Here is a 56,455-nt window from a genome sequence, read left to right as displayed (position 1 = left end):
CCCGCGACCAGCTGGCGCGCGACTGCGCTCTGGCGGTCGGTGAGCGCGGCGGCATCACCGTCGACGAGCGGTGCCGCACGGTGACCGACCCGCACGTGTTCGCGATCGGCGAGTGCGCGCAGGCGGTGGACGGCCGGGTGTACGGCCTGGTCGCCCCCGGCTACGAGCAGGCCGCGACGGCGGCGGCGACGATCGCGGCCGACGAGGCCTCCTTCGTCGGCGCCGACCTCTCCACCAAGCTCAAGCTGCTCGGCGTGGACGTGGCCTCCTTCGGCGACGCGCACGGCACCGCCGGCGACTGCCTCGACGTCGTCTACTCCGACTCCCGCAGCGGCCTGTACAAGAAGCTCGTCATCGGCCGCGACGGCACGCTGCTCGGCGGCGTCCTGGTGGGCGACGCGGAGGCGTACGGCACCCTGCGAGCCCTCACCGGCTCGGTCCCGCCCGTCGCCCCCGAGTCCCTGGTCCTGCCGGCCGGTTCCGGCGGCGGCGCCCAGCTCGGACCGTCCGCGCTCCCCGACGACGCGGTGATCTGCTCCTGCCACAACGTCACCAAGGGCACCGTCCGGGGCGCGGTGACGGACCACCGGTGCGTGACCGTTCCCGAGGTCAAGAAGTGCACCAAGGCCGGGACGGGCTGCGGCAGTTGCGTCAAGGTGCTCGGCCAGCTGGTCACCGCCGAGCTGGAGGCGAGCGGCGTCGAGGTCGACAAGGGCCTGTGCGGCTGCTTCGGGCAGACCCGCGAGGAGCTGTACGAGATCGTGCTCGCGCTGCGCGTCACGTCGTACCAGGACCTCCTGGACCGCTACGGCCGCAAGGACGCCCGGGGTGGCGACGGCTGCGAGGTCTGCAAGCCGGCGGTCGCCTCGATCATCGCCTCGCTCGCCCCGGCGATCGGCGCGAGCGGCCATGTCCTGGAGGGCGAGCAGGCGGCCCTTCAGGACACCAACGACCACTTCCTCGCCAACCTCCAGAAGAACGGCTCGTACTCCGTCGTCCCCCGGATCCCCGGCGGTGAGATCACCCCGGAGAAGCTGATCGTCATCGGCGAGATCGCCCGCGACTTCGGCCTCTACACGAAGATCACCGGAGGCCAGCGCATCGACATGTTCGGCGCGCGCGTCGAGCAGCTGCCGCTGATCTGGACCCGCCTGGTGGACGCGGGCTTCGAGTCGGGCCACGCGTACGGAAAGTCCCTGCGCACCGTGAAGTCCTGTGTGGGGCGGACCTGGTGCCGGTACGGCGTCCAGGACTCGGTCAGGATGGCGATCGACCTGGAACTGCGCTACCGGGGCCTGCGCTCCCCGCACAAGCTCAAGTCGGCGGTCTCCGGCTGCGCCCGGGAGTGCGCGGAGGCCCAGTCGAAGGACTTCGGCGTGATCGCCACGTCGAACGGCTGGAACCTCTACGTCGGCGGCAACGGCGGGGCGACTCCCCGCCACGCGGACCTGCTGGCGCAGGACCTGTCGGACGCCGAGCTGATCCGCCTGATCGACCGCTTCCTGATGTTCTACATCCGCACGGCGGACCGCCTGGAGCGCACGTCGACATGGCTGGAGCGCGTCCCCGGCGGCCTGGAGCACGTGCGCGAGGTGGTGGTCGAGGACTCCCTCGGCATCTGCGACGAACTGGAGCGGCTGATGGCGGCGCACGTCGCGCACTACCGCGACGAGTGGGCGCAGACCATCGGCGACCCGGAGAAGCTGGCCCGTTTCGTCTCCTTCGTGAACGCGCCCGACACCCCCGACCCGGTCGTCGCCTTCGTCCCCGAACGCGACCAGATCAAGCCCGACCTGCCGCTGCTGTCGATCGGCCTGCCCCGAGCGGCAGACGTCCTGGAAGGAAGCGCCCAGCGATGACCCTGGCACCCGAGACGACCGACCTCGTGATCGAACTCCGACTGGCCGACGGCTGGTTCACGGTCTGCGACCTGCACCGGCTCCTGCCCGGCCGGGGAGTGGCGGCGCTGCTGCCGGACGGCGACCAGGTCGCCGTCTTCCGCGACCGTGCGGGCGGCCTGTACGCCATCGGCAACCGCGACCCGTTCACCGGCGCGGCGGTCCTGTCCCGGGGCCTGACCGGCACCCACCAGGGCCGCCCGTTCGTCGCCTCCCCGCTGCTCAAGCAGCGTTTCGACCTGCTGTCCGGGCAGTGCCTGGACGACGAGACGGTACGGGTTCGGACGTACGAGGTACGGGCGGCCTGAACGGGAGGGGACGGCTCCCCTCCCGTGATCCGGCTCACCGCTCCAGCCAGGCCCCGGTGACCGCCAGTGCCGCGGCCATGATGCTCAGCTGCGGGTTCACCTCGGGGCAGCTCGGCAGCAGGGACGCGTCGGCGATCAGCACGCCGTCCACGCCCCGGAGCCGCCCCACCGGGTCGGCCGGGGCACGCTCCGCGTCGGCGCCCGCGGCCACCGTGCCGGTGGGGTGGTAGGCCGACAGATGCAGTCGGCGCGCGCTCACCCCGGCGAGGACGGCGTCCAGATCGGCGAGGGTGCGGGCGCGGGGAGCGGTGGGGATGCCGGTGAGGACCTCCTCGGCGCCCGCGGCGAACAGCAGCTCGCCCATGGCGCGCACGGCCCGCATCAGCCGACCCGCGTCCCGTGGGTCCAGGTCGTAGCGGAGCAGCGTGCGCTCGCGGCCCAGGACCCGGCCGGAAGGGCGGTCGGCGATCATCGCGCCGAGCGTGGCGAGCTGCCCCGCGTCGGCCAGCTCGCGCCGCAACTGCCCGCCCAGGCCCGGCAGGACGAAGGAACCCATGCCCGGCGGCGTGGCCGTGGCCTCGATCAGGATCCCGTCGTCGTGGTGCTCCTCGACTCCGGCGCTCTGCAGTACGCCCTCCCAGGCAATGACCGGTTCGGCGAACCGCCCGGCGACGCTTGTGGCCGGATGGACGCTGAGGTTGCGGCCGAGCCGCGGATGGCCGCCGAGGCCGGAGCGCCGCAGCAACGGCGGCGACTGGAGGGCGCCCGCGCCCACGACCACGAGCGGTGCCAGGATCTCGAACTCCCCCCCGCCGTCCCGTCCTACGCGCACGCCCGCCGCGCGCGGCCCGCCGGGCCGGTCGCCGTCCACGAGGATCCGGCGTACCCGTGCGCCGGTCACGACGCGTGCCCCGGCGGCACAGGCGTCGGGCAGGACGGAGAGCTGGACGCTCTGCTTGGCACCGGTCGGGCAGCCCACCACGCACTGGCAGGACCCCTTGCAGCCGGGCGCGTTGCGCCGCAGCGGCGCGGCCCGCCAGCCGAGCTTCTGCGCGCCGGCCAGCGCGAGCCGCCCGTTGGTGCCGAGCACGTCGAGGGGCTGACGGCCGACGCGCAGGGTGCGCTCGGCCTCGTCGAGGCAGGGCCCGAGACGTTCGGCGAGCGCGAAGCCGAAGTCGCGGGTCCAGCGGATCAGTACGTGGCCCGGGGTGCGGTAGCAGGTGCCGGAGTTGACCACGGTGGTCCCGCCGACCGCCCGGCCGACGGGCAGCAGCAGCGGCGGGTCGCCGAGGGCGACGGTGGCACCTCCGTCGCGGTAGAGCTCGGCGAACCGGTCCAGCGGGGCACGCCTGCCGAACGAGGCGGTGGAATGGTGGTGTCCCTCCTCCAGTACGACGACGGCGAGCCCGGCGCGGGCCAGGGTGCGGGCCGCCACGGCGCCGCCCGCGCCGGAGCCGATGACGACGGCGTCGGCGGTGGAGCGGGCGGGCCAGGCGCCGGCGGGCGTGCAGTCGAGCGGTGGATCGGCGGGCGCCGGCGCGGTGGGCCTCGCCCCGTCCTGGAGCAGGCGCTCGGTACCGGCCGCCAGCAGGACGGGCACCTTGAGCACGTCGAGGAGCGGGAGCAGCGCACGGTGCGCGCCCAGGCCGGCGAGCACCGCCTCCCGCTCGCCGGGGGTGAGGCCGGCCAGGGAGCGCCCCGTGCGGGCCAGGGCGTAGGCGTCGACGGCGAGCGCGGCGGCCCGTACGCCGCAGCGGGCGGGAAGCGGCATCGAGTCGAGAACGCGGTCGAGGCGGGCGGGCACACGGGCGGACCAGGGGTCGGTGCCGTCGTCGGCGAGCAGCGCGGCGACGAATCCGGTGAGGCTCATCGGGTGCCCACTTCCGCGTGGGCCGTGCCGTCCAGGTGCCACTCGGCCTCGGTGCGCCAGCCGCCCGGCCACCACCGGCGCTCCAGCAGGACGTGGGCGTCGGCGCGTTCGCTGTTGCGGCAGAGGGCGGGGGCGCCGTCCGGGTCGGTGTAGTCGAGCGCGAGGGTGCGGTCCGCGGGCTGGGTGACCTCGACCCGGATACGGCGGAGCCCGGCGCGGCCGGTCACGGTCCAGGTGGGCAGGCCCACTTCGGCGCGGAACCGGCCGAGGCCCGCCCAGCCGATCGCGCCGCGCTCCGGACGACGCGGCCAGGTGCCGCCGTCGCGCCGCAGCCGCAGGAACACCAGCGGGGGCAGCCGGCGCAGCACGGGCCGCATGGACACGGCGGCGACGACCTCCAGGACGTCGCCCCCGCCGAGGTCGGCGTGCAGCCAGGCCCAGCGGCGGGCGTTGCCGTGGCCGTAGATGCGGGCCGAGCCGCCGGGGGCGCCGTCGAGGGTCAGGGTGGTGCCGTCGAAGGTGAAGGTGCCGTCGTAGGCGGCGCGCGCGGCGGGCAGGATCTGGGCGGCGGGGAGCAGGGGGCGGCGCCAGGACCAGCGCGGGAAGGTGAACAGCGGTGCGCCGGTGGCTCGTTCGCAGAGGTCCCAGCGGAACGTGTCCGCCGATCCGGTCAGCCGTCCGGGGGTGGCCGACACGCCCGCCGCCGTGAACCCGTCGCCGGGCCGGTCCCACGGGGCCGGGCCGAAGCGGGCGTGCCGCACGGGTCCGTGCGCGGGGAAGGCCGCGGCCCAGCCGTGGGCGTAGGGCGGGGAACCGTCGGCGGGTGCGGTGAGTTCGTGGTGCAGCCACAGTCCGGTGCCGGTGGCCGGATCGGTCAGGGTGGTGTACCAGACCTCGGTGCGCCCCGGCTCCCCCTTCCAGCGGGGCGAGATGAGCGCGTCCGTGGCCTCGCGGCGGGGGAAGCGGAAGCTCGCGAGGAACGGCGCCAGGCCGGTCGTGAGGGGAAAGCGCAGCGTGCCGGTGCCGACTCGGGTCCCGTTCTCGTACAGGGTGAACGGCAGCACGGTCATCGACGTGAGCGGGCGGCGCGGGGTCACCGACTTCCAGCCGTCGAGGGTGAGGTCGCGGCCGTCGGCGGTGAAGCTCAGGCGGTAGCGGATCCGGCGCCTGGCGAGCGGGGAGATCTCCAACTCGCCCCGGGCCCGCGGGTCGTCGGACAGGCGCGCGATCCGTATGCGTCCGGTTGCCCGTGCCGGGGTCGTCGCGAGGGGGCGCAGCACCCGGTCCGCCGCCACCCGCAGGTCGAGGCGGATCCGGCGGGTGCGGTCCTCGCCGTCGAACCGGACCGTGCCGAGCATCGTCTCGCGGAACGTCGTGCCGCGCGTCCCCGGTGTCCGGTGCGCACCGGTGCCGGTTCCGGCGCGGGCGTTCGGGCCGGCCGTCACGCGAGTTCCTCCAGCATGATCCGCTCGGTCGCGGTCAGATACGCCTCGGCCGCCTGCCGTGCGCCGGCCTCGTCACCGGCCACCACGGCGTCCACCACCGGCTCGAGTCGCGCGTGGGCGGCCTCGGCGTCGGTGAAGGGCCCGACCAGGACGGCCCGGACCGGCAGGTAGGCGTTGAAGAGGGTGTTGGTCAGCAGGACGTAGACCCGGTTGCCGGTGGCGCGGGCCAGGGCCCGGTGCACCTCGACGTCCGCGAGCTGCACGGCCTCGCCGCCGTCGGCGTCGCGCACGGCGTCGAGCAGGGCGCGCAGTCGGGCGCGGTCCTGCGCGGTGGCCCGGGTGGCGGCCTGCCCGGCGATCAACTGGCCGATGGATCGGCGCACTTCGAAGATCTCACCGATCCAGTCCGGGCTGTGCCGCACCAGCATGGGCAGCAGATCGGCACCGCCGAGGCGCGCGAAGTCCCGTACCCGGGTGCCCACGCCGTGCTTGGTCTCCAGCAGGCCCGCCTGGACGAGACGGCCGAAGGCGTGCTTGAGGGTGGTGCGGTTGACGCCGTACCCGTCGGCGAGCCGGCGTTCCGGTGGCAGATAGCTGCCGACGGGGTGCCGCCCGGCGAGGATGTCCTCGCGCAACCGCCCTTCCAGGACGTCGACGACCGTGTCGCGGGGCAGTGCCTCCATGCGGTTCCTCCGTGGTGCGCCTCGGTGACCCGGTGACTCAGTGGATGAGCCACCCAACCAACGCGGCCACGGGAAGTCAATGGTGCGTGCGCACCGGCCACTTGGGGACGGGCTCGCGAGCGGACCCATCGGCGGCGAGCAGGTGGTGGCCGGCCGCGCCCGCCGCGCCGGGGGGAGGCGCGCGGCGGGCGCACCGCCTCAGCCCACCCGGTCGCCCGCCTCGGGGAGAGCGCTCGTGTCCAGGTAGAACCATTCGGCCGTGGGCCCGGGCACGAACTCCACGCCGTGCCGCGCCACCAGCCCGTCCCGCGTATCCATCGATCCGGCCCACATCTCCATCGACCCGGCCCGCGTCTCCATCACCCCGGCCCCCGCGCTCAACGGCCCCTGCGCGTCCTCCGCCCCGGACGCACCACCCGCACCCACCGGTTCCGGCACACCGGACGCCCTGCGAACGCCCGCACCCGCGACGCCCGCCCCGGCACCACCCGCGCCCGACGAACCCCGCACACCGGACGCCCCCGCACCACCCGCGTCCGGCACCTTCGTGCCCGACGCCGTCAGGTCCGGCATCAGCAGCTCCACCCGCAGTCCGGCGCCCCGCTGCTGTGCCACGAACTCGTCGATCTGGGTGCGGCAGGCGTGGTCGAGGTGGGTGACCCCGAGCAGGTCGAGCCGGATGCGCGGTTTCCCCGCGGCGGCGGCCCGCTCCAGCGCCTCGATCAGACGCGGCAGCCGCAGGAACGTGGCGTTGCCCGCCATGACGACCCTGGCGGTGTCGTCCTCGATGTGCTGGCGCACGACCGCCTGGGACATCCGCAGCGCGGCGAGCACCACCCCGGCCGCGAGGCCGATGAGGACGCCCTCCAGCAGCGCGGTGGCAGTGATGACGAGGGTGGTGAGCGCCATGACGGCGAACTCGCCCCGGTCCTGCCGCCACATCTTCGGGAACTCCTGCGGCGCGAACAGCTTCCACCCGCTGTGCACCAGCACCCCGGCGAGCACCGAGATCGGGATCAGCGCGAGGACCTGCGGCAGCAGCAGCGCGAAGGCCAGCAGCCACAGGCCGTGCAGGGTGCGGGAAATGCGGGTCTTCGCCCCCGCCTGGACGTTCGCCGAGCTGCGGGCGACGACCGCCGTGACGGGCAGCGCCCCGAGGAGGCCGGCCAGCGTGTTGCCCGCGCCCTGGGCGACGAGCTCGGTGTTGTAGCGGGTGCGCGGGCCGCTGTGCATCCGGTCCACGGCCGCCGCGGTGAACAGGCTCTCCGCCGAGGCGATCACCGTGAACGTCAGGATCGCGGTGATGATCCCGGCGTCGGCGAGACCCGCGAACTGCTCGGGTCCCGGCACGTCGACGGAGTCCGCGAGGTCCCCGACCTGGAGCGTCCTGACGTCGACGCCCGGCAGCGCCGCGACCGCGATGCCGACGCCCACGGCGACGAGCGCGGCGGGGATCCTGCGCACCGGGCCCGGCACCTTCTTCCAGACGAAGCTCAGCACGATGGTGGCGACCCCGAGGCCCGCCGCGACGATCGCCTGGGGGTCGGCCGCGACGCCGGCCAGCAGCCCGGGGACGCCGGCGATGTTCTCGATCGGGGTGCCGGGGGCCTTTGCGTCGGACATCGGGTACAGCTGACTGAACATCAGTGGCAGCCCGATGCCGGCGAGCATGCCCTGGACGACGGCGAGGGAGATCGCCTGGAACATCCGGCCGAGCTTCACCAGCCCCAGCACGATCTGCAGGACGCCGGAGAAGAGGACGATCACGCCGAGCATGGCCAGGCCGTGTTCGAGCACGGTCTCCGCGACCAGGGCGGCGAGTCCTGCGGCCGGTCCGCTGACCTGGAGGGTGCTGCCCCGAACCACCCCGACCACCAGACCGCCCACGACCCCGGAGATGATCCCCAGTTCGGCCGGGACGCCCGAGGCGACGGCGACGCCGATGCACAGCGGCAGGGCGACCAGGAACACGACGAGCGATGCGGTGATCTCGGTGCCGAGATCGGGCCTGCCGGCCTTACAGGAGTTGCCGGGCTTACCCGAGTCACCGGCCCTGCCGGCCCGACCCGATCGCGCCGTGCGGGATCCCGTCGTACGCCGCGCGTGCGCCCCGCTCATGACCCGTGCACCCGGAACCGGCCGTCCTCGTCCAGCTCGTGGACCGCGCCGGTGCCGATCTCGTAGTACCAGCCGTGCAGCCGCAGCCGCTTCTCCCCGGTCAGCCGGACGACGGCAGGATAGCCGCCCAGGACGTCGAGCTGGTTGCGGACGTTGAGCTGGACGACCTCGCGCAGCGCCGGATCGTCGGTGCGCGCACCGGACAGCACCGGCTGCAGCCCCGGCCGCGCATGGTCGAGCCACGCGTCCACCCGCGGCAGCCCGGACAGGTCGGCGCCATGTGTGATCGCGCCCATGGCCCCGCAGTGGGAATGGCCACACACCACCACGTCCTGAACGCCGAGGACTTCGAGCGCGTACTCGATGGTGGCCGCCTCGCCGGAGGCCGCCGTGTGCCCGTCGTGCGGCGGCACGATGTTGCCCGCATTTCGCAGCTCGAATATCTCTCCCGGCCGCGCTCCGGTGATCAGCGCGGGAATCACCCGCGAGTCCGAGCAGGTAATGAACAGGGCGTCGGGAAATTGCCCGACGACCAGTTTCCGGTATTCGTCGCTCTCGAAGTCGACCCGTCGTTTGAACGACCGCGCACGGTCCAGCAACGCCTTCATAACGCCTCCTGGCATGGGTTCCGACCTGGCGTTGCGACCGTAGGGGACGCTCATGCAGAGGAAGGTTAGACGAACACCAAGTCCCCGCATAAAAGCGGTTTCTGAGGGCCATTTCACAATGGCTCGAACTCTCGTCCCGGACCGTGCATTCTCTTGTAGCGTGTCGACCCCCGAGAAAACATTCATCGGGGCCCCTTTCACAGTGAACCCCTTCACCGGGAGACAGGACGTCATGGGCGTACGAGTGCTGCTCATCGAGGACGACGAGACGATCGCCGAACCGCTCGCCGACGGACTGCGGCACTTCGGGCTGACGGTCCACCGCGTCGCCACCGGCGCCGAGGGCCTGGCGGGGCCGTACGGCGACGTCGTCCTGCTGGACCTCGGCCTGCCCGACATGGACGGCATCGACGTCTGCCGCGGCATCCGCCAGGCCTCCGACGTCCCCGTCATCATCCTGAGCGCGCGCGGCGAGGAGGCCGACCGGGTGCTCGGGCTGGAGCTGGGCTCCGACGACTACCTGGCGAAACCGTTCGGCGTACGGGAGTTGGTGGCCCGCATCAGGGCGGTACTGCGCCGTCATCGGCCGACGCCCGTCGCGACCGCCGCGTACACCACCGGCCCCGTCCCCCAGGAGGCGCCGTACGAGGGCGAGTCGGGCGGCGCCGCACCCGGCCCGCTCGTCGTGGACCGGCGGACGCGGCAGGTGTGGGTGGGCGAGGAGCCGGTCGCGCTGACGCCGAAGGAGTTCGAGCTGCTGGCGCTGCTCTCCGAGGACGCCGGGGCGGTGTACTCACGGCAGCAGATCCTCGACCGGGTCTGGGACGAGCACTACGACGGCCCGACCAGAACCCTGGACGTGCACGTGGCCACGCTGCGCCGCAAGCTCGGCGGCACGGCGTGGATCCAGACCCTGCGCGGCGTCGGCTTCCGCCTGGCCGTGCGGGCTCCGGAGCGGAGCGCCCCGCGGGGCCCGTCATGACCCGGCGGCTGCTGCTGAGTTACCTCAGCCTGGCCGGCCTGGTGCTGCTGGGCCTGGAGATACCGCTGGGCGTCGTCTACTCGCGCGCCGAGCGGGAGCGGATCGTCACCGCAGCGAACGGCGAGGCCGACGCGGTGGCGGCGTTCGCCGAGCTGTCGCTCGCCGCCGGGCGCCGGGACGAACTCGTCCAGCGGGCCGGGCACTGCGCCGAGCGCATCGGCGGGCAGGTGGTCGTGCTGGCCGCGGACGGCACCGTACTGGCGGCCTCGCCCGCGCTCCCCGCCGGGCAGGAACGCGCGCTCGCCGCCCGTCCCGAGGTCGCCGCCGCGCTGCGCGGCCGGGGCACGACGGACGTCCGCGCGTCCACGACCCGAGGGGTGCACTACCTGTCGGTCGCGGCACCGGTCGGACACCGCGGCCGGGCACAGGGCGCCGTACTGATCACCCTGCCGACGGACGCCGTGCACGACCGCGTGGGCCGGGTGTGGCTGCTGCTGGCCCTCGCCGGCCTCGCGGTGCTCACCGGGGTCGGGGCGGTGGCGTTCGCGTTCGCGCGCTGGGCCGGCCACCCCATCCGCCGCCTGGAGGAGGCCGCGCAGCGGCTCGCCGACGGCAGCCCCGCCGCCCGCGTACCCATCACGTCGGGGCCGCCGGAGGTACGCAGCCTGGCGTCCGTCTTCAACCGCACCGCGCTCCGCCTCGAACATCTGCTGGCCGCCCAGCAAGCCTTCGCCGGCGAGGCGTCCCACCAGCTGAAGACCCCGCTGGCGGCGCTGCGGCTGCGGCTGGAGAACCTCGAACCCGCTGTCGCCCGGCGCGCCCGCCCCGGTCTCGCCGCCGCCGTCACCGAGACCGACCGGCTCGCCCGGATGGTGGAGGGCCTGCTGGCCATGGCCCGCCTGGAGGAGGACGCGGCCGCCCTGCCCGGCCCGGTCGGCGTGGGCGAGGTGTGCGCGGAGCGGCACCGCACGTGGCTGCCGCTGTTCGAGCGGGAGGGTGTCTCGCTGGTCCTCTTCGCCGGCAGCGTGGGCCCGGTCCTCGCGGTCCCGGGAGCGGTGGAGCAGATACTGGACAACCTCCTCTCCAACGCGCTGCGGGCCTCCCCCGCCGGCAGCACCGTCACCGTGGAGTTGCGCCTGCACGCCCCCGCCCGCCGCCCGCCGCGCGACAGCCGCCCCTGCTGGGTCGACCTGCATGTGACCGACGAGGGACCTGGTATGACGGCCGATCAGCGTGTCCGTGCCTTCGACCGCTTCTGGCGTGCCCCGGGCGCCCCGAAGGGCGGTACGGGCCTGGGGTTGTCGCTGGTCCAGCGTCTCGCCCACGCCAGCGGCGGTGAGGTGACGCTGCGTCCGGCGGCGACCGGCGGCCTGGACGCGGTGGTCCGCCTGCCGTCGGCGGAGCCCCCGCCCGGACGGGCGCGGCGTCCCCTCCCTGTACACGCCGCCGAGGTGTCACGGCCCGTCCACGACGTGTCCACCCCGCTCGCCTAGGGTCCCTGATCGCACTACCCCGCCGCCGACCGGTGGCGGGGCGGTCACGGCACCTCTTGGAGTGAGAGTGGAACGTCGTAACCTCCTGCGTGCGGCCGTCCTCGGCGGCTCAGCGGCAGCCCTCGGCGGAAGCCTGTGGCGCGGCGCCGCGTACGCGGCGCCCGCCCAGCCGGGCACGGGCCCCTACGGTGCGCTCGGTTCCCCCGACGCCAACGGCATCAGACTCCCCAGCGGCTTCACCAGCAGGGTGATCGCCCGTTCCGGCCAGCGCGTCACCGGCACGTCGTACACCTGGCACAACGCCCCCGACGGCGGCGCCTGTTACGCCGACGGCAGCGGCTGGATCTACGTGTCCAACTCGGAGATCAACCCCTCCGGCGGCGCGAGCGCGGTGAAGTTCTCGTCGACGGGCACGGTCACGTCGGCGTACCGCATCCTCTCCGGCACCCGCACCAACTGCGCGGGCGGCAAGACCCCGTGGAACACCTGGCTGTCCTGCGAGGAGGTGTCCCTCGGCTACGTCTTCGAGACCGACCCGTGGGGCGTGAAGGCGGCCGTGCGCCGCGACGCCATGGGCCGTTTCAAGCACGAGGCGGCGGCCGCCGACCCCGTCCGCAAGGTCGTCTACCTGACCGAGGACGAGACCAACGGCCGCTTCTACCGGTTCGTCCCGGCGACCTGGGGCGACCTGTCCTCCGGCACGCTCCAGGTGATGGTCGCCGGGTCCGCCACGTCGGGCTCCTTCACCTGGGCGAACGTGCCCGACCCGGACGGCTCCCCGACGGCCACCCGCTCCCAGGTGTCCGGCTCGAAGTCCTTCAACGGCGGCGAGGGCTGCCACTACGCCGACGACACGGTCTGGTTCACCACCAAGGGCGACAACCGCGTCTGGCAGCTCAACCTGACGAACAGCACCTACGAGCTGGCGTACGACGACTCCCTCGTCAGCTCCGGCACGGCCCCGCTCACCGGCGTCGACAACATCACCGGCAGCTCCTCCGGCGACCTGTTCGTCGCGGAGGACGGCGGCAACATGGAGATCTGCGTGATCACGCCGAACGACGTGATCGCCCCCTTCCTCCGCATCGACGGCCAGTCCGGCTCGGAGATCACGGGACCGGCGTTCTCCCCCGACGGCCGGCGCCTCTACTTCTCCAGCCAGCGCGGCACGAGCGGCAGTTCGTCCGGCGGCATCACCTACGAGGTGACGGGCCCCTTCCGCGCCTAGTGCGCCGGAGCGGGCGGGTGTGAGTGGTCGGTGGGACACGGGGACGCCTGCAGAGGGCGGCCCGCCGGGTCGCTGTCGAGTTCCTGTCGAGTTCGCCGAGCCGGTCGAGCCCGGCGGGAACGTGGAGTTTCATCGAGTCCCACCGACTCTTCATGCCCCACCTTCACGGAGGCGCGAACCATGACTCGGAACCATCCCCAGCCGTCCCGGCGCGCCGTGCTCGGCGGCGCGGCCGCCGCCGCGCTCACGGTGGCCGCCGGAACCGGCACGGCGCGGGCGAGCACGAAGGTCACCTGGCCGACGGAGTTCCCGCTCCCCGACGGCTTCCTCCCCGAGGGCATCACCATCGGCAGCGGGCCGTACGCCTACATGGGCTCCCGGGCCGACGGCGCCGTTCTCCGCACGGACCTGCGCACGGGCGCGTACGAGACCGTCCACCCCGGCGCGGCCGGCACGGCGTCGATCGGCCTGAAACTGGACCGCGACGGCCTGCTGTACGTGGCCGGGGGCGGCGGCGGAACGGCTCGCGTGCTGCACTCCCGGACGGGCGAACTGCTGAGGACGTACCAACTGACCGCCACCTCCGGCCAGTTCGTCAACGACGTCGTCCTGACCGGCGACCGGGCGTGGTTCACGGACTCCCGCGCGGCGATCCTTTACGCCGTCCCGCGCGACGGCCGCGGGAGGGTGCGCGCCCTGCCCCTGAAGGGCGACTGGACGCAGACGCCCGACGTCAACAACGCCAACGGCGTCGTGGCGACCCCCGACGGACGTGGCCTGATCGTCGTGAAGAGCACACCGGGCGAGCTGTACCACGTGTCCCTGAGGACCGGGTCCGCCACCAGGGTCACCCTCAGGGGCGCCGACTCGGTCGTGAACGGGGACGGCCTGGTCCGCGTCGGCCACACCCTGTACGTCGTCCAGAACCGCCTCAACCTGATCAGCGTCTGGTCCCTCTCCCGCGACCTGCGCACGGCCGCCCTGATCCGCACGATCACCGACCCCCGCTTCGACGTCCCCACCACCGCGGCCCGGTACGGCAGCCGCCTGTACCTGGTCAACGCCCGCTTCACCAGCCCGCAGACGCCGGAGACGACGTTCAACGGGGTGGCAGTCCCGCTGTGACGCCGGGCCGCCCGGGTCCACGGCGTGGCACGGTGGACGCATGAGGCTCTCCCCCTCCGACGCCAGACGGCGTTTCGTCACCGCCCCCGTCGCACGCCTGGCGACGGCCGGCGCCGACGGGGTGCCCCACGTCGTGCCGGTGACGTTCGCCGTCGTCGACGAGGTCCTGTACTTCGCCGTGGACCACAAGCCAAAGAACACCTGGGACCTGCGCCGGTTGCGCAACATCCGGGAGAACCCCTCGGTGGCGGTGCTGGCCGACCACTACGACGAGGACTGGTCGGCCCTGTGGTGGGCCCGCGCCGACGGCCGGGGCGAGATCCTGGAGGACCAGGCGGAACGCCGTCACGCCGTCGAGTCGCTGTGCGGCAGGTACGGCCAGTACGGAGACTCCCCTCCCCAGGGCCCCGTGGTCGCCGTCCGGGTCGACCGATGGACGGGCTGGTCCTCCACCTGACACACACAAGGGTCACAGAATGGCCACATCACCCATGGGGCACCCGACCCGGCCTTACGTTCATCCCCTCACGTAACGCATCTGGGGGGACGACATGACCAATCCGTACATTCCACCGCCACCACCCGCCGTTCGCCCCGCCCCTGGTTGGGCCCGCAAACGGTACGTACTCCCCGCGCTGGCCCTGGCCCTCTTCCTGGGCGCCGGCATCGGTGCGGGCGGCGGCGAGAAGACGACCGACGCGAAACCGGCGGCCGCCGCACCCGCCCCGACCCGGACCGTCACCGCGACGGCGACGGTGACGCAGACCCCGGAGGCCGAACCGGCGCCCACGGTGACCGTCACGAAGACGGCCACCGTGACCAGAACGGTCACCGCCGAGCCCGCGGCGGGCGGCGGCTCCGACGACGACTCGTCGGTGCCCGGCACCGAGGTCCACTACGGCAACTGCAGCGAGGCACGGGCGGCCGGTGCCGCCCCGATCCATCGCGGCGAACCCGGCTACGCCTCGCACCTGGACCGGGACGACGACGGCGTGGCCTGCGACGCGTGAGTCAGCGGCCGAGGACGCCGCTGGGCAGGATCGTGTTGAGCGGGGTGACCGGGTGCCCCACCTCCAGCGACCCGAGCAGCCCGCCGAGCAGGGCGCTACCGGGGACCTCCTTGGTCGTGTCGGGGGCCGGGGCGGCCTGGGCGGCGGGGGCGGCGGCCACAAGGGCGGCGGCCATGACGGAGACGCACATGAGCTTCTTGATCATGTGCGGCCTAACGACGCACGCCGGGCCCGGGCAACGTCCGTCACCCGGTTGCCCCTCCGCCGGCCGGGGTCCACCTGCGACGTTCCTCCACGCCACGGGCATGCCCGGTCCGTCGGCGGTACACGTCCGGGTGGAAGACTCACCGCCACCACGTCCCGTTCCGCGACACCCACTCCGCCTCTGGGGGGCTCCATGGCCACGACCATCCGCAGGGCAGTCATTCCCGCCGCCGGCCTCGGTTCCAGGCTTCTGCCGCTGACCAAGGCCACGCCCAAGGAGATGCTGCCCGTCGGCGACAAACCCGTCATCGAGCACACCGTCCGGGAGCTCGTGGCCTCCGGCATCACCGACATCACCATCGTCGTCTCGGGCGGCAAGGGGCTCATCCAGGACCACTTCCGGCCCAACCCCGCGCTCGTCGCGCAGCTGCGGGCCGATGGCAAGGCGGCGTACGCGGACGCCGTGGAGGAGGTGGGCGAGCTGTCCCGGCTCGGCCACATCACCTACCTCGACCAGCACGGCCCGTACGGCAACGGCACGCCCGTCCTCAACGCCGCCCGCAACTTCGGTGACGAGCCGATGCTGGTGCTGTGGCCGGACGACGTCTTCGTCGCCGAGGTGCCGCGCGCCCAGCAGCTGATCCGGGCCTACGAGGCCACCAGCTGCCCGGTCCTCGCGCTGATGCCGATGGACCCGGCCGACTCCCAGCGGTACGGCGTACCCGTGGTCAGGGAGGACCTCGACGAGGGGCTGCTGCGCATCACCGGCCTGGTGGAGAAGCCCAAGCCGCAGGACGCGCCCTCGGGCTACGCGGCCATCGGCGGGTACGTCATCACCCCGGGCATCGTGGACGAGCTGCGGGAGCAGACCAAGCGCTGGTACGAGCACCGGACCGGCGAGATCTACCTGACCGACGCCATCAACGCCTACGCCGGCAGCCGCGCCGTGTACGGGCAGGTCATCCAGGGGCGCTGGTACGACACCGGCAACCCGCTCGCCTACCTCACCGCCCAGTTCGCCGCCGCCCTGGCCGACCCCGAGTACGGGCCGCCGCTGCGCCGGCTCGCCGCGGAACTCGACCACCCCGCCGACGGGCGGTAGCGCGAGCGGGGCGCGCCCCTGGCACGCCGAAGAGGGCGGCACCCCCGCACAAGGGTGCCGCCCTCTCCTCGTACGCCGCGCCCGCCGCCGGATCGTGAGGGTCGGGGATCAACGGCGGTCGCGGGGGCCTCGTGTCAGCGGTGGTCGCTGCCCGCCGACTGCGACGCCGCCCGGCCCGCCTCCAGGCGCGCCACCGGGATCCGGAACGGCGAGCAGGAGACGTAGTCCAGCCCGACCTCGTGGAAGAAGTGGACGGACTCCGGGTCACCGCCGTGCTCGCCGCAGACGCCGAGCTTCAGGTCGGGACGGGTCTCGCGGCCGGCCTTCGCGGCGGCGGCGACCAGCGAGCCCACGCCGTCCTTGTCGATCGTCTCGAACGGGGAGACGCCGAAGATGCCCTTCTCCAGGTACGCCGTGAAGAACGAGGCCTCCACGTCGTCCCGGCTGAAGCCCCACACCGTCTGCGTCAGGTCGTTGGTGCCGAAGGAGAAGAACTCCGCCGCCTCGGCGATCTGAGCGGCGGTCAGCGCGGCGCGCGGCAGCTCGATCATGGTGCCGATCGCCAGCTTCAGCTCCGTGCCGCTCGCCGCCTCGACCTCCGCGATGACCTTGTCGGCCTCGTCGCGGACGATCTCCAGCTCCTGGACCGTGCCGACCAGCGGGATCATGACCTCGGCGCGCGGGTCGCCCTTGGCCGCCCGGCGCGCGGCCGCGGCCTCGGCGATCGCCCGGACCTGCATCGTGAAGAGGCCGGGGATGACCAGGCCGAGCCGGACACCGCGCAGGCCCAGCATCGGGTTCTGCTCGTGCAGCCGGTGGACGGCCTGGAGCAGGCGGAGCTCGTTCTCGTGCGGCTCCTGGCGGGACTCCGCCAGGGCCACGCGGACCGACAGCTCCGTGATGTCCGGGAGGAACTCGTGCAGCGGCGGGTCGAGCAGCCGGACGGTGACCGGCAGACCGTCCATCGCCTCGAAGAGCTCCACGAAGTCCTGCTTCTGCAGCGGCAGCAGCTCCTTCAGCGACTCCTCGCGCTCCGCCTGCGTGTCCGCCAGGATCAGGCGCTCGACCAGCTCACGGCGGTCGCCGAGGAACATGTGCTCGGTGCGGCACAGGCCGATGCCCTGCGCGCCGAAGCGGCGTGCCCGCAGCGCGTCCTCGGCGTTGTCCGCGTTGGCGCGCACCCGCAGCCGGCGCTTGCGGTCCGCGAACGCCATGATGCGGTGCACCGCCTCGACCAGTTCGTCGGCGTCGTCCGCGCCCGCGTGCATCCGGCCCTCGAAGTACTCCACGACCGGGGACGGGACCACCGGCACCTCCCCGAGGTACACCTTGCCCGAGGAACCGTCGATGGAGAGGAGGTCGCCCTCCTCCACCACGTGGCCGCCGGGCACCGTCATCCGGCGGCGCTTGGTGTCGACCTCCAGCTCCTCCGCGCCGCAGACACAGGTCTTGCCCATGCCGCGCGCGACCACGGCCGCGTGGGAGGTCTTGCCGCCGCGCGAGGTCAGGATGCCCTCGGCCGCGATCATGCCGTCCAGGTCGTCGGGGTTGGTCTCCCGGCGGATCAGGATGACCTTCTCGCCGGAGCGCGACCACTTCACCGCGGTGTACGAGTCGAAGACCGCCTTGCCGACCGCCGCGCCCGGCGAGGCCGCGATGCCCCGGCCGACCTGCTCCACCTTGGCGCTGTCGTCGAAGCGGGGGAACATCAGCTGGGCGAGCTGGGCGCCGTTCACCCGCTGCAGGGCCTCGGCCTCGTCGATCAGGCCCTGGTCGACCAGTTGGGTCGCGATCCGGAAGGCGGCACCGGCGGTGCGCTTGCCGACGCGGGTCTGGAGCATCCACAGCTGACCGCGCTCGATCGTGAACTCGATGTCGCACAGGTCCTTGTAGTGGTTCTCCAGCGTCTCCATGATCTGCATGAGCTGGTCGTACGACTTCTTGTCGATCTGCTCCAGCTCGGCGAGCGCGACGGTGTTGCGGATGCCCGCGACCACGTCCTCGCCCTGGGCGTTCTGCAGGTAGTCGCCGTAGACGCCCTGGTGTCCGGAGGCGGGGTCGCGGGTGAAGGCGACGCCGGTGCCGGAGTCCGGGCCGAGGTTGCCGAAGACCATCGAGCAGACGTTGACCGCGGTGCCCAGGTCGTGCGGGATACGCTCCTGGCGGCGGTAGAGCTTGGCCCGGTCGGTGTTCCAGGAGTCGAAGACCGCGTGGATGGCGAGGTCCATCTGCTCGCGCGGGTCCTGCGGGAAGTCCCGGCCGGCCTCCTTCTTGACGATCTTCTTGAAGGAGGTGACGAGCTTCTTGAGGTCCGCGGCCTCCAGCTCGGTGTCGACCGTGACCTTCTTGGCCTCCTTGGCCTTCTCCAGCGCCTCCTCGAAGAGCTCGCCGTCGACGCCGAGGACGGTCTTGCCGAACATCTGGATGAGGCGGCGGTAGGAGTCCCAGGCGAAGCGGTCGTCGCCGGCCTGCTTGGCCAGTCCCTGGACGGACCTGTCCGACAGCCCGATGTTGAGGACCGTGTCCATCATGCCGGGCATGGAGAACTTGGCGCCCGAGCGGACCGACACGAGGAGGGGGTTGTCCGCCTGACCGAGCTGCTTGCCCATCGTCCGCTCCAGCGCGTCGAGGTGCGCACTCACCTCGTCACGCAGTGCCGCGGGCTCCTCGCCGCTGTCGAGGTAGACCTTGCAGGCCTCGGTGGTGATGGTGAAGCCCGGAGGGACGGGAAGGCCCAGGTTGGTCATCTCGGCGAGGTTCGCGCCCTTGCCGCCGAGGAGGTCCTTGAGGTCCTTGTTGCCCTCGGTGAAGTCGTAAACGAACTTCACGCCCTCAACGCTGCTGCCGGATTCGGCTACCTGGGGATCTTTGTTTTCCGACACGGTCTCGACTCCTCGAGGACGCGGTGGCTGCCCTGACGGCGAGGAACATACCCAGATCGAAGGCGCCTGGGTACGTCTACTTGTGCGTCATGCGCTTGTAACCACTCGTCCGCCACCGGATCGAAAGTCAAGGCTTGGTATGCGGTGGCGGCGCCATGTTTTCACTTCTTGAACGCAAGAGCTCCCGCAGACCGGGAAAATCGCTCATCTGAGCAGCCTCCGCCACGTCTGATTTCGATCGATGAACGATCAAGGGGTGGCACTCAGTGCCACCCCTTGGAGAAGTGCAGTCGCCCAAGATCCGCTCATCTGAGCGCCAGCCTTATCAGAGGTGGCGAGAATCACGCTGCCACAGGAGACGGGATTTCACCATGCGGACGCGGTCGAGAGACGGAAACGCGCCTGTCACACGCCCAGTGCCCGCAGTCGCTCCTCCACCCGCTCCGGCGCGTAGAGGTGCTCCACGACCAGCGCACCCGCCCCCACCAGCCCTGCCCGCTCCTCGAGCCGCGAGGTCAGGATGTCCAGCCGGGCCGTGGAGCGCGGCAGCGCCCGCTCGTAGAGCAGCTCCCGTACTCCGGTCAGGAAGGGAATTCCGGCCAAATCCCCGGCCACCATCAGCACCCCCGGGTTCAGCAGCGTCACGACGGTCGCCAGCACGTCCCCGACCCGGCGCCCGGCCTCCCGCGCCAGGCCCACGGCCTCCGGGTGCCCCGCCGCCAGCAGCTCCCGCACGTCCGAGCCGGACGCCGCCGGCACACCGGCCTCCGCCAGCCGCCGGGCCACGGCGCCTCCGCTCGCGACGGCGGCCAGACAGCCGTAGGAACCGCACCTGCACAGGGCGTCCGCGCCCTCCGGCACCCGGATGTGACCGATGTCCCCGGCACCGCCGTCGATGCCCCGGTAGACCGAACCGTCGACGACGACGCCCGCGCCGATGCCGGTGGAGACCTTCACGAGGACGAACGCCGAGCAGCCGGGGTGACCGGTGCGCTGTTCGCCGTAGGCCATCAGGTTCGCGTCGTTGTCGACCAGGACCGGGACGGGACCGACGCCCGTGTGCTCGGTGAACGCCCCGGCCAGGCGGCTGCGTATGTCGTAGTCGTCCCAGCCCGGCATGATCGGGGGCTGGACCACCCGGCCGGTGTCGGTGTCGACGGGGCCCGGGACCGCGAGGCCGATGCCGCAGACGCCGTCGGCGCCGCGGCCGGCCTGCCGCAGCAACTCCGCGAACCACCGGCCGAGTTCGCCGAGGACCGACTCCGGGCCGTCCTCGACGATCAGCGTGCCGGCGTGCTCGGCGAGGATCTCGCCGGTCAGGGAGAGCACGGCCGCGCGGGCGTGGCGGGTGTCGAGGTCGGCGGCGAGGACGACCGCGTGACCGTCGTCGAACTCCAGGGTGATGGCGGGGCGGCCGCCGAGCGGGGAGTCCACCGGGCCGCCGGCGCCCTCGCGCAGCCAGCCCGCGCGGAACAGGCGGTCGAGGCGCTGGCCGACGGTGGCCCGGGACAGGCCGGTGGCCTGCTGGAGCGCCCCCCGTGTGGTGGCGCGGCCGCTGCGCACGAGCCCGAGCAGTTCGCCGGCGCTGGCCTGGGTCGTGTTGCGTCCGGACATGCGCACCCCCTTGTGTTTCCCAACCCTGCATTACATAGTGAGTTTTGCGTGTTAAATAGACGTAACTCTACGGTAGCCGGGGCTGAACCGGCCGGCCGGACGTCTTCCCGGGGAGCCCCGAGTGGATCGCACCGCGCACCTCACCGACCGGCCGGCACGGCGCGCGGTCGCATACGGTCCCGCCGCCGGGGCGGAGTCCTCGCGCCTCAGGGCCGAGCGCGTCCTGGAGGGCAACTGGACCGGGACGTCGACGGTGCCCTCGCGCGGGCTGTATCCGCACCAGTGGTCCTGGGACTCGGGGTTCGTCGCGATCGGGCTGCGGCACCTGTCGCCGTTACGGGCCCAGACGGAGCTGGAGACGCTGCTGGCCGCGCAGTGGGGCGACGGGCGGATCCCGCACATCGTCTTCAACCCCTCCGTGCCCCTCGACGCGTACTTCCCGAGCCCCGACTTCTGGCGTTCCTCGACCGCGGGGCGCGCCGCGGGCGCCCCGCGCACCCTACAGACCTCCGGCATCGTGCAGCCACCGGTGCACGCGCTGGCGGCCTGGCTGGTGCACCGCGCCGACCCGGGGCTGTCGCGGGCGCGCGGCTTTCTCGCCGGTGTGTACCCGCGGCTGGCGGCCTGGCACCGCTATCTGCTGCACCGGCGCGACCTGGGCGGCGCGGGGCTCGCGTCGGTGATCCACCCCTGGGAGCAGGGCATGGACAACAGCCCCTGCTGGGACGCCCCGCTCGCCCGCGTCACCCCGGCCCCGGCCCGCTCCTTCCGCCGCGCCGACCTCGATCACGGCGCCCCCGAGGACCGGCCGACGGATCTGGACTACGGGCGGTACGTGCGGCTGGCGGCGGACTACCGGGACGGTGGCTACGCCGCGGGAGGAGGCGACTTCGCGGTGGAGGACCCGGCGTTCAACGCGCTGCTGATCGCCTCGGAGCACGCGCTCGCGCGGATCGCCGGGGAACTGGGCGCGCCGGGCACGGCCCGCCGCGCGCGGGCGGAACGGCTGACGGACGTGCTGGTCGAGCGGCTCTGGGACCCGGCGGCGGGGATGTTCCTCTGCCGGGACCTGCGCGCCGGCGCACCGATCCCCGAGCGTGCCGTCTCCGGCCTCGTCCCCCTCCTCCTGCCCGCCCTCCCCCGCGACGTCGCCGCCGCCCTAGTGCGCACCCTGGACGGGCCGCACTTCGGGGCCCGGCTGGTGCCCAGTTACGACCTGCTCGGCGCGGCCTTCGACCCCCACCGCTACTGGCGTGGGCCGGCGTGGTTCAACACGAGCTGGCTGCTGGAGCGCGGACTCAGGGCGCACGGCGCGACCGCGCGGGCCGACGCGCTGCGCGACGCCACCATCGACACCGCCGACGCGTCCGGGTTCGCGGAGTACGTGGACCCGCACACCGGCGAGGCCTGCGGCGCGACCGGCTTCAGCTGGACCGCCGCGCTCACGCTCGACCTACTGGAAGCCAAGGGCGCAGACGTCGCCAAGGGAGGGGACCGGGGATGACGGACCGGCATCATCTGCTCGTGCACGGCGGGACGTTCGCCGCCGTCGGCGACGGCGGGGACATCAGTGGCGTGCGGGGCGGCAGCTCACCGGACGGCCTGTTCGTCCGCGACGCCCGGCATCTGAGCCGCTGGCAGCTCACCGTCGACGGCGCCGTGCCCGAGGCCCTGACGCCCGTCGCCGACGGGGACACCGCCCGCTGTGTCCTCGTCCCGCGCGGCGGCCGGCAGGAGCCCGCCGCGTACGCGGTCTTCCGGGAACAGGCCGTCGGAGACAGCTCGTTCGTGGAGCTGCTGCGCGTCAGCGGCAACCGGCCGGTGCCGGTCACGGTCCGCCTCGCGCTCACCGTCGACGCGGACTTCACCGACCAGTTCGAGCTGCGCTCGGACCACCGTACGTACGCCAAGGCCGGCGCCGTCCGCTCCCGCCAGGCCGTCGCCGGCGGTGTGGAGTTCACCTACCGGCGCGGTCGGTGGCGGTCCTGCACGACGGTGACCGCCGACCCCGCCCCGGACGCCGTGGAGGAGACCGGCACCGGCGCCCGGCGCCTGGTGTGGAACGTCGACCTCGCACCGCACGGCACGGCGACGCTGACCCTTCGCGTCATCGCCCGTCCGCACGGCGAGAAGCGCGCGCTGCGCGTGCCCCGCTCCCCCGCCGCCGTCAACGACCAGCTCCTGGCGATGGAGGGGGCGTTCGTCGAGGGTGTCGCCTTCCCGACCGGCTGGCCGGAGCTGGCGGCGGCCTGTGCGCGAGGCCTCGCCGACCTGGCCGCGCTCCAGGTGCCGGCCACCGGCCCGGACGGCGAGGAACTGCGCGTCCCGGCCGCCGGAGCCCCCTGGTTCCTGACCCTGCTGGGCCGCGACGCCCTGCTGACCTCCCTCTTCGCCCTGCCCTACCGGCCCCGGCTGGCCTCAGCCACCCTCCCCGCGCTCGCCGCCACCCAGGCGACGGCCACGGAACCCGCCTCGGTCGCCCAGCCCGGCAAGATCGTGCACGAGGTGCGGCACGGCGAGCTGGCGCACTTCGGGCAGGTGCCGTACGGGCGGTACTACGGATCGGTGGACGCGACCCCGCTGTTCCTGGTGCTGCTCGGCGCCTACGTCGAACAGACCGCGGACACCACCCTCGCCCGCCGCCTGGAGCCGCACGCCCGCGCCGCCGTCGGCTGGATGCTGGACCACGGCGGGCTGACCTCGCGCGGCTACCTCGTCTACCGGGCCGACCAGGGCGGCCTCGCGAACCAGAACTGGAAGGACTCCCCCGGCGCCATCTGCTCCGCCGACGGCAGCCGCCCGGCAGGCCCGCTGATGGCGGCGGGCGCACAGGGCTACGCGTACGACGCGCTCCGCCGCACGGCCTGGCTGGCCCGCACGGTGTGGGACGACCGGACGTACGCGGCGCTGCTGGAGCAGGCGGCCGGTGATCTGCGGGACCGTTTCCAGCGGGACTTCTGGATGCCGGACCGCTCCTTCCCCGCCCTCGCCCTGGACGGCGACGGCCGCCGGCTGGACGCGCTGGCCTCGGACGCCGGGCATCTGCTCTGGTCCGGGCTGCTCGACAAGGAGTACGGCGAGACCGTCGGCCGACGCCTGCTGGAGCCGGACTTCTTCTCCGGCTGGGGGGTGCGCACGCTGGCGGCCGGGCAACCGGCGTACCACCCGCTGTCGTACCACCGCGGCTCCGTCTGGCCGCACGACAACGCGCTGATCGCCCTGGGCCTCGCCCGCTACGGACTGCACGACGAGGCCCGCACGGTCGCCCACGCGCTGGTCGACGCGGCGACCGCGACCGGGCACCGGCTGCCCGAGGTGGTCGCCGGGTACGGCCGGGACACGCACGCCGAGCCGGTGCCGTACCCGCACGCGTGTGTGCGCGAGTCACGGGCTGCGGCGGCACCGCTGGCGCTGCTGACCGCGGTCGGAGGCGCGTGATGTCCCGGCGCCGGTGATATTTCCTGCGTGCGCTGAACGCGACGGGGCGGCGGGCCGTACGTGAGGGTGGCGGACCCGTTCCCCCACGCCGGGTCCGCCGCTTCTCGGCGCTTTCGTACGGAGGGACCCACGGGTGGCTGTCTTCACGCGTCAACCGCGAACGACCGATGACGCACCGGCGACCGCACCGGACACCGCTGCGGACACCCCGGCACCCGACGCCCCCTCCGGACGCCTCGCACGATGGCGCGCCGCCCACCCCACGGCGGTCCGCGTCGTCCGGCACGTGGCCACCGCGGTCTCCGTGGTCCTGGTGCTGTGCGCGCTGCTGCTGCCCAACACCCTGCACACCGTCACCCCGGCCAAGTTCCTCCGCCTCCCGGTCGAGGCGATCATCGGCGCCGCCGTCCTGCTCGTGCTGCCGCGCCGCCCCCGGCTGGTGGCGGCCGTCCTGGCCGGGCTCGGCCTCGCCGCCCTGACCGCGCTGAACGTGCTCGACATGGGCTTCTACGAGTACCTCGGCCGGGGCTTCAACCTGGTCCTCGACTGGGGCCTGTTCGACGACGCCCAGGCGTACATGGAGGACGCGATGGGCGGCGCGGGCGCCACGGCGCTCGCCGTCGGCGCGCTCCTCCTCGCCGTCCTGGTGTTCGCGGTGATGACGCTGGCCACGATCCGGCTGAGCAACGTGCTCGCCCGGCACCGCACGGTCGCCGTCCGCGCCACGCTCGCCGCCGCCGTCGTCTGGACGCTGGCCTCCGCGCTGGGCCTCCAGGTCGGCTCGCTGCCGCTCGCGACCGACCACGCCTCGGTGCTGGCGCAGGTCCAGGCGCGGCGGGTGGAGGCGACGCTGCGGGACGAGGCGGCGTTCGAGCGGGAGGCGCGCAGCGACATCTTCGGCGGGACACCCGGCGAGCAGCTCGTACCGGATCTGCGGGGCAAGGACGTCATCTTCGCGTTCATCGAGAGCTACGGCCGCAGCGCCGTCGAGGACCCCCGCATCGCCCCCGGCGTCCGCCGGACCCTGGACTCCGGCACCGAGTCGCTCACCGAGGCCGGCTTCGCCTCGAAGAGCGGATGGCTGACGTCGGCGACCTACGGCGGCAGCAGCTGGCTCGGCCACTCCACGTTCCTGTCCGGCCTGTGGATCGACAGCCAGCAGCGCTACCGGACCGTCACTTCCGGCGACCACCTCACCCTGACCAAGGCGTTCCAGAAGACCGGCGACTGGCAGACGGTCGGCGTCATGCCGGGTGTGCAGAAGGGCTGGCCGGAGGCGAGGTTCTACGGGCTGGACAACGTCTACGACGCCTACGAACTCGGCTACAAGGGACCGAAGTTCAGCTGGTCGACCATGCCGGACCAGTACGCGCTGGAGGCGTTCCAGCGGCTGCAGCACGGCAAGAAGCGCGACAAGCCGCTGATGGCGGAGATCATCCTGACGTCCAGTCACCAGCCCTGGTCGCCGCTGCCGAGGATGGTCGACTGGGAGGACCTCGGCGACGGCTCGCTCTTCGGACCGATCCAGCAGGCCGGCACGAAGCCGGCGGACATCATCGCCGACGGCGACCGCTCCAAGGTGGAGTACGGCAAGTCCGTCCAGTACTCCGTCACCAGCCTCACCCAGTGGCTGGAGCGGTACGGCACGAAGGACACGGTCCTGGTCTTCCTCGGCGACCACCAGCCCATCGCCCGGGTCAGCGGCCACCGCGCCAGCCGGGACGTGCCGGTGTCGATCGTCGCCAAGGACCCGAAGGTGCTGGACAGGATCGCGGGCTGGGGCTGGACGGACGGGCTGCGGCCCGCGCAGGACGCCCCGGTCTGGAAGATGAGCGACTTCCGGGACCGCTTCCTGACGGCGTACGGCTCGACGCCGTCGAGGAAGACCGGCTGACCGGACGTGGACCGGCTGACCGGAGCCGGACCGGCTGATCAGCCGCCGGAGGTGTCCAGCTCGGCGTCCTCGCCGATGCCCGCGCAGTCGTAGGGGTCCTTCAGCCAGCCGTCCGGCAGCACGACGCGGTTGTTGCCGGACGAACGACCGCGGGGCCCGTCGGCGCCGGCCGGCCAGGGCTGGTCGAGGTCCAGCTCGTCCAGCCCGGCACGCAGCTCGTCGAGCGAGGACGTGATCGCGAGGCGCTTGCGCATCTCCGAGCCGACCGCGAAGCCCTTCAGATACCAGGCCACGTGCTTGCGGAAGTCGATGACGCCGCGCGACTCGTCGCCGATCCACTCACCGAGCAGGGTCGCGTGCCGGACCATGGTGTCGGCGACCTCGCGCAGGGCGGGCCGCACGAGGTCCTGGTCGCGCCCCTCGAAGGCGGCCACCAGATCGGCGAACAGCCACGGCCGCCCCAGGCAGCCGCGCCCCACCACGACACCGTCGCAGCCGGTCGTCCGCACCATCCGCACCGCGTCCTCGGCCGACCAGATGTCGCCGTTGCCGAGCACGGGGATCTCCGGCACATGCTCCTTCAGCCGGGCGATGGCGTCCCAGTCGGCGGTGCCGCCGTAGTGCTCCGCGGCGGTGCGGCCGTGCAGGGAGATGGCGCTCACTCCCTCCTCGACGGCGATCCGGCCGGCGTCGAGGTAGGTGAGGTGGTCGTCGTCGATGCCCTTGCGCACCTTGATCGTGACCGGCAGCTCGCCGGCGCCCGTGACCGCCTCGCGCAGGATGGCGCGCAGCAGGTTCCGCTTGTACGGGAGCGCGGAGCCGCCGCCCTTGCGGGTCACCTTCGGCACCGGGCAGCCGAAGTTCAGGTCGATGTGGTCGGCCAGGCCCTCGTCCGCGATCATGCGGACGGCCTTGCCGACGGTCGCCGGGTCCACGCCGTACAGCTGGATCGACCGGGGCCGCTCGCTCGCGTCGAAGTGGACCAGCTGCATGGTCTTCTCGTTGCGCTCGACCAGCGCCCGGGTCGTGATCATCTCGCTCACGAACAGGCCCTTGCCGCCGCTGAACTCCCTGCACAGGGTGCGGAAGGGCGCGTTGGTGATCCCGGCCATGGGGGCCAGGACGACGGGCGGCTGGACGGTGTGCGGACCGATCTGCAGGGGCGTGGGCATTCCCCCATTGTGCCGTGCAATCAGTTCGGAAAGTTCGTTAGTTAACCGCACTATCGAAATCGGCGTACGATGGAGTCCATGCCCGAGCTCAGCGCACGCCGACGTCTGCTGGTTCTCGCGATCTGCTGCATGAGCCTGCTGATCGTGAGCCTGGACAACACCGCCCTGAACGTGGCCCTGCCCTCGATGCAGGACGACCTGCACGCCGGGACGTCGGGGCTCCAGTGGACGATCGACGCCTACACCCTCGTCCTCGCCTCCCTGCTGATGCTCGCGGGCTCCACGGCCGACCGCATCGGCCGCAAGCGAGTCTTCATGGCGGGCCTGATCGTCTTCACCATCGGCTCGGCGCTCTGCTCGGTGGCACCCGACCTGGACACGCTGGTGATCTTCCGCATGGTGCAGGCGGTCGGCGGCTCGATGCTGAACCCGGTCGCCATGTCGATCATCACCAACACCTTCACGGAGCCGCGCGAGCGCGCCCGCGCGATCGGCGCGTGGGGCGCGGTGGTCGGCATCTCGATGGCCATGGGCCCGCTCGTCGGCGGGCTGCTGGTGGAGGCGGTGAGCTGGCGGGCGATCTTCTGGGTCAACCTGCCGGTGGGCGCCGCCGCCCTGCTGCTGACACTGCGGTACGTCCCCGAGTCCCGCGCCCCGAAAGCCCGGCGGCCCGATCCGGTGGGCCAGCTGCTGGTGATCGCCCTGTTCGGGGCGCTGACCTACGCGATCATCGAGGCGCCGAGCGCCGGGCTCGCGACGGTGCTGCCGTTCGCGGCGGTGGCGGTCGCCGCGCTGCTCGGGCTGCTCGCCTACGAACCACGGCGTGCCGAGCCGCTGATCGACCTGCGGTTCTTCCGCTCGGCGCCCTTCAGCGGGGCGACAGTGATAGCGATCAGCGCGTTCGCGGCGCTGGGCGGCTTCCTGTTCCTGTCGACGCTGTACCTCCAGAACGTCCGGGGGCTGGACGCGCTGCACGCCGGGCTGTGGATGCTGCCGATGGCGGTGCCGACGTTTCTGTGCGCCCCGCTGGCCGGGCGGCTGGTGGGAAGCCGGGGGCCGCGGGTGCCGCTGCTGATCGCGGGACTGGCGATGACGGCGAGCGCGGTGCTGTTCGCGGGGTTCGAGGGCGAGACGTCCGACGTCACGTTGTTCGTCGGGTACGTGCTGTTCGGGGTGGGCTTCGGGTTCGTGAACGCGCCGATCACGAACACGGCGGTGTCGGGGATGCCGCGGGCCCAGGCCGGCGTGGCCGCCGCCGTCGCCTCCACCAGCCGCCAGCTCGGTCAGACGCTGGGGGTCGCGGTGGTGGGTGCGGTGCTGGCGGCGGGGATCGGGGCGTCGTCGTACCGGGAGGCGTTCGTCACAGCCGCCCGGCCGGGGTGGTGGGTGCTCGTGCTGTGCGGTGCGGCCGTGCTGGTGGTCGGGGTGCTGACCAGCGGGCGGTGGGCCCGCAGGACGGCCGAGCGGACCGCCGAGCGGCTGGAGCCGGGTGAGGTGCGACAGGTGGTGGGGGTCGCGGAGCGGGCCTAGGGCCGGTCCCCCTCGCCGCACCGGAGGGCACAGCTTGGCCAACTCGATGTGAAGAGATCCCCGTTGATGTTGATCCTGCTGCACACTCCTTGCTGCGCGAAGAGACAGCCGGACGAACAGGTCGCCGGACCGGACGCTGGAGGTGTCATGTCGCAGATCGACACGAGCAAGGTCAGCCGGTGGGATCAGCACGGACGTGAGCACGTGGTCCACGTCCAGCGCACCGGGGTGCAGCGCACGATCAGATGCGACACGTGCGGCTGGCGCCGCGGCGCGCAGTTCCTGCCCTGGCTGAAGGCACAGGAGCACCTCGCGGAGGCGCATCAGGCCACGGTGGACCCCGGGGCCTGACCCACCGGGGTCAGGCCCACCGGGGTCAGGCCCGCAGCCCCCGCACCACCAGCTCCACCACCGCCGCGAAGTCCGCCTCCACGCCCGGCCGCGCCCACTCGGGGGCGTAACAGGGGTCGTGGAAGCGCCCGGTGGCCTGGAAGACCGCGCTCGCGGCGACCTCCGGGTCGGCGGCGGTGAAGGCTCCCGCCGCCACCCCCGCCTCGACTATGCGGGTCAACTGGGCGGTGAGCTCCTCGATGTGCTCCGGGACCGCCTCGCTGCTCTCGCCGGTCAGCACCATGTACGTCGCAAAGAGCTCCGGGTCGTCGCCCGCCTTGCGGCGCTTGGCGTCGAACAGCCCCCGCAGCCAGTCCCGCAGCCGCCCCTCCGCGTCCCGGTCCTCGGCGACGATCCCGGCCAGCACCTCGGACGTACGGTCCAGCCACCGCTTGGTGACCGCCTCCCGCAGCGCCGCCTTGGTGCGGAAGTGCCGGTAGACGCTGCCGTGGCTGACGCCGAGCGCACGGGCCACGTCGACCACGGTGGCCTTGGCCGGACCGTGCCGGCGCAGCACCTCCTCGGTCGTCTCGAGGATGCGCTCGGCGGTCAGGGTTTCGCTGGTCGGGGGCATGAGGTGACCGTACCGTGGGCCCGGATCAGCGTTCGCTGTCGAGGTGCGCCATCTGCTGCGCGGAGTAGCGCTCGCCGGCGGCGGCGTCCGCCGGGACGGCCTCCTCGATCGCGCGCAGGTCGGACTCGTCCAGCCGCACGTCCAGCGCGCCCAGCGACTCGGCCAGCCGGTCCCGGCGGCGGGCGCCGACCAGCGGCACGATGTCCTCGCCACGCGAGAGCACCCAGGCGATGGCGATCTGCGCGACGCTGACGCCCTTCTGCTCGGCGATCTTGCGCAGCGCCTCCACAAGGTTCAGGTTGTGCTGGAGGTTCTCGCCCTGGAAGCGGGGCGACATGGCCCGGAAGTCGCCCGCCGCGAGTCGGCGGTCGGCGGTGAAGTGCCCGGAGATCAGCCCGCGGGAGAGCACGCCGTACGCGGTGACGGCGATGCCGAGCTCACGGGCGGTCGGCAGGATCTCGGCCTCGATGCCGCGGGAGATCAGCGAGTACTCGATCTGGAGGTCGGAGATCGGGGCGGTGGCGGCGGCCCGGCGGAGGGTGCCGGCGCCGACCTCGCTGAGGCCGATGTGCCGGACGTATCCCTTCTCGACCAGTTCGGCGATGGCGCCGACCGTCTCCTCGATCGGCACGCCCGGGTCGAGCCGGGAGAGCCGGTAGACGTCGATGTGGTCGACGCCGAGGCGCTGGAGGGAGTAGGCGGCGAAGTTCTTCACGGCGGCCGGGCGGGCGTCGTAGCCCATCCAGTCGCCGGCCGGGCCGCGCAGGGCTCCGAACTTCACGCTGATCTGCGCCTGGTCCCGCCGGGCCGCGGGGGCGGCGCGCAGGGCCTCGCCGATCAGCATCTCGTTGTGACCCATGCCGTAGAAATCGCCGGTGTCCAGCAGCGTGACGCCGGCTTCCAGGGCGGCGTGGATGGTCGCGACCGACTCGGCCCGGTCCGCGTCGCCGTAGAGCGCGGACATGCCCATGCAGCCGAGGCCGAGGGCGGAGACGTGGGGGCCGGTGGTTCCGAGAGTGCGGGTGTGCATCGTCATGGCTCCACCTTGGCATGACAGCTGACAGATTTCAACATCTGTCAGCTGTCATTTGTCAGCTTCAACGATCGCCTGGCTTGGTCCAGACCTATTGACGAATGGTCTGAACCACGCGCACTGTCATGCCTACGACACCCTCGCCGACCCGCCCCGACCCCCACCGGGAGGCCTCGCATGATCCGCCGCGCCCTGCGCCTGCTGGCCGCCGCATTGGCGACCGTCTGTCTCACCCAACTCCCGGCCGCGGCCCCCGCAGCCGCGGCCGAAACCTGCGCCGTGAAGTCGAAGCCCGGCGGCAAGGTCCTCCAGGGCTACTGGGAGAACTGGGACGGCGCCGCCAACGGCGTCCACCCGCCCTTCGGCTGGACCCCGGTCACCGACTCCCGGATCGGCGCGCACGGCTACAACGTGATCAACGCGGCCTTCCCGGTCATCCGCTCCGACGGCACCGCGCTGTGGGAGGACGGCATGGACACGGGCGTGAAGGTGGCGACACCGGCGGAGATGTGCGCGGCGAAGGCGGCCGGCCGGACGATCCTGCTCTCCATCGGCGGCGCCACGGCCGGCATCGACCTCAGCTCGACGGCGGTCGCCGACCGGTTCGTCGCGACGATCGTGCCGATCCTGCAGAGGTACAACTTCGACGGCATCGACATCGACATCGAGACCGGCCTCGTCGGCGGCGGCAACATCAACCAGCTGTCCCCGTCCCAGGCCAACCTGATCCGCATCATCGACGGGGTGCTGGCCCGGATGCCGTCGAACTTCGGCCTGACCATGGCCCCGGAGACCGCGTACGTCACCGGCGGCAGTGTCGTCTACGGCTCGATCTGGGGCGCGTACCTGCCGATCATCAAGAAGTACGCCGACAACGGCCGCCTGTGGTGGCTCAACATGCAGTATTACAACGGCAGCATGTACGGCTGCTCCGGCGACTCCTACTCCGCCGGCACCGTCCAGGGCTTCGTCGCGCAGACCGACTGCCTCGACAGGGGCCTAGTGATCCAGGGAACGACCATCCGGGTGCCCTACGACAAGCAGGTGCCCGGCCTGCCCGCACAGCCCGGCGCGGGCGGCGGCCACATGTCACCGAGCCTGGTCGCCCAGGCCTGGCGGCACTACGGCGGCGGCCTCAAGGGCCTGATGACCTGGTCGATCAACTGGGACGGCTCGAAGAACTGGACCTTCGGCGACAACATCAGGGCGCTGCAAGGACGTTGAGTCAGCCCAGCACGACTAGCGGGCGGTGAGGGCGAGTTGCGCGCCCAGTGCCACGAACGAGCCCGCGAACGTCCGGCGCAGCCAGGTCATCACCCGTGGCCGGGACACGACTTGGCTGCGCACGGATGCCGCGAGCAGTCCGAAGGCGGCGAACAGCACGAAGGTCACCAGCATGAACACTCCGCCCAGCGCCAGCATCCGGGGCACCGCGTGCGGCTCGGCCGGGCTCACGAACTGGGGCAGGAACGCGAGGAAGAAGATCGTCACCTTCGGGTTGAGCAGGTTGATCAGCACGGCCCGGACGATCACCCGCCCCGGTGTGACCGACGCCGCGCCCTCCTTGCCGACGTCGATCGCGCCCTTCTCCCGCACCGTGGCCCAGGCCATGTGGAGGAGATAGGCGACCCCGGCGTACTTCAGCACCTGGAATGCGGTCGCGCCGGCGTGCAGCAGCGCGGCGACGCCGGTGACGGTGGCCAGCACGTGCGGGACGATCGCGAGCGTGCACCCGAAGGCGGCAGCGACGCTCGCCCGCCGCCCCCGGAGAGCCCGGCGGCGAGGGTGTGGACGAGGCCGGTGCCGGGGGTGACGACGACAACGAGGGTGGTCAGCCAGAACGCGATGCTCATGGACCCACCCTGCCGACACGGTGGCCCCCGTCACAGGACCACTCGGGCACCTGTATCGGGGACCAATGACGAACGCCGGACGGACCGAGCGAGTCGGGCCGTCCGGCGTCCCGGCGCGGTGACTGCGGGCTAGCTGCCGATCAGACGCGTGGCCAGGTAACCCTCGATCTGGTCGAGCGAGATCCGCTCCTGCTTCATGGTGTCGCGCTCGCGCACGGTCACCGCGTTGTCGTCCAGGGTGTCGAAGTCGACCGTCACGCAGTACGGCGTGCCGATCTCGTCCTGGCGGCGGTAGCGGCGGCCGATGGCGCCGGCGTCGTCGAACTCGATGTTCCAGTTCTGGCGCAGAGCCTGGGCGAGGCCCTTGGCCTTCGGCGACAGCTCGGGGTTGCGGGACAGCGGGAGCACGGCCACCTTCACCGGGGCGAGGCGGTGGTCGAGGCGCAGCACGGTGCGCTTCTCCATCTTGCCCTTGGCGTTGGGCGCCTCGTCCTCGACGTAGGCGTCGAGCAGGAAGGCGAGCATCGCCCGGCCGACACCGGCCGCGGGTTCGATGACGTACGGCGTCCAGCGCTCCTGGGCCTCCTGGTCGTAATAGGAGAGGTCCTGGCCGGAGGCCTTGGAGTGGGCGCCGAGGTCGTAGTCGGTGCGGTTGGCGACACCCTCCAGCTCGCCCCACTCGCTGCCGCCGAACTGGAAGCGGTACTCGATGTCAGCGGTGCGCTTGGAGTAGTGGGAGAGCTTCTCCTTGGGGTGCTCGTACCACCGCATGTTCTCCTCGCGCAGACCCAGGCCGGTGTACCAGTTCCAGCGCTGCTCCATCCAGTACTCCTGCCACGTCTCGTCCTCGCCCGGCTTGACGAAGAACTCCATCTCCATCTGCTCGAACTCGCGGGTGCGGAAGATGAAGTTGCCGGGCGTGATCTCGTTGCGGAAGGACTTGCCCATCTGCGCGATGCCGAACGGCGGCTTGCGGCGCGAGGTGGTCTGCACCTGGGCGAAGTTGGTGAAGATGCCCTGCGCGGTCTCGGGGCGCAGGTAGGCGACGGAGCCGCTGTCCTGGGTCGGGCCGAGGTGCGTCGACAGCAGGCCGGAGAACTGCTTGGGCTCGGTGAACTGGCCCTTGGTGCCGCAGTTCGGGCAGTTGATGTCGGCGAGGCCGTTCTCGGGGGCGCGGCCCTTCTTCTCCTCGTACGCCTCCTCCAGGTGGTCCGCGCGGAACCGCTTGTGGCAGGAGGTGCACTCGGTGAGCGGGTCGGTGAAGGTGGCGACATGGCCGGAGGCGACCCAGACCTCGGGGGCCAGGATGACGGACGAGTCGATACCCACGACGTCCTCGCGCGACGTCACCATGTAGCGCCACCACTGACGCTTGAGGTTCTCCTTGAGCTCGACACCCAGCGGTCCGTAGTCCCAGGCGGCCTTCTGGCCGCCGTAGATCTCACTGCAGGGGAAAACGAAGCCACGGCGCTTGCTCAGGCTGACGATGGTGTCGATCTTGTCGGCGGCCACGGTGCTCTCTTCATTACGACGACGGGCGACGAAGCGAGATGCTTCCAGCGAATGATTCAGGTTACCGGCGCGCACTCCCCCTGAACCAAATCGGGGCTCCCCCCGAAACCGAATCAGCAGCTTGTTGACAACGGTTTCCACTTTTGTTGAAAATGACTCTCATGAACATACGACGACGCCTGATACCCACGGCAGCGCTGGCCGCCCTCAGCCTCACTGCCGTCTCCGCCTGCTCCGGCGACGACACGGCCGCGGGCAGCACGGACGAGTTCGACGTCGTCGCCTCGTTCTACCCGATGCAGTTCCTCGCCGAGCAGATCGGCGGGGAGCATGTGAACGTCACCACCCTGACCGAGCCGGGTCAGGAGCCGCACGACCTGGAGATCAGCGCCAAGCAGACCGCGCAGCTCCAGGAGGCGGACGCCGTCCTCTACCTCAAGAACCTCCAGCCCTCCGTCGACGAGGCCGTCGACCAGGCCGACGTGCAGCCGGAGATCGACGCCGCCTCCCTCACCACGCTGGAGGACCACGGCGACGTCGAGCACGACCACGCGGGCGAGGACGGGCACAAGGGCGAGGAGGATGAGCACCCCCTCGACCCGCACATCTGGCTCGACCCGGTGAAGTACGCCGAGATCGCCAAGGGCGTCGGCGCCGCCTTCGAGAAGGCCGACCCGGACCACGCGGCCGACTACAAGGCCAACACGGAGGCGCTGGTCGGCAAGCTGAACGGCCTCGACAGCAAGTTCACGGAAGGCCTGAAGGACACCAGGAGCAGGGTCTTCTTCACCAACCACGCCGCCTTCGGCTACCTCGCCGAGCGCTACGGCCTGACCCAGGAGGCGATCTCCGGCATCAGCCCGGAGTCCGAGCCGAGCCCGGCCCGGATCAAGGAACTCCAGTCGGAGGCCAAGGCCGACGGCGTGACCACCGTGTTCTACGAGACACTGGTGAGCGACCGGACCGCCAGGACGCTCGGCAAGGACGCCGGCCTGAGGACGGACGTGCTCGACCCCCTCGAGGGCATCACCGACAAGTCCAAGGGCGACGACTACTTCCAGGTCATGGAGTCCAACCTCGCCGCGCTGAAGACCGCCCTCGGCGCCAAGTGACCGTTACGGAGGCCGCATTGTGAGCGAGTCCGTCATATCCATGCGCGGCGTCCGCGCCGAACTGGGCTCGCGGCCCGTGCTGCGCGGCATCGACCTGACCGTCGGCCGCGGTGAGGTCGTCGCGCTGCTGGGCGCGAACGGCTCGGGCAAGTCGACCGCGGTGCGCAGCGTCATCGGGCAGGTGCCCGTCGGCGCCGGGACGATCGAGCTGTTCGGAACGCCGCGGCACCGCTTCCGCGACTGGGCCCGGGTGGGGTACGTGCCGCAGCGCACCACGGCCGCGGGCGGTGTGCCCGCCACGGTGACGGAGGTCGTCTCCTCCGGCCGGCTGTCCAGGGCCCGCTTCGGCCTGCTGCGCAAGGCGGACCACGAGGCCGTGCGCCGGGCCCTGGAGCTGGTCGGCATGGCCGACCGGGCCAAGGACTCCGTGGGCGCCCTCTCCGGGGGCCAGCATCAGCGTGTGCTGATCGCCCGCGCCCTCGCCTCCGAACCCGAGCTGCTGATCATGGACGAGCCGATGGCGGGCGTCGACCTGGCCAGCCAGGAGGTGCTCGCGCGGACCCTGCGGGAGCAGGTCGCCGCCGGCGCGACGGTCCTGCTCGTCCTGCACGAGCTGGGCCCCCTGGAGCCGCTGATCGACCGTGCGGTCGTCCTGCGCGACGGCTGTGTGACCCACGACGGCCCGCCCCCGAAGGCCGTCGGCCAGCACGCGCTGCCCGGCCACGACCACGTCCACCCGCACGCGGCGCACGACGCCGGACCGATCCGCACAGGACTGCTGAGCTGATGGATATCCTCGACTACGCCTTCATGCAGCGGGCCCTGCTCGCCGCGGTCCTGGTCGGCGTCACGGCCCCCGCGATCGGCATCTACCTCGTGCAGCGCCGCCAGGCCCTGATGGGCGACGGCATCGGCCATGTCGCCATGACCGGCGTCGGCCTGGGCTTCCTGCTCTCCTGGTCGCCCGTGTGGATGGCCACACTGGTCTCCGTGCTCGGCGCGGTGCTCATGGAGCTGATCCGCTGGTACGGCCGCACCCGCGGCGACATCGCCCTCGCCATGCTCTTCTACGGCGGTATGGCCGGCGGCGTGATGTTCATCAACCTCGCGCCGAACGGCTCCAACGCCAACCTCACCTCGTACCTCTTCGGGTCCCTGTCGACGGTCAGCGAGTCGGACGTCACCGCGATCTGTCTCCTCGCGGCCTTCGTGGTCCTGGTCACGATCGGGCTGCGCAGGCAGCTCTTCGCGGTCAGCCAGGACGAGGAGTTCGCGCGGGTGACGGGGCTGCCGGTGCGGGCCCTGAACCTGCTCACGGCGATCACCGCGGCGGTGACGGTCACCGTGGCGATGCGGGTGGTCGGCCTGCTGCTGGTGTCGGCGCTGATGGTGGTCCCGGTGGCCGCCGCCCAGCAGCTCACCCGCAGTTTCGCGGCGACCTTCGCGATCGCGGTCGCCCTGGGTGTGACCGTCACTCTCGGGGGCACGGTCACCTCGTACTACCAGGACGTTCCGCCCGGTGCGACCATCGTGCTGCTGACGATCGGCGCGTTCGTCGTGCTGACCGTGCTGGCGGCTCCGCTGGCCCGGCGGCGCGCGCGGGCACTGGCCGCGGCACAGCCGGCCGGGGATCCGGCGGAGTGTGCGATTCCGGCCACCCGTGGGGCCGGGGACGAGATCGGCGTCTGACCGCGCAGGGTCCGGGCTGGCACAATGGCCCGGCAGACGCAGAGCAAGGAGGCAACCGGTGACCACCGCTGGACCGCCCGTGAAGGGCCGCGCCACCCGGCAGCGCGCCGCTGTGGCGGCTGCCCTGGAAGAGGTCGAGGAGTTCCGCAGCGCTCAGGAGCTTCACGACATGCTCAAGCACAAGGGCGACTCCGTCGGGCTCACCACGGTCTACCGCACCCTGCAGTCCCTCGCCGACGCCGGCGAGGTCGACGTCCTGCGCACCTCCGACGGCGAGTCCGTCTACCGCCGTTGCTCCAGCGACGAACACCACCACCACCTCGTCTGCCGCGGCTGCGGAAAGGCCGTCGAGGTCGAGGGCCCCGCGGTGGAGACCTGGGCGGAGGCCATCGCCGCCGAGCACGGCTTCGTCAACGTGGCCCACACGGTGGAGATCTTCGGCACCTGCGCGGACTGCGCGACCTGCGCGACGGCCGGGCGGAACTGAGGCCGGGCGCCGAGCGCCCGGCCTCGCTCCACAGCCGCTCTACGGCTGGTTGCCCTCCATCGCCAGCAGCTCCTCGTTCGGGATCGCGCCGCCGAAGCGGCGGTCCCGGGACGCGAACTCCACGCAGGCCCGCCACAGGTCGCGGCGGTCGAAGTCCGGCCACAGGACGTCCTGGAAGACCATCTCCGCGTAGGCGCTCTGCCAGAGCAGGTAGTTGGAGGTGCGCTGCTCGCCGCTGGGGCGCAGGAACAGATCGACGTCGGGCATGTCCGGGTAGTAGAGGTACTTCGCGAAGGTCTTCTCGTCGACCTTGGACGGGTCCAGGCGCCCGGCCTTCACGTCCTCCGCAATCGCCTGTGCCGCGTCGGCGATCTCGGCCCGGCCGCCGTAGTTCATGCAGAAGTACAGCGTCAGGCGGTCGTTGTCCTTCGTCTGCTCCTGGGCGATCTGGAGCTCCTTGGCGACCGACTTCCACAGCTTGGGCATCCGCCCCACCCAGCGCACCCGGACGCCGAGCCCGTCGAGCTGGTCGCGGGTCTTGCGGATGAAGTCGCGGTTGAAGTTCATCAGGAAGCGCACCTCGTCCGGCGAGCGCTTCCAGTTCTCGGTGGAGAAGGCGTACAGCGAGATCGCGCCGACGCCCATCTCGATCCCGCCCTGGAGCACGTCCAGCACCCGCTCGGCGCCGACCTTGTGCCCCTCGGTGCGCGGCAGCCCGCGCTCCTTGGCCCAGCGGCCGTTGCCGTCCATGACGATCGCCACGTGGCGGGGGATCAGCTCGCCGGGCAGCCTCGGCGCGCGGGCACCGGACGGATGCGGCTCGGGCGTCAGGTACTCGCGCCGCTGGCGCCCCAGGAACCCGCGTACGGCCATGTGCTTCTCGTCTCCCTCAGCTCTTACTTTTCCACGTACCGAAGGGAGCGCAGCCCGCGCTCCAGATGCCAGTGCAGATACGCGGACACCAGCCCGCTGCCCTCCCGCACATGCCGCGGCTCGCACGCGTCCGCGGTCTCCCAGTCTCCCGTAAGCAGTGCGCCGAGGAGTTCCAGGGTCTGCGGTGAGGGTACGACGCTCCCGGCGACCCGGCAGTCGACGCAGACCGAGCCGCCGGACGCCACCGAGAAGAACCGGTTGGGTCCGGGCATTCCGCACCTGGCGCAGTCGCCGAAGCTGGGGGCGTAGCCGTTGACGGCGAGGGAGCGGAGCAGGAAGGCGTCCAGGACGAGGTGCGGGGCGTGCTCTCCGCGGGCGAGGGTGCGCAGGGCGCCGACCAGCAGCAGGTACTGCTGCACGGCCGGCTCGCCCTCGTGGTCCGTGAACCGCTCCGCCGTCTCCAGCATCGCCGTGCCGGCGGTGTATCGCGCGTAGTCGGTCACGATGCCGCCGCCGTACGGAGCGATGGTCTCGCTCTGCGTGCACAGCGGCAGCCCGCGCCCGATCAGTTCGCCGCCCCGCGCGAAGAACTGCACGTCGACGTGTGAGAAGGGCTCCAGCCGGGCCCCGAACTTCGACTTCGTCCGCCGCACGCCCCGCGCCACGGCCCGCACCCGCCCGTGCCCCCGCGTGAGCAACGTGATGATCCGGTCGGCCTCACCCAGCTTCTGGGTGCGCAGCACGATGCCGTCGTCGCGGAACAGGCTCATGCCGACATTGTCTCCTACGCCGGCTGGGCCTCCTTCAAGGGACCTCGCCCCGGCTGCGGGCGTTCGCGTAGGCCGTCGCCGCGCTGAGTCGCTCCGCCGCGGTCGCGGTGCGCAGGGCGTCCGGATCGCAGTCCCACTCCTTCCCGCCGCCCACGGCTCTCAGCTGCACGTACGGCCCCTCGTGCCCCATGACGATCCCCACCTTCCCGCTGCGGGTGTCCACGACGTACGAGCCGATCGGCGGCTGCGGCGGCTTCTTCGACTTCATCGGCTTCCGGCCTTTTCCAGTGCGGTGTGCAATTGCATCACCGTGTGGTTCCCCGACCCCTTCGGGTTTCACTCTTTGCGACTCCCCGGCCACACACTGCCTCTACACTCGGCGGAATCCCGGCACTGCGCCCAGGTCACCGCCGTTCCAGGGGTTCCGGGGCCTCCTGGATCGCCCAGCCGTTGCCGTCGGGGTCCTGGAAGAAGAGGAAGGCGTTCCACTTCTCCTCGCCCCGGCCGGGCGCCCAGCCGGAGTCGGTCACGTGCAGGACCGGGGTCACCTCGACCCCGCGTCCGGCGAGCTCGGCCCGGGCCTCCTCGATGTCGGTGACACACAGCTGGAGGCCCTGCATGGCGCCGGGAGCCATCCGGGGCTGCCCCGGTGAGTCCGGCATGCCGGACTCCAGCACGATGGAGCAGCGGGAGCCGGGCGGGGTGAGCTGGAGGAAGCGGCCTACGCCCTCGAAGAACGACGCGTCGATGTCGGCGCGGAATCCGCACCGGTCCTGGTAGAAGGCCTTGGCCCGGTCCAGGTCGGTGACCGGCACGACGATCACCTCAAGGGTCCATTCCATGCGCGCACCTCCTCGCCCATGGTCACCCCGCACCCTCCGCCACGCCCGCCGACGGCCGCGGTGCGCACGCCGCGCGCCGGGTCGCCGTCGATCTGTGGGGGCGCCGGACCTCACCGCGCGTCGCCGAACCCGCGCACGTGCCGCCGCTGCCAGGGCGTCTCCACCGCCCGTCGGTCGTAACGCGCCCGGACGTACGCCACGGCCTGCTCCGGCGGTACGCCGTCCAGGACCGCCAGGCAGGCCAGCGCCGTCCCCGTCCGCCCGCGCCCGCCGCCGCGACACTGCCGTAACGGCGCCCGCGGGCCCGTCGGGCCTCTCCGCCACGGAAGTGAACTGCGCTCACCCGCTGCGCGCCCTCCACGTCAGGGGCGCGCGGCGCGGTGATGATGGCGCGATGACGGTGAACGGCGAGCGCGGGGGGCGGTCCGTCCGGGCGGTCACGGACGCCGGGCGACTCCGTCGCGGTGTGCGCCGCGCCGCGTCAACTCCCCTGATCTCGCACAGTCATTGGTGCGACCTGTGGCAGATACGCCATTCGTGTGCTCTCTCTTGACCACCCCCACGGCCACTCCTATCGTCGCGCACACCGCATGACGTAGGACGTCGTATCTCCCCATCATCCGACTCGTCATCCGAATGCGTCGCCGGCCCTCGGAGTGACGAGGACCCATCCGACCGCCTCCCCCCACACTCCTCGGAGGACCCGTGCGCGACGTGACCCACGACGTGCCGGCGCCGCACCGCCGGTCGTTCCTGAAGTACTCCGGCGCCCTCGGCGCGGCCTGCGCCGTCCAGGCGTCGCTGGCGGCCTGTTCGGCGGGCCCCGAGTCCACGAACGACACCGGTGACGGGGGCGAGGGACCGAACCGGACACTGACGGCGGTCATCGGCTACGGGAACGACGGGACCTGGGACCCGACGCAGACGGCGTCGGCGTTCTGCATGGCCGCCAACAACCACATCTACGAGGGGCTGCTCGACACCGACCCGATCTCACGGGAGCCGTACCCGGCGCTGGCGACCCGGGTGCCCGCGGACCTCGGCGCCACCGCCTGGAAGTTCACCCTGCGCCCGGGCGCCACGTTCCACGACGGCAGGCCGGTCACCGCCGACGACGTGGTCTTCGTCTTCGACCGGATCCTCGACCCGGACACCCAGACCCTGGCCAAGGGCTTCTTCGAGCCCTGGCTGAAGGACGTACGGAAGATCGACGAGCGGAACGTCGAGCTGGTACTGAAGTTCCCCTTCCCGGAAGGGGCCTCCCGGCTCACCCTTGCGAAGATCATGCCGAAGCACGTCTTCTCCCGGCCCGGCGCCTGGAACGACGCGATCGCGGGGCTGGCCGTGGGGTCGGGGCCCTACCGGCAGACCGCGCACCACCCGAAGTCCAACACCACCTTCGAGGCGTACGCCGGCTACAACGGGCCGCGCCGGCCGGCCTTCAAGAAGATGAACTGGCTGACCATCGTCGACGCCGCGCCCCGCGTCGCCAAGATCTCCGGCGGCAGCGCGGGCGCGCAGATCGCGGACAACATCCCGTACGCCAACATCGGCGTGCTGGAGAGCGGCGGCATGACGGTGGCCGGCGGATTCGGGATGAACAACCTGTTCCTGATGTTCAACACCGCGCGCAAGCCCTTCGACGACGTGCGGGTCCGGCAGGCGCTGCACTACGCCATCGACACCGAGCAGATGGTCGAGGTCGCCCTCAAGGGGCACGGCAAGCCGTCGTCGTCGTTCCTCAACGAGGCCAATCCCGCGTACCGGCGGGCCAGGACCGTCTACGACCACGACCCCGACAAGGCGCGGGCGCTGCTGAAGGCGGCCAGGGTCAGCGGGCTGCGGATCGAGATCCTCGCGGTGAACGTCAGCTGGATCGTCGACTGCCTGCCGACGATCAAGTCGTCCTGGGACGCGATCGGGGTGCGCACGACGCTGTCGCCGCAGGAGACCACGGCCGTCTTCACCAAGATGGACCAGAAGCGGGACTACCAGGTGGTGGCCGCCGCCTCGAACCCCAACCAGTTCGGCCTCGACGCCGACCTGATCATGCGTTACAACTACGGGCCCGAGAACCTCTGGATGCGGTACGCCCGCTGGACCGGCGACCCGGTCGCCCGGCAGCTCTTCAAGGACATGGACCGGGCCACCAGGGAGCCGGACGCGGCCCGCAAGAAGGCGATGATCCAGGACTACGTCGACGTCGTCGCCGAGCAGGCGGTGCTCTACCCGGTCGTCCACAACGAGCTGATGACCGCCTGGGACCCGGGCGACCTCGCCGGGATAAGGGCGCAGCCGTACCCCGGGATCAACGTCCTCCAGGCCAGGTGGGCCTAGCCGGTGGCCGCCGTCGTCAGGATCCTGGCCCGCCGTGTCCTGCTGCTCGTGCCGCTGATGCTCGGCATCGTGCTGTTCGTGTTCCTGGTGATGCGGTTCTCGGACGTCGACCCGGCGTCCGCGTTCTTCCAGGGCGCGAACCCCACGGCCCAGCAGCTGCACGACTTCCGTGAGGAGCACGGCCTGCTCGACCCGCTGCCGGTGCGCTACGTCGCCTTCCTCGGCGATCTGCTCCACGGCGACCTGGGCACCAGCGCGCTCACCCGGGGCGACGTCGTCGACCAGGTGATGACCGCGCTGCCGCTCACCATGCAGCTCACCTTCCTGGGCCTCGGCATCGCGGTGGTGCTGTCGCTGGCCGGCGGGGTGATCGCCGCCATCTACCGGGACCGGCTGCCGGACCAGATCATCCGGGTGGTCTCCCTGACCGGCGTCGCCGCGCCCGGCTTCTGGCTGGCACTGCTGATGATCCAGTACCTGGCGGTCGACCTCGGCTGGTTCCCGACCGGCGGCTACATCAACCCGCGGGACTCCGTCACCGGCTGGCTGCAGACCATGACGCTGCCCGCCCTCGCCCTGTCCCTGCCGGTCGCGGCCCAGCTGACCCGGATCGTGCGGACCGCCGTCGTCGAGGAGCTGGACAAGGACTACGTGCGCACGGCGATCGGCAGCGGGCTGCCGCCGCGGGTGGTGGTCGGCCGTAACGTCCTGCGCAACGCCCTCATCAACCCGCTGACCGTGCTCGGGCTGCGCGTCGGCTATCTGCTCGGCGGCGCGGTCGTCATCGAGACGATCTTCTCGCTGCCCGGCATGGGCAAGCTGATGATCGACGCCGTGAAGAACGGCGACCCGGCCGTCGTCCAGGGCGTCGTCCTGACCACGGCGATCGGCTTCGTGGTCGTCAACCTCGTCATCGACATCCTCTACCTGCTGGTCAACCCGCGACTGAGGGATGCCGCCTGATGTTCTCGCGCAAGAGCCTCACCGAGGCGCTCTCCCGCCCCGGCGTCCGGCTGCGCGGCTGGCGCCGGCTGCCACTGCTGTCGAAGATCGCCGTCTGCTTCCTGGCGCTGGTCGTGCTGGTGGCCGTGTTCGCGCCGCTGGCCGCGCCCTACGACCCGCTGGAGCAGCTGCCGCCCGTCGACGGCACCGGGCATCCCTCCGTCGGGCACTGGATGGGCCAGGACAGCCTCGGCCGGGACATCCTCAGCCGGCTGATCCACGGCGCCCGCTGGTCCCTCGCCATCGGGCTCGGCGCCACCACGCTCGCGCTGCTGGTGGGCTCGCTGATCGGGGCGGTCGCGGCGACCTCCCGCAAGGCGGTGGACGAGACCCTGATGCGCTGCCTGGACGTGGTGATGGCGTTCCCTGGGATCGCGCTGGCCGCCGTCCTGGTCGCCGTGTTCGGCGGCGGGATCGTGGTGCTGATCTGCGCGATCGCGTTCCTGTTCACGCCGCCGGTGGCCCGTGTCGTACGGGCGAACATCCTCGACCAGTACGGCGAGGACTATGTGACGGCCGAACGGGTCATCGGCGCCCGCACCCCGCACATCGTCGTCAGGCACGTGGCCGTCAACTGCGCCGCGCCGGTCCTGGTGTTCTGCACGGTGCAGGTCGCCGAGGCCGTCGTCTTCGAGGCGTCGCTGTCCTTCATCGGCGCCGGCGTACGGCCGCCGGACCCCTCGTGGGGCAGCGTCATCGCGGACGGCAAGAACATGGTGCTGACCGGCGGCTGGTGGGCGACCGTGTTCCCCGGGCTGCTGATGCTGGTGACCGTGCTGTCGCTGAACATCCTGTCCGAGGGCGTGTCGGACGCGTGGGCGGCCCCGGCCCCGCGCGAGGTAGAGACGCCCCAGGACCACCTGGAGGCCCCCGAGCCCGGCAGCGGCAGGGTCACCCCGCTCCCCGGCCTCGCCGAGGCCGCCCCGCGGCTCCGCTCCCGCGCCCGTCCGCTGCCCGGCGGCGGTCCGGTGCTCGCCGTCGAGAATCTGGCCATCGGCTTCCCCGGCCGGCACCACGGCGTGGACATCGTCGACGGCATCAGCTTCGAGGTGCGCGCCGGAGAAGTGCTCGGCCTGGTCGGCGAGTCGGGCTGCGGCAAGTCGCTGACCGCGCTGACCGTCATGGGCCTGCAGCCCCAGGGCGCCCGGGTGCGCGGCGAGGTCCGCTTCAACCAGCGGCCCCTGCTCACCGAGCCGATGCGGGTCCGCCGCAAGCTGCTCGGCCACGAGATGGCGATGATCTACCAGGACGCGCTGTCCTCGCTGAACCCGGCGATGACCATCCGCGCCCAGTTGAAGCAGGTCGTACGGCGCGGGGGAAGGCGCAGCCCCGCCGAACTGCTCACCCTGGTCGGCCTCGACCCCGACCGCACCCTGCGCAGCTATCCGCACGAGCTCTCCGGCGGCCAGCGACAGCGCGTCCTGATCGCCATGGCCCTGTCCCGCGACCCGAAGCTGATCGTCGCCGACGAGCCGACCACGGCGCTCGACGTGACCGTGCAGGCGCAGATCATGGAGCTGCTGCTCCGGCTGCGCGAGGAGCTGGGCTTCGCGCTGGTCCTGGTCTCGCACGACCTGGCGCTGGTGGCGGCCGTCACCGACCGGGTGGTGGTGATGTACGGCGGGCAGATCGTGGAGACCGGCGTGACCGCCGACCTGGTCGAGGCGCCGGCCCACCACTACACGCGCGGGCTGCTCGGCAGCGTGCTGTCGCTGGAGGGGGCGGCCGAGCGGATGACGCAGATCAAGGGCGTCGTGCCGTCCCCGGCGGACTTCCCGGCGGGCTGCCGGTTCGCGGACCGCTGCCCGATGGCGAGCGAGGTCTGCCGGACCACGGCCCCCGATCTGGTGGGTACCCGGACGCACACGGCCGCCTGCCACCATCCGGCGATCCTGCTGATGAACACCGGCGAAGCGGAGAACGAGGTCGTCACGTGAGCGCTCTGGTGGAACTCGCCGACGTGCACGTCGTGCACAAGGCCCGCAGCGGCGGGCTGTTCACCCGCGACAGGGTGTACGCGCTGACCGGCGCCGACCTGACCATCGCGCCCGGCGAGACGGTCGGCGTGGTCGGCGAGTCCGGCTGCGGCAAGTCGACGCTGGCGAAGGTGCTGGTGGGCGTGCAGCCGCCGACGTCCGGGACGGTCTCCTTCCAGGGCCGCGACCTGTGGGCCATGGGGCCCGGCGAGCGCCGGACGGCCATCGGCAGCCACACCGGCATGATCTTCCAGGACCCGTCGACCGCTCTGAACCGGCGGCTGACGGTACGGCAGATCCTGCGCGACCCACTGGACGTGCACGGGCGCGGCACGGCCGCCGGGCGCGAGGAGCGGGTGCGGGAGCTGATGGCGCTGGTCGGTCTGCCGAAGGCGCTGGCCGACGGGCTGCCGGGCCAGCTCTCCGGCGGTCAGCGGCAGCGCGTCGCCATCGCCCGCGCGCTCGCCCTCGACCCCGAGCTGGTGGTCGCCGACGAGCCGACCAGCGCGCTGGACGTGTCGGTGCGCGCCCAGATCCTCAACCTGCTGCTCGACCTGAAGGAGCGGCTGGGGCTGGCGCTGGTGTTCGTGTCGCACGACATCCAGACGGTGCGGCGGATGAGCGACCGGGTGATCACCATGTACCTCGGCCGGATCGTGGAGGTGGTCCCGGCCGGTCGGGTCACGGACCGGGCCCGCCACCCGTACACCCGCGCCCTGTTCTCCGCGACCCCCGGCCTGCTCGACCCGATCGACCCGATCCCGCTGGCGGGCCCGGTCCCGTCCGCGACCCGGCCGCCGAGCGGCTGCCCGTTCCGCACCCGCTGCTGGAAGGCCGACGGGATGTGCGCCGAGTCGATGCCCGAGTTTTCCGCAGCCGCCACTCCGACGCATCGTTTCCGGTGCCACCATCCGGTGGGAGAGGAAGAGTCGACCCGAGAACTCGTCGGCCAGGCCCAGGCACCGAAGGAACCCGCATGACCTTCCCCTCTCCGCTCACCGGTGTCGTCCCGCCCGTCTGCACGCCCCTGACACCGGAGCGCGAGGTGGACGTCCGCTCACTGCTGAGGCTGGTCGACCACCTGGTGGCCGGCGGCGTGCACGGGCTGTTCGTCCTCGGCTCCACCTCCGAGGCCGCCTACCTCACCGACCGGCAGCGCGCCCTCGTCGTGGAGACCGTCGCCGGTCACCTCGGCGGGCGGCTCCCGCTGCTGGCCGGCGCCATCGACATGACGACCCCGCGCGTCCTGGACCACGTCCGGGCCGTCGCGGCGGCGGGCGCGGACGCGGTCGTCGTCACCGCGCCCTTCTACACGCGCACCCACCCGGCGGAGATCGCCCGCCACTACCGGCTCGTCGCCGCCGCCTCCCCGGTCCCCGTCCTGGCGTACGACATCCCGGTCGCCGTCCACACCAAGCTCCCCGCCGAGCTGGTCCTGGAGCTGGCCGCCGACGGGGTGCTTGCCGGGCTGAAGGACTCCAGCGGGGACATGGCCGGCTTCCGCCAGGTCCTGACCGGCGTTCAGGCCCATGGCGGCGCCTCCGGCTTCAGCGTGCTGACCGGCTCCGAGACCGTCGTGGACGCGGCCCTCGCGATGGGCGCGGACGGGGCGGTGCCCGGTCTGGCGAACGTGGACCCGCACGGCTACGTCCGGCTCTACCGGCTGTGCCGGGCAGGCGACCGGGAACGCGCCCGTGCCGAGCAGGAGCGGCTGTGCGCCCTGTTCGGCCTCGTCGGCGTCGGTGCCCCCGCCCGGATGGGCGGGAGCTCCTCGGGGCTCGGCGCGTTCAAGGCGGCGCTGCATCTGCGCGGGGTCATCGACTGCCCGGCGACGGCGGAGCCTCAGGTGCCGCTGTCGCCGGAGGAGGTGGAGCGGGTGGGCAAGTACCTCGCGGCGGCGGGACTGCTCTGACAGCAGGGCCTAGGACCGGGAGAGGTCGGCGAGCGGGACCGTCCGGAACTCGATCCGCTCGTACGTCCCCTGCGCCCCCGTCTCGTACAGCACGCCGAGCGTGTCCGGGCCGACCTGCACCAGGTCGGAGTAGGCCGCGGGGTGCCCGGACAGGGTCAGCGTCTTGGCGAAGGTCGCGCCGGCGTCCGTGCTGCGCCACACCGCCATGGCCTGCCGGGCGGTGGGGACGGACGGGCCGGAGAAGAACAACGGGGTGTCGGGGGCGTCGGGCTGGAGGACGCTCGCATGGACGATGGGCACGTCGCTCAGGGTGGGCTGGACGGTGTAGGGCCGGTCGAGGGTGCGGCCGCCGTCGCTGGAGCGGCTGTCGAGGCGGTGGCCGACGCTGGTGCCGTGCTGGTCGCGGGCGGAGAAGTAGAGCGTGCCGTCGGGGAGTTCGGCGGCCGTGCTCTCGTTGGCGTTGTCGTAGCCGTCGTAGGAGTCGTCCACGAAGCCCAGCCGCCAGGTGGCGCCGCCGTTGTCGCTGTAGAGGGCGTGGGCGCCGTAGTACCGGGGTTCCTCACCGGTGTCGGGGGAACCGGCGGGCGGGGTGACGGAGTGGTTGGCGGGTACCACCAGACGGCCGGCGTGCGGGCCGCGGGTGAGGGCGACGGCGTGCCCGGGGCCGGTGGCGTACCAGCGCCAGCCGGCCCGCTTCACCGACTCGGTGATCTCCCTCGGCGGGCTGAAGGTGCGCCCGTCGTCCGTGCTGCGCTGCACGAACACCCGGCGGCTCTGCTCCGGCGTCACCTCGCCCCGCATGATCTGCGCCTCCGTCACGGCGCCGCTGTTGTAGGAGGTGAGCAGCACGACGTCACCGGTGCGCGGGTCGACGACGGGTGCCGGGTTGCCGCGGGTGTTCCCCTTCCCGGCGGCCACGACCGTGAGCGGGCCCCAGGTGCAGCCGCCGTGGAGGGAGCGCCGCACGAGGACATCGATGTCGCCGGAGTCGCTCGAACCGCCGCGCCGGCCTTCGGCGAAGGCCAGGACCGTACCCTTGCCGGTCGTGACGGCCGCGGGGATGCGGTAGGCCAGGTAGCCGCCCGTACCGGCGGCGTAGGGCACCGAGGAGGTGCAGCGTGCGGCGGAGGCCGGCAGGGTGACGGTGAACGGGCTGAACACGAGCGGGACGAGGACGGCGGCGGCGGTCAGGAAGGCACGTCTGGGCGGTCTCATCGAGCGGGTCCCTCGGGGTCGGTGACTGGATGCCAGTCCCATCGTCCCCGGAGTCACCGGCTCGCTCCCGCACGCCACGATCATCAGTTGTGCCCGGTCACGCGCCCCCGGCTGCCCCTGGTGCGGGCCCGGGGAGGGTCAGGAGGGCGTGCGGGCCGTCGCCAGCAGGCGGGTCACCTCGTCCGAGGTGATCGTGAGGGCGGCGCCGACGGTGGCGAGGACCTCGCGTTCGGCGGCCGTGTAGGGGCCGTCGGCAAGGGCGATGCGGGCGCCCTGGAGGAGGATCGACTCCCGTCCCGCCGGGGCGAGATGCGGGGCGAGCGGGTCGAGGGCCTCGTGCAGCTCTATGGCCAGCCCCGGGCCGCAGGGTGCGCCGAAGACCCGGCCGGTGTCCGCGGCCAGCGCCTCGACGAGCGCGTTCAGCTGCTCCTCGGTGCAGTCGTCGAACCCGGCCGCGCGGACCGTGCCGGCGGCCGCGGTGAGCGACGGGCGGGTGCGCGTGCCGCCCGCGGCCAGCACCGCGAGGGCGACGGTGTGCACGGCGTCGCGGAGCATCGCGGAGAAGCGGGTCGTGGTGGGGTGGTCGAGGACGTCGGTGCCGAAGTGCCGGCGGCAGGCCGCGCACTCCACGACGGGCCCTGTGTCACCGCGCGGCAGCACGGGCAGGCCGAGCAGCGTGAAGCGGCGACGCCCGGTCAGCCGCTGGTAGTTGCGGTCGCCCCCGCAGCCGGGGCAGAAGAACTCGCCGTCCCCGACGGCCGTCCACGCGGTGCGGGTGCCCAGTACGCGCGCACGCCTGGCGGCACGGCCGTTTCGTCCCCGGACTGGCAGCACGTCGCACCTCCGTAACCCCACGGCAACATCGCCGCGCTGGCGTGATGTTAGCCACATCCGTGAGGTGGAGTCAGTACCCCGGACGAGACCTCTCCGTGACCTGGCTGGTAAACGACGGGGTCCCGCCCGCCCGAAATGGGCGGACGGGACCCCGAAACGCCCGGTCAGAGGGGTCAGCGAGTCGCCCGGTTGACGGCCGAGACGACCGCCTTCAGCGACGCACGTGTCGTGTTCGCATCGATGCCGATCCCCCAGAGGATCTTGTCCTCGATCGCGCATTCGATGTACGAGGCGGCCTGCGCGGAGGCACCCTCGCTCATCGTGTGCTCCTGATAGTCCAGCAGCCGTACGTCGATGCCGATCGACTGCAGGGCGTCGAAGAACGCCGAGATCGGGCCGTTGCCGGTGCCGGACAGGACGGTGTCCTCACCGTCGACGGTGGCCTCGACGGTGAGCTTGTCCACGCCGTCGGTGTCGGTCGTCGACTGACCGGTCCTGACCTGGATCCGGCCCCACGGGTTCTCCGGGTTCGGCAGGTACTCGTCCTCGAAGACGGCCCAGATGTCCTTCGGGGTGACCTCGCCGCCGTCGGCGTCCGTCTTCGCCTGGATGATCTTCGAGAACTCGATCTGCATCCGGCGCGGCAGGTCCAGCTTGTGCTCGTTCTTCAGCACGTACGCGACGCCGCCCTTGCCGGACTGCGAGTTCACGCGGATGACCGCCTCGTAGGAGCGGCCGACGTCCTTGGGGTCGATCGGCAGGTACGGCACCGCCCACTCGATGTCGTCGACGGTGACGCCCCTGGCCGCCGCGTCGGCCTCCATGGCGTCGAAGCCCTTCTTGATGGCGTCCTGGTGGGAGCCGGAGAAGGACGTGTAGACCAGGTCGCCCACGTACGGGTGGCGCGGGTGGACCTCCATCTGGTTGCAGTACTCCCACGTGCGACGGATCTCGTCGATGTCGGAGAAGTCGATCTGCGGGTCGACGCCCTGCGAGAACAGGTTCATGCCCAGGGTGACCAGGTCGACGTTGCCGGTGCGCTCGCCCTGCCCGAACAGACAGCCCTCGACCCGGTCGGCGCCGGCCATCAGCGCCAGCTCGGCCGCCGCCACGGCCGTACCGCGGTCGTTGTGCGGGTGGATCGACAGGCAGACGTGCTCGCGGCGGGAGAGGTGGCGGCCCATCCACTCGAAGCGGTCGGCGTGCGTGGAGGGCGTGGAGCGCTCGACGGTCGCCGGCAGGTTGAGGATGATCTCGCGGCCCGGACCGGGCTGCCAGACGTCCATCACCGCCTCGCAGACCTCCAGCGCGAAGTCCAGCTCGGTGTCGGTGAAGATCTCCGGGCTGTACTGGTAGCCGAACTCGGTCTCCGGGTCGAGCAGCTTCTCCGCGTACTCCATCACCAGCCGGGTGCCGTCGACGGCGATCTGCTTGATCTCGTCCTTGGAACCGCGGAAGACCACCCGGCGGAAGACCGGCGCCGTGGCGTTGTACAGGTGGACGGTGGCGCGCCTGGCACCCTTGAGGGACTCCACGGTCCGCTCGATCAGGTCCTCACGGGCCTGGGTCAGCACCGAGATGGTGACGTCGTCCGGGATCGCGTCCTCGTCCTCGACGATCGACCGTACGAAGTCGAAGTCGGTCTGACCGGAGGCCGGGAAGCCGACCTCGATCTCCTTGTAACCCATCCTGACCAGCAGATCGAACATCGCGCGCTTGCGCGCCGGCGACATGGGGTCGATCAGGGCCTGGTTGCCGTCGCGCAGGTCGGTGGAGAGCCAGCGGGGGGCGGTGGTGATCCGGTTCTGCGGCCACGTGCGGTCGGGGATGTCGACCTGGTCGTACTTGCCGTACTTGTGGACCGGCATGGAACTGGGCTGCTGGCGATTTGCCATGGTGGCGTGGGCTCCTCGAGAAATCCGGCGGAATCCGGTGTCCGGAAGGACGGCCGACGACGCAACGCCAAGCTCCGCGGGGAGGGAGTCGGCCTCGACTACAGGCCCTCGCCGCGGCAGCTAAGAAGAAGCAGCCCGAAACGCATGATGTGCAGCATGCTAGCCGAGCCCTCCCGAAACGCGCGGTCCTGTATCAGTATGCGGGACCGCGTGCCGGAAAGGGGCGCGGGGAACTGCGCGAGAACCCCCACACCGCCGCACGGAATAACACAGCGCGACCGTCCACGGCCGTCACATCCCCATATTTCACCAATCAAGGTCGCGGATGGTGACACACCACTGACTCAGTGCGATGGTGCGGGCATGACCGCGACCTACTGCACCATCGTCCCGCCGCACGTCCTGGACAAGCTCGCCCGGTCCGAGGACGCCGCCCTCTCCGGACCGGCCCGCCGGACCCTCCAGCGCGACGCCTACGAGCGCACCCACCGCCGCCTCACCACGGTCCTCGGCGCCCCCGCGGTCGCCCCGCCCGCCGCGGCCGCCGAAGGCAAGCCGCACCGCACCGTCCACGACGCCGAGCACCGTACGGACCTGCCCGGCAAGAAGGTCCGCGGCGAGGGCGGCGAGCCCGGTAAGGACGCCACGGTCAACCGCGCCTACGCGGGTCTGGGCGCCACCTTCGAGCTGTTCCTCAAGGCCTACGGCCGCGACTCCATCGACGGCGCCGGTCTCCCGCTCGACGCGACCGTGCACTACGACGAGCAGTACAACAACGCCTTCTGGAACGGCGAGCAGATGGTCTTCGGCGACGGGGACGGGGAGATCTTCCTCGACTTCACCATCCCGATCGACGTCATCGGCCACGAACTCGCCCACGGCGTGACCCAGTACACGGCGAACCTGACCTACTTCGGCCAGCCCGGCGCCCTCAACGAGTCCGTCTCCGACGTCTTCGGCGCACTGATCAAGCAGTACACGCTCGGCCAGACCGCCTCCGAGGCCGACTGGCTGATCGGCGCGGGACTGCTCGCCCCGCGCGTGACGGGGGTGGCCCTGCGCTCGATGAAGGCCCCGGGCACGGCGTACGACGACGACGTGCTCGGCAAGGACCCGCAGCCCGCGACGATGGACGACTACGTCCGCACCGGCCGCGACAACGGCGGCGTCCACATCAACTCGGGCATCCCCAACCACGCCTTCTACCTGGCCGCCACCGCCCTCGGCGGGCACGCCTGGGAGCGGGCGGGGCAGGTCTGGTACGACGTGCTGACCGGCGGCGAGCTGAAGGAGGACGCGATGTTCGCCGAGTTCGCCACGCTGACCGTCTCCGCCGCCAAGGCGCGGTTCGGCGACGGCAGCGACGAGCTGCGGGCGGTGGCCAAGGCCTGGGAGCAGGTCGGTGTGCGGACGCTGTAGCCCCCCGCCGTTTCCCGCCGGGCAGGTTCGTACTAGACAGGGAACCATGCGTATTCAGGTGCGGCGCACGGGCGGGTTCGCGGGCATCGAGCGGCACGCCGAGGTGGACACCTCGGGGCGGCCCGACGCGCACGAGTGGCACGCCCTCGCGGAGCGGGCGCTGGCGGCGGGCGGGGGCACGCCGCCCGCCGGCGTGCCGGACGGCTTCGGCTACCGGATCACGGTGGACGGCAGGACGGTGTACTGCGCGGACCCCCGGCTGACCGAGGAACAGCGCAGGCTGATCTCCCGGGTGCTGAAGGAAGGTGCGTAACTCCGGTTTCTCGCCGGGGCGTTGACTTCGGTTACCGGCGGTACCGATGATCCGCGCATGGCGACGAACCCCGTACCCCAGTTCCCGGCCGGCTTCCTGTGGGGCGTCTCGACGTCCGCGCACCAGATCGAGGGCGCCACGGAGCTGCGCGAACCGTCGGTGTGGGACGCCTTCACGGCCGAGCCGGGACGGGTGAAGGACGGTTCCACCGCGGCGGTGGCCTGTGACCACTACCACCGCTACCGCGAGGACGTGGCGCTCCTGACGGGCCTCGGGGTGGACGCGTACCGCTTCTCGATCTCCTGGCCGCGGGTGCGCTCGCCCGAGGGCCTCGGCTTCTACGACCGGCTGGTGGACGAGCTGTGCGCGGCGGGCGTGCGGCCGGTCCCGACGCTCTTCCACTGGGACCTGCCGGTGGGGCTCGACTGGCTGGAACGGGACACGGCTGCGCGGTTCGCGGACCACGTGGCGGTCGTCGCGGAGCGGCTCGGCGACCGGGTCCCGAAGTGGATCACTCTCAACGAGCCCGCCGAACACACACTGCTGGGCCACGCGCTCGGCATCCACGCGCCCGGCGGACAACTGCTGTTCGACGCGCTGCCGGTGGCCCACCACCAGCTCCTTGCCCACGGGCTGGCCGTGCGGGCCCTGCGCGCGGCCGGCGCCACGGACGTCGGGATCGCCAACTCGCACGGACCGACCTGGCCCGCGTCGCGGGAGAGCGCGGACGTGGAGGCGGCCGACTTCTACGACATCCTGCTGAACCGGCTCTTCGCCGACCCGCTGCTGCTGGGCGAATACCCGGCGGGCCTCGGCGAGTTGATGCCGGGGGACGTGGCGTCCGACCTCAAGGTGATCGCCGAGCCGGTCGACTGGTACGGGATCAACTACTACGCGCCGACGCGGGTGGGGGCGCCCCAGGGCGCGGAGATCGAGTTCGGCGGCGTGCGGCTCCCGGCCGAACTGCCCTTCTCGGTGCGGGAGATCGAAGGCGTCCCGGTGACGGACTTCGGCTGGCCGGTGGTGCCCGAGGGGCTCACCGAGCTGCTCACCGGCTTCCGGGACCGCTACGGCGACCGGCTGCCGCCGGTGGTCATCACCGAGAACGGGTGCTCCTACGAGGGGCTCGACGACCAGGCGCGGATCGCCTACCTGGACGGCCATGTGCGCGCGCTGCACGCGGCGCTGGCGGCGGGCGTGGACGTACGCGGGTACTTCGTGTGGTCGCTGCTGGACAACTTCGAGTGGGCCGAGGGGTACGCGCGCAGGTTCGGGCTGGTGCACGTGGACCACGAGACGCTGGAGCGCACGCCGAAGGCCTCCTACCGCTGGTTCCGGGAGATGCTGCGGGCCCAGGGATGAAGGACGTCCCGACCGCTCTCGCCGGGCCCACCGCACAGGCCGGGCGTGGCTGGACGGCGTCGCGGGCTGACCGGACGGTCGGGAAGTGCGGCCGGAAACCGAGCTCCCGCCGGATCCGCGGAGGACCACGCGGAGCACGCCCGCGGCCATGTGGCGACCTTGCGGGCGGTGGCCGCCGCCCGGCCCGACGACCGGAACCGGCCGCGCTGGTCACCGGACTCCGCGCGTCCAGCGATGAGTTCGCCCGCCTGTGGGACGCACACGAGGTGGCCCCGCGGCATTGGGCCACGAAGCGCTTCGCGCACCCCGTGGTGGGCCTGCTGGAGCTGGACTAGGGCCCTAGAAGCCCAGCTTGCGCAGCTGCTTCGGGTCGCGCTGCCAGTCCTTGGCCACCTTCACGTGCAGGTCAAGGAAGACGGGGGTGCCGAGCAGCGCCTCGATCTGGCGGCGGGACTTGATGCCGACCTCCTTCAGGCGCTTGCCCTTGGGGCCGATGATGATGCCCTTCTGGCTGGGGCGCTCGATGTAGACGTTGGCGTGGATGTCGAGGAGCGGCTTGTCCGCCGGGCGGTCCTCGCGCGGCAGCATCTCCTCGACGACGACGGCGATGGAGTGCGGCAGCTCGTCGCGTACGCCCTCCAGCGCGGCCTCACGGATCAGTTCCGCGATCATGACCTGCTCAGGCTCGTCGGTCAGGTCGCCCTCGGGGTAGAGGGCGGGGCCCTCGGGGAGCATCGGGACGAGAAGGTCCGCCAGCAGCTTCACCTGCTTGTCCCCGACCGCCGACACCGGCACGATCTCGGCCCACTCGATGCCCAGCTCCTTGCCGAGCTGATCGATCGCGATCAGCTGCTCGGCCAGCGTCTTGCTGTCGACCAGGTCGGTCTTCGTGACGATCGCGACCTTGGGCGACTTCTTGATCCCCGCGAGCTCCTTGGCGATGAACCGGTCGCCGGGGCCGAGCTTCTCGTTCGCCGGCAGGCAGAAGCCGATCACGTCGACCTCGGCCCAGGTCGTGCGCACCACGTCGTTGAGCCGCTCGCCGAGCAGCGTGCGCGGCTTGTGCAGCCCCGGGGTGTCCACCAGGATCAGCTGGGCGTCGGGCCGGTGCACGATGCCCCGCACCGTGTGCCGCGTGGTCTGCGGCTGGTTCGCGGTGATCGCGACCTTCTGCCCGACCAGTGCGTTCGTGAGGGTGGACTTGCCCGCGTTGGGGCGGCCCACGAAGCAGGCGAAGCCGGCCCGGTGGACAGTCTCGGCCGGCTGCTCGGATGACGGGGTACGAACGCTCATGGCGCCCATTCTCCCTGATCGCCGAAGCCCTGCCGCACAGCGTGACAGGACTGCCCGCCGGGGCGGACCGGTGGGCGTGACCCCGGCGCCCTGGGCGACCCGGGCCACGCCCGTCGGTGGATCAGTCGAACACGAACGGTCCGGGCGACTGCGGCCCTGTCGCCGTGCAGGTGATGGTGATGCCGAAGACGGTCATCTTCAGCGAGCCGCCGAAGGCCTCCAGGCTGTCGCCGGAGGCGACGGTGCCGCTGAGCGGACCCACGGTGACGGGGTCGCCGGCCGCCATCGCCGGGTTCTTCGTGCCGGTGAAGGCGGTGGTGCCGCCGGCGCCCTTGACCAGGGTGAGCGTGGAGGCGATCGAGTCCGCCCCGAGACCGATGGGTGCGGTGATCGCGGTGGACGTGAGGGTCATGGTGGCCGCGGTGCCGTCCTGGGTGGCGGTGAGGGTGCCCTCGCCGCCGCCGAAGCTGCCGCAGTCGGCGGTGAGGGTCGCCGATTCCGGCGTGACGGCCAGGGCCGTGGGTGCGAGGAGGACACCGGTCACCGCGAAGGCGCCGATCGTCAGTGCCGCACCGGATGCAATGCGCTTGCCTCTCATGGGGGCTCCCTTCCCGTGTGGGGAATGCCATGTGGGGGATGGGCGGGAGGAACACCGGCGGACCACCCGCGCAGCGGGGTGCGGACGCGCAGCACGGGCTCATATCTGACGGTCCGTCGGAACTCACGATTCCATTGATACGCGAGTGGCGCACGGCGGCAAGGCGTATTTCCGGCCTTCGACGACCGGTCCGCTACGGGCGCGCCCCCTCAGTCCGCGGAGACGGTCAGCCGTACGGCCCCGTCGGGCCCGGCGACGAGCACCGGTGTCCGCGGCCCGCCCAGATCCCGTACGGCCGCCAGGTCCTCCGCGGACGCGGACGCGTCCTCCGTGACGACCGCCGCCGCCTCCAGCGACCTGGCGCCCGAGGCCACCGCCATGGCCACGGCGGTTCGCAGGGCGCTGAGCTTCAGCGAGTCCAGGTCGACGGTCCCGGCGACATACGTACGCCCCGTCTCGTCCCGTACGGCGGCCCCCTCGGGGACGCCGTTGCGGGCCCGGGCCGAGCGGGCCAGGGTGACGATCTTGCGGTCCTCGGGGTCAAGCGCGTTGCTGTCGGT

General features: G+C 72.1%; 49 protein-coding genes and 3 pseudogenes (2 of these 52 only partly in view). 28 read left to right on the top strand and 24 right to left on the bottom strand.

Going from position 1 to position 56,455, the window contains the following annotated elements; genetic code table 11:
• On the top strand, nt 1-1,859 hold the 3' portion of the coding sequence (gene nirB, locus ACFV6X_RS14745; protein ID WP_385382677.1) for a nitrite reductase large subunit NirB. The gene continues 742 nt to the left of window position 1, outside the view; 1,859 of the gene's 2,601 nt are visible here — the last part of the coding sequence; the start codon falls outside the window, past its left edge; its stop codon occupies nt 1,857-1,859.
• A complete protein-coding gene (gene nirD, locus ACFV6X_RS14740; protein WP_385382674.1) occupies nt 1,856-2,206 on the top strand; it encodes a nitrite reductase small subunit NirD in 351 nt (116 codons plus the stop codon). Before nirB ends, nirD begins: the two co-directional genes overlap by 4 nt.
• A 34-nt stretch (nt 2,207-2,240) precedes the next feature.
• Here nirD and ACFV6X_RS14735 read toward each other — a convergent pair whose 3' ends face one another.
• The 5 genes from ACFV6X_RS14735 to ACFV6X_RS14715 all read right to left on the bottom strand — a co-directional run bounded on the left by ACFV6X_RS14735 (nt 2,241) and on the right by ACFV6X_RS14715 (nt 8,930).
• A complete protein-coding gene (locus ACFV6X_RS14735) occupies nt 2,241-4,076 on the bottom strand; it encodes a GMC family oxidoreductase N-terminal domain-containing protein (RefSeq protein WP_385382672.1) in 1,836 nt (611 codons plus the stop codon).
• Complete coding sequence (locus ACFV6X_RS14730) at nt 4,073-5,521, bottom strand: hypothetical protein (protein WP_385382669.1); 1,449 nt, start codon at nt 5,519-5,521, stop codon at nt 4,073-4,075. The genes ACFV6X_RS14735 and ACFV6X_RS14730 overlap by 4 nt, the downstream gene beginning before the upstream one ends.
• A complete protein-coding gene (locus tag ACFV6X_RS14725) occupies nt 5,518-6,204 on the bottom strand; it encodes a FadR/GntR family transcriptional regulator (protein WP_385382666.1) in 687 nt (228 codons plus the stop codon). Before ACFV6X_RS14725 ends, ACFV6X_RS14730 begins: the two co-directional genes overlap by 4 nt.
• A gap of 198 nt (nt 6,205-6,402) precedes the next feature.
• Nucleotides 6,403-8,322, bottom strand: coding sequence for a SulP family inorganic anion transporter (locus tag ACFV6X_RS14720; RefSeq protein ID WP_385382663.1), 1,920 nt, complete (start codon nt 8,320-8,322; stop codon nt 6,403-6,405).
• The gene (locus tag ACFV6X_RS14715; protein WP_385382660.1) at nt 8,319-8,930 is read right to left on the bottom strand and encodes a carbonic anhydrase; all 612 of its coding nucleotides are present in this window, start codon (nt 8,928-8,930) and stop codon (nt 8,319-8,321) included. Before ACFV6X_RS14715 ends, ACFV6X_RS14720 begins: the two co-directional genes overlap by 4 nt.
• A gap of 232 nt (nt 8,931-9,162) precedes the next feature.
• Here ACFV6X_RS14715 and ACFV6X_RS14710 point away from each other — a divergent pair, with 232 nt between their 5' ends.
• The 6 genes from ACFV6X_RS14710 to ACFV6X_RS14685 all read left to right on the top strand — a co-directional run bounded on the left by ACFV6X_RS14710 (nt 9,163) and on the right by ACFV6X_RS14685 (nt 14,768).
• On the top strand, nt 9,163-9,912 hold the full coding sequence (locus tag ACFV6X_RS14710; protein ID WP_385382657.1) for a response regulator transcription factor: 750 nt from the start codon (nt 9,163-9,165) through the stop codon (nt 9,910-9,912).
• Nucleotides 9,909-11,405, top strand: coding sequence for an ATP-binding protein (locus ACFV6X_RS14705; protein WP_385382654.1), 1,497 nt, complete (start codon nt 9,909-9,911; stop codon nt 11,403-11,405). Before ACFV6X_RS14710 ends, ACFV6X_RS14705 begins: the two co-directional genes overlap by 4 nt.
• A gap of 67 nt (nt 11,406-11,472) precedes the next feature.
• Nucleotides 11,473-12,633, top strand: a complete 1,161-nt coding sequence (locus ACFV6X_RS14700; protein WP_385382651.1) for an alkaline phosphatase PhoX — start codon at nt 11,473-11,475, stop codon at nt 12,631-12,633.
• Nucleotides 12,634-12,813: 180 nt separating this feature from the next.
• Nucleotides 12,814-13,758, top strand: a complete 945-nt coding sequence (locus tag ACFV6X_RS14695; protein ID WP_385382648.1) for an SMP-30/gluconolactonase/LRE family protein — start codon at nt 12,814-12,816, stop codon at nt 13,756-13,758.
• A 40-nt stretch (nt 13,759-13,798) separates the two neighbouring features.
• Nucleotides 13,799-14,215 (top strand): TIGR03668 family PPOX class F420-dependent oxidoreductase, encoded by a 417-nt coding sequence (locus ACFV6X_RS14690; RefSeq protein ID WP_385382645.1) that lies wholly within the window; start codon nt 13,799-13,801, stop codon nt 14,213-14,215.
• Nucleotides 14,216-14,309: 94 nt separating this feature from the next.
• Nucleotides 14,310-14,768, top strand: a complete 459-nt coding sequence (locus ACFV6X_RS14685; RefSeq protein WP_385382643.1) for an excalibur calcium-binding domain-containing protein — start codon at nt 14,310-14,312, stop codon at nt 14,766-14,768.
• Between the two features lies 1 nt (nt 14,769).
• Here the strand turns inward: ACFV6X_RS14685 and ACFV6X_RS14680 are convergent, their stop codons facing one another.
• Complete coding sequence (locus ACFV6X_RS14680; protein WP_365453257.1) at nt 14,770-14,973, bottom strand: hypothetical protein; 204 nt, start codon at nt 14,971-14,973, stop codon at nt 14,770-14,772.
• A gap of 192 nt (nt 14,974-15,165) precedes the next feature.
• On the opposite strand from ACFV6X_RS14680, the gene ACFV6X_RS14675 reads away from it, so the two are divergent.
• On the top strand, nt 15,166-16,074 hold the full coding sequence (locus ACFV6X_RS14675) for a UTP--glucose-1-phosphate uridylyltransferase (RefSeq protein ID WP_385382640.1): 909 nt from the start codon (nt 15,166-15,168) through the stop codon (nt 16,072-16,074).
• Between the two features lie 134 nt (nt 16,075-16,208).
• Here ACFV6X_RS14675 and ppdK read toward each other — a convergent pair whose 3' ends face one another.
• Together ppdK and ACFV6X_RS14665 are read right to left on the bottom strand one after the other, a co-directional pair.
• A complete protein-coding gene (gene ppdK, locus ACFV6X_RS14670; protein ID WP_385382637.1) occupies nt 16,209-18,956 on the bottom strand; it encodes a pyruvate, phosphate dikinase in 2,748 nt (915 codons plus the stop codon).
• 405 nt (nt 18,957-19,361) lie between these two features.
• Nucleotides 19,362-20,570 (bottom strand): ROK family protein, encoded by a 1,209-nt coding sequence (locus ACFV6X_RS14665; RefSeq protein WP_385382634.1) that lies wholly within the window; start codon nt 20,568-20,570, stop codon nt 19,362-19,364.
• Nucleotides 20,571-20,691: 121 nt separating this feature from the next.
• On the opposite strand from ACFV6X_RS14665, the gene ACFV6X_RS14660 reads away from it, so the two are divergent.
• The 3 genes from ACFV6X_RS14660 (at nt 20,692) to ACFV6X_RS14650 (ending at nt 25,902) form a co-directional block, all read left to right on the top strand.
• On the top strand, nt 20,692-22,074 hold the full coding sequence (locus tag ACFV6X_RS14660; RefSeq protein WP_385382633.1) for a hypothetical protein: 1,383 nt from the start codon (nt 20,692-20,694) through the stop codon (nt 22,072-22,074).
• A complete protein-coding gene (locus ACFV6X_RS14655; protein WP_385382630.1) occupies nt 22,071-24,008 on the top strand; it encodes a glycogen debranching N-terminal domain-containing protein in 1,938 nt (645 codons plus the stop codon). Before ACFV6X_RS14660 ends, ACFV6X_RS14655 begins: the two co-directional genes overlap by 4 nt.
• A 133-nt stretch (nt 24,009-24,141) precedes the next feature.
• On the top strand, nt 24,142-25,902 hold the full coding sequence (locus ACFV6X_RS14650; RefSeq protein ID WP_385382627.1) for a CDP-alcohol phosphatidyltransferase: 1,761 nt from the start codon (nt 24,142-24,144) through the stop codon (nt 25,900-25,902).
• A 38-nt stretch (nt 25,903-25,940) separates the two neighbouring features.
• On the opposite strand, the gene dusB is transcribed toward ACFV6X_RS14650, so the two are convergent.
• Complete coding sequence (gene dusB / locus ACFV6X_RS14645) at nt 25,941-27,074, bottom strand: tRNA dihydrouridine synthase DusB (protein WP_385382624.1); 1,134 nt, start codon at nt 27,072-27,074, stop codon at nt 25,941-25,943.
• 78 nt (nt 27,075-27,152) lie between these two features.
• Between dusB and ACFV6X_RS14640 the strand changes: the two genes are divergently transcribed.
• Complete coding sequence (locus tag ACFV6X_RS14640) at nt 27,153-28,604, top strand: MFS transporter (protein WP_385382621.1); 1,452 nt, start codon at nt 27,153-27,155, stop codon at nt 28,602-28,604.
• A gap of 147 nt (nt 28,605-28,751) precedes the next feature.
• The gene (locus ACFV6X_RS14635) at nt 28,752-28,955 is read left to right on the top strand and encodes a hypothetical protein (RefSeq protein WP_385382618.1); all 204 of its coding nucleotides are present in this window, start codon (nt 28,752-28,754) and stop codon (nt 28,953-28,955) included.
• 25 nt (nt 28,956-28,980) lie between these two features.
• Here ACFV6X_RS14635 and ACFV6X_RS14630 read toward each other — a convergent pair whose 3' ends face one another.
• Entirely contained in the window at nt 28,981-29,568 is a 588-nt protein-coding gene (locus tag ACFV6X_RS14630; RefSeq protein ID WP_385382615.1) for a TetR family transcriptional regulator, read from the bottom strand.
• A gap of 25 nt (nt 29,569-29,593) precedes the next feature.
• Nucleotides 29,594-30,604 carry an aldo/keto reductase gene (locus ACFV6X_RS14625; RefSeq protein WP_385382612.1) on the bottom strand — a complete coding sequence of 337 codons (1,011 nt, stop codon included), beginning with the start codon at nt 30,602-30,604 and terminating at the stop codon, nt 29,594-29,596.
• Between the two features lie 174 nt (nt 30,605-30,778).
• Between ACFV6X_RS14625 and ACFV6X_RS14620 the strand changes: the two genes are divergently transcribed.
• Nucleotides 30,779-31,825 carry a chitinase gene (locus ACFV6X_RS14620; RefSeq protein ID WP_385382610.1) on the top strand — a complete coding sequence of 349 codons (1,047 nt, stop codon included), beginning with the start codon at nt 30,779-30,781 and terminating at the stop codon, nt 31,823-31,825.
• Nucleotides 31,826-31,840: 15 nt separating this feature from the next.
• On the opposite strand, the pseudogene ACFV6X_RS14615 reads toward ACFV6X_RS14620, so the two are convergent.
• Together ACFV6X_RS14615 and ACFV6X_RS14610 are read right to left on the bottom strand one after the other, a co-directional pair.
• Nucleotides 31,841-32,454, bottom strand: a pseudogene (locus ACFV6X_RS14615) (LysE family translocator).
• A 129-nt stretch (nt 32,455-32,583) separates the two neighbouring features.
• Nucleotides 32,584-33,966, bottom strand: a complete 1,383-nt coding sequence (locus ACFV6X_RS14610; protein ID WP_385382607.1) for a glycine--tRNA ligase — start codon at nt 33,964-33,966, stop codon at nt 32,584-32,586.
• A 161-nt stretch (nt 33,967-34,127) separates the two neighbouring features.
• On the opposite strand from ACFV6X_RS14610, the gene ACFV6X_RS14605 reads away from it, so the two are divergent.
• Genes ACFV6X_RS14605 through ACFV6X_RS14590 form a run of 4 tightly spaced genes read left to right on the top strand, consistent with a single transcriptional unit; the run spans nt 34,128 to nt 37,254 of the window.
• On the top strand, nt 34,128-35,078 hold the full coding sequence (locus ACFV6X_RS14605; protein WP_385382604.1) for a zinc ABC transporter substrate-binding protein: 951 nt from the start codon (nt 34,128-34,130) through the stop codon (nt 35,076-35,078).
• Nucleotides 35,079-35,094: 16 nt separating this feature from the next.
• Complete coding sequence (locus ACFV6X_RS14600; RefSeq protein WP_385382704.1) at nt 35,095-35,865, top strand: metal ABC transporter ATP-binding protein; 771 nt, start codon at nt 35,095-35,097, stop codon at nt 35,863-35,865.
• Entirely contained in the window at nt 35,865-36,767 is a 903-nt protein-coding gene (locus tag ACFV6X_RS14595) for a metal ABC transporter permease (RefSeq protein WP_385382601.1), read from the top strand. Before ACFV6X_RS14600 ends, ACFV6X_RS14595 begins: the two co-directional genes overlap by 1 nt.
• A gap of 58 nt (nt 36,768-36,825) precedes the next feature.
• A complete protein-coding gene (locus ACFV6X_RS14590; protein WP_365453222.1) occupies nt 36,826-37,254 on the top strand; it encodes a transcriptional repressor in 429 nt (142 codons plus the stop codon).
• A gap of 39 nt (nt 37,255-37,293) precedes the next feature.
• Here the strand turns inward: ACFV6X_RS14590 and ACFV6X_RS14585 are convergent, their stop codons facing one another.
• The 5 genes and pseudogenes from ACFV6X_RS14585 to ACFV6X_RS14565 form a co-directional block, all read right to left on the bottom strand.
• Nucleotides 37,294-38,127 carry an isoprenyl transferase gene (locus ACFV6X_RS14585; protein WP_385382598.1) on the bottom strand — a complete coding sequence of 278 codons (834 nt, stop codon included), beginning with the start codon at nt 38,125-38,127 and terminating at the stop codon, nt 37,294-37,296.
• A 23-nt stretch (nt 38,128-38,150) separates the two neighbouring features.
• Entirely contained in the window at nt 38,151-38,897 is a 747-nt protein-coding gene (recO, locus tag ACFV6X_RS14580) for a DNA repair protein RecO (protein ID WP_385382595.1), read from the bottom strand.
• Between the two features lie 34 nt (nt 38,898-38,931).
• Nucleotides 38,932-39,165 carry a hypothetical protein gene (locus tag ACFV6X_RS14575; RefSeq protein ID WP_365453213.1) on the bottom strand — a complete coding sequence of 78 codons (234 nt, stop codon included), beginning with the start codon at nt 39,163-39,165 and terminating at the stop codon, nt 38,932-38,934.
• A 136-nt stretch (nt 39,166-39,301) separates the two neighbouring features.
• Nucleotides 39,302-39,739 (bottom strand): VOC family protein, encoded by a 438-nt coding sequence (locus tag ACFV6X_RS14570; RefSeq protein ID WP_385382592.1) that lies wholly within the window; start codon nt 39,737-39,739, stop codon nt 39,302-39,304.
• Between the two features lie 110 nt (nt 39,740-39,849).
• A pseudogene (locus ACFV6X_RS14565) lies at nt 39,850-40,014 on the bottom strand (protein phosphatase); the annotation flags it as partial.
• A 430-nt stretch (nt 40,015-40,444) separates the two neighbouring features.
• Between ACFV6X_RS14565 and ACFV6X_RS14560 the strand changes: the two are divergent.
• The 5 genes from ACFV6X_RS14560 to ACFV6X_RS14540 are packed head-to-tail and all read left to right on the top strand — an operon-like array spanning nt 40,445 to nt 46,966.
• On the top strand, nt 40,445-42,076 hold the full coding sequence (locus ACFV6X_RS14560; RefSeq protein WP_385382591.1) for an ABC transporter substrate-binding protein: 1,632 nt from the start codon (nt 40,445-40,447) through the stop codon (nt 42,074-42,076).
• Between the two features lie 3 nt (nt 42,077-42,079).
• Nucleotides 42,080-43,039, top strand: coding sequence for an ABC transporter permease (locus ACFV6X_RS14555; RefSeq protein WP_385382588.1), 960 nt, complete (start codon nt 42,080-42,082; stop codon nt 43,037-43,039).
• Nucleotides 43,039-45,015: a dipeptide/oligopeptide/nickel ABC transporter permease/ATP-binding protein gene (locus tag ACFV6X_RS14550; RefSeq protein WP_385382586.1), complete on the top strand. Its 1,977-nt coding sequence runs from the start codon at nt 43,039-43,041 to the stop codon at nt 45,013-45,015. The genes ACFV6X_RS14555 and ACFV6X_RS14550 overlap by 1 nt, the downstream gene beginning before the upstream one ends.
• The gene (locus tag ACFV6X_RS14545) at nt 45,012-46,034 is read left to right on the top strand and encodes an oligopeptide/dipeptide ABC transporter ATP-binding protein (RefSeq protein ID WP_385382584.1); all 1,023 of its coding nucleotides are present in this window, start codon (nt 45,012-45,014) and stop codon (nt 46,032-46,034) included. The genes ACFV6X_RS14550 and ACFV6X_RS14545 overlap by 4 nt, the downstream gene beginning before the upstream one ends.
• The gene (locus ACFV6X_RS14540; protein WP_385382581.1) at nt 46,031-46,966 is read left to right on the top strand and encodes a dihydrodipicolinate synthase family protein; all 936 of its coding nucleotides are present in this window, start codon (nt 46,031-46,033) and stop codon (nt 46,964-46,966) included. Before ACFV6X_RS14545 ends, ACFV6X_RS14540 begins: the two co-directional genes overlap by 4 nt.
• 9 nt (nt 46,967-46,975) lie before the next feature.
• Here the strand turns inward: ACFV6X_RS14540 and ACFV6X_RS14535 are convergent, their stop codons facing one another.
• The 3 genes from ACFV6X_RS14535 to leuA all read right to left on the bottom strand — a co-directional run bounded on the left by ACFV6X_RS14535 (nt 46,976) and on the right by leuA (nt 50,910).
• Nucleotides 46,976-48,181 carry an exo-alpha-sialidase gene (locus ACFV6X_RS14535; RefSeq protein ID WP_385382578.1) on the bottom strand — a complete coding sequence of 402 codons (1,206 nt, stop codon included), beginning with the start codon at nt 48,179-48,181 and terminating at the stop codon, nt 46,976-46,978.
• Nucleotides 48,182-48,319: 138 nt separating this feature from the next.
• On the bottom strand, nt 48,320-49,015 hold the full coding sequence (locus tag ACFV6X_RS14530) for a TerB family tellurite resistance protein (protein ID WP_365455416.1): 696 nt from the start codon (nt 49,013-49,015) through the stop codon (nt 48,320-48,322).
• Nucleotides 49,016-49,188: 173 nt separating this feature from the next.
• On the bottom strand, nt 49,189-50,910 hold the full coding sequence (gene leuA, locus ACFV6X_RS14525) for a 2-isopropylmalate synthase (protein WP_385382575.1): 1,722 nt from the start codon (nt 50,908-50,910) through the stop codon (nt 49,189-49,191).
• Between the two features lie 363 nt (nt 50,911-51,273).
• Here leuA and ACFV6X_RS14520 point away from each other — a divergent pair, with 363 nt between their 5' ends.
• The 4 genes and pseudogenes from ACFV6X_RS14520 to ACFV6X_RS14505 form a co-directional block, all read left to right on the top strand.
• A complete protein-coding gene (locus ACFV6X_RS14520; protein WP_385382572.1) occupies nt 51,274-52,329 on the top strand; it encodes a M4 family metallopeptidase in 1,056 nt (351 codons plus the stop codon).
• 46 nt (nt 52,330-52,375) lie between these two features.
• Nucleotides 52,376-52,642, top strand: coding sequence for a protealysin inhibitor emfourin (locus ACFV6X_RS14515; protein ID WP_385382570.1), 267 nt, complete (start codon nt 52,376-52,378; stop codon nt 52,640-52,642).
• Nucleotides 52,643-52,699: 57 nt separating this feature from the next.
• Nucleotides 52,700-54,004 (top strand): GH1 family beta-glucosidase, encoded by a 1,305-nt coding sequence (locus ACFV6X_RS14510; RefSeq protein WP_385382567.1) that lies wholly within the window; start codon nt 52,700-52,702, stop codon nt 54,002-54,004.
• Nucleotides 54,005-54,124: 120 nt separating this feature from the next.
• Nucleotides 54,125-54,336: pseudogene (locus ACFV6X_RS14505) on the top strand (transcriptional regulator); the annotation flags it as partial.
• Between the two features lie 7 nt (nt 54,337-54,343).
• On the opposite strand, the gene era reads toward ACFV6X_RS14505, so the two are convergent.
• The 3 genes from era to ACFV6X_RS14490 all read right to left on the bottom strand — a co-directional run.
• The gene (era, locus tag ACFV6X_RS14500) at nt 54,344-55,297 is read right to left on the bottom strand and encodes a GTPase Era (protein ID WP_385382564.1); all 954 of its coding nucleotides are present in this window, start codon (nt 55,295-55,297) and stop codon (nt 54,344-54,346) included.
• 121 nt (nt 55,298-55,418) lie between these two features.
• Entirely contained in the window at nt 55,419-55,895 is a 477-nt protein-coding gene (locus tag ACFV6X_RS14495) for a hypothetical protein (RefSeq protein WP_385382561.1), read from the bottom strand.
• Nucleotides 55,896-56,104: 209 nt separating this feature from the next.
• A protein-coding gene (locus ACFV6X_RS14490) for a cytidine deaminase (RefSeq protein ID WP_385382559.1) crosses the window boundary here: on the bottom strand, nt 56,105-56,455 show its 3' portion. The gene runs 3 nt beyond the window's last position; the window shows 351 of its 354 coding nt (coding positions 4-354); the start codon falls outside the window, past its right edge; its stop codon occupies nt 56,105-56,107.

It is taken from the genome of Streptomyces sp. NPDC059861 (genome assembly GCF_042731435.1).
Lineage (GTDB): Bacteria > Actinomycetota > Actinomycetes > Streptomycetales > Streptomycetaceae > Streptomyces.
The sequence above is the reverse complement of the archived record's forward strand: the minus strand, read 5'-3'. Positions and strand labels throughout refer to the sequence as shown.

Excerpts from the sequence above, each read along its gene's own strand:
- nirD (WP_385382674.1), top strand. The coding sequence starts at position 1,856 with ATGACCCTGGCACCCGAGACGACCGACCTCGTGATCGAACTCCGACTG.
- ACFV6X_RS14735 (WP_385382672.1), bottom strand. The coding sequence starts at position 4,076 with ATGAGCCTCACCGGATTCGTCGCCGCGCTGCTCGCCGACGACGGCACC.
- ACFV6X_RS14725 (WP_385382666.1), bottom strand. The coding sequence starts at position 6,204 with ATGGAGGCACTGCCCCGCGACACGGTCGTCGACGTCCTGGAAGGGCGG.
- ACFV6X_RS14720 (WP_385382663.1), bottom strand. The coding sequence starts at position 8,322 with ATGAGCGGGGCGCACGCGCGGCGTACGACGGGATCCCGCACGGCGCGA.
- ACFV6X_RS14715 (WP_385382660.1), bottom strand. The coding sequence starts at position 8,930 with ATGAAGGCGTTGCTGGACCGTGCGCGGTCGTTCAAACGACGGGTCGAC.
- ACFV6X_RS14710 (WP_385382657.1), top strand. The coding sequence starts at position 9,163 with ATGGGCGTACGAGTGCTGCTCATCGAGGACGACGAGACGATCGCCGAA.
- ACFV6X_RS14705 (WP_385382654.1), top strand. The coding sequence starts at position 9,909 with ATGACCCGGCGGCTGCTGCTGAGTTACCTCAGCCTGGCCGGCCTGGTG.
- ACFV6X_RS14695 (WP_385382648.1), top strand. The coding sequence starts at position 12,814 with ATGACTCGGAACCATCCCCAGCCGTCCCGGCGCGCCGTGCTCGGCGGC.
- ACFV6X_RS14690 (WP_385382645.1), top strand. The coding sequence starts at position 13,799 with ATGAGGCTCTCCCCCTCCGACGCCAGACGGCGTTTCGTCACCGCCCCC.
- ACFV6X_RS14685 (WP_385382643.1), top strand. The coding sequence starts at position 14,310 with ATGACCAATCCGTACATTCCACCGCCACCACCCGCCGTTCGCCCCGCC.
- ACFV6X_RS14680 (WP_365453257.1), bottom strand. The coding sequence starts at position 14,973 with ATGATCAAGAAGCTCATGTGCGTCTCCGTCATGGCCGCCGCCCTTGTG.
- ACFV6X_RS14675 (WP_385382640.1), top strand. The coding sequence starts at position 15,166 with ATGGCCACGACCATCCGCAGGGCAGTCATTCCCGCCGCCGGCCTCGGT.
- ACFV6X_RS14665 (WP_385382634.1), bottom strand. The coding sequence starts at position 20,570 with ATGTCCGGACGCAACACGACCCAGGCCAGCGCCGGCGAACTGCTCGGG.
- ACFV6X_RS14655 (WP_385382630.1), top strand. The coding sequence starts at position 22,071 with ATGACGGACCGGCATCATCTGCTCGTGCACGGCGGGACGTTCGCCGCC.
- dusB (WP_385382624.1), bottom strand. The coding sequence starts at position 27,074 with ATGCCCACGCCCCTGCAGATCGGTCCGCACACCGTCCAGCCGCCCGTC.
- ACFV6X_RS14640 (WP_385382621.1), top strand. The coding sequence starts at position 27,153 with ATGCCCGAGCTCAGCGCACGCCGACGTCTGCTGGTTCTCGCGATCTGC.
- ACFV6X_RS14635 (WP_385382618.1), top strand. The coding sequence starts at position 28,752 with ATGTCGCAGATCGACACGAGCAAGGTCAGCCGGTGGGATCAGCACGGA.
- ACFV6X_RS14630 (WP_385382615.1), bottom strand. The coding sequence starts at position 29,568 with ATGCCCCCGACCAGCGAAACCCTGACCGCCGAGCGCATCCTCGAGACG.
- ACFV6X_RS14625 (WP_385382612.1), bottom strand. The coding sequence starts at position 30,604 with ATGACGATGCACACCCGCACTCTCGGAACCACCGGCCCCCACGTCTCC.
- ACFV6X_RS14620 (WP_385382610.1), top strand. The coding sequence starts at position 30,779 with ATGATCCGCCGCGCCCTGCGCCTGCTGGCCGCCGCATTGGCGACCGTC.
- ACFV6X_RS14605 (WP_385382604.1), top strand. The coding sequence starts at position 34,128 with ATGAACATACGACGACGCCTGATACCCACGGCAGCGCTGGCCGCCCTC.
- ACFV6X_RS14595 (WP_385382601.1), top strand. The coding sequence starts at position 35,865 with ATGGATATCCTCGACTACGCCTTCATGCAGCGGGCCCTGCTCGCCGCG.
- ACFV6X_RS14585 (WP_385382598.1), bottom strand. The coding sequence starts at position 38,127 with ATGGCCGTACGCGGGTTCCTGGGGCGCCAGCGGCGCGAGTACCTGACG.
- recO (WP_385382595.1), bottom strand. The coding sequence starts at position 38,897 with ATGAGCCTGTTCCGCGACGACGGCATCGTGCTGCGCACCCAGAAGCTG.
- ACFV6X_RS14575 (WP_365453213.1), bottom strand. The coding sequence starts at position 39,165 with ATGAAGTCGAAGAAGCCGCCGCAGCCGCCGATCGGCTCGTACGTCGTG.
- ACFV6X_RS14570 (WP_385382592.1), bottom strand. The coding sequence starts at position 39,739 with ATGGAATGGACCCTTGAGGTGATCGTCGTGCCGGTCACCGACCTGGAC.
- ACFV6X_RS14550 (WP_385382586.1), top strand. The coding sequence starts at position 43,039 with ATGTTCTCGCGCAAGAGCCTCACCGAGGCGCTCTCCCGCCCCGGCGTC.
- ACFV6X_RS14540 (WP_385382581.1), top strand. The coding sequence starts at position 46,031 with ATGACCTTCCCCTCTCCGCTCACCGGTGTCGTCCCGCCCGTCTGCACG.
- ACFV6X_RS14535 (WP_385382578.1), bottom strand. The coding sequence starts at position 48,181 with ATGAGACCGCCCAGACGTGCCTTCCTGACCGCCGCCGCCGTCCTCGTC.
- leuA (WP_385382575.1), bottom strand. The coding sequence starts at position 50,910 with ATGGCAAATCGCCAGCAGCCCAGTTCCATGCCGGTCCACAAGTACGGC.
- ACFV6X_RS14520 (WP_385382572.1), top strand. The coding sequence starts at position 51,274 with ATGACCGCGACCTACTGCACCATCGTCCCGCCGCACGTCCTGGACAAG.
- ACFV6X_RS14515 (WP_385382570.1), top strand. The coding sequence starts at position 52,376 with ATGCGTATTCAGGTGCGGCGCACGGGCGGGTTCGCGGGCATCGAGCGG.
- ACFV6X_RS14510 (WP_385382567.1), top strand. The coding sequence starts at position 52,700 with ATGGCGACGAACCCCGTACCCCAGTTCCCGGCCGGCTTCCTGTGGGGC.
- era (WP_385382564.1), bottom strand. The coding sequence starts at position 55,297 with ATGAGCGTTCGTACCCCGTCATCCGAGCAGCCGGCCGAGACTGTCCAC.
- ACFV6X_RS14495 (WP_385382561.1), bottom strand. The coding sequence starts at position 55,895 with ATGAGAGGCAAGCGCATTGCATCCGGTGCGGCACTGACGATCGGCGCC.